The sequence below is a fragment of the Phyllobacterium sp. CCNWLW183 genome, from assembly GCF_037203775.1.
Classification (GTDB): Bacteria; Pseudomonadota; Alphaproteobacteria; order Rhizobiales; family Rhizobiaceae; genus Phyllobacterium; species Phyllobacterium ifriqiyense.
Genome location: NZ_JBBCBN010000003.1, coordinates 173,015 through 228,797 on the forward strand (window position 1 = coordinate 173,015; position 55,783 = coordinate 228,797).

A 55,783-nucleotide genomic window follows, 5' to 3' on the forward strand; every position below is an offset into this window, starting at 1 on the left:
ACGGTTGACCATCGAATAATGGCGATAGCGCGTCAACGAACAAGAATTGCCCGCAAATCGTTTACATTTGTTCCAGTGGGTCCGGGTACAAAAAGATCCCCAATGGCATCGAATGCCGTCCACGCATTATTGCCATTGAGATAGGCCGATGCGTCCTGTCCCTTTGCCAGCAAACGCGCCACCGTTGTGCTATCGGCAAATGCACCTGCATTGTCTTCGGAACCATCAATGCCGTCCGTATCGGCGGCAAAAGCACTGATGCCATTGGCGCCATCAATATCCATGGCGAGCGACAACAGGAATTCGGTATTGCGACCCCCTTTGCCCTTTCCGCGCACTGTGACTGTGGTTTCGCCGCCGGAGAGGATCACAACGGGTTTCGTAAAAGGCTGTCCTTTTGCAAGCACGTGTTTTGCAAGAGCCGCATGCACATGAGCAACCTCCCTCGCCTCGCCTTCTATTGCGTCAGAGAGAATGACGGCCTCGATGCCATTTTCCCGCGCAACTTTGGCAGCAGCTTCGAGGGAAACGCCAGCCGATGCTATGACATGGTGTTCGTGACCCTTGAAAACAGCATCACCTGGTTTTGGAGCATCCGCAGCATGTGATTGAAGATGCGCAAGAGCTGCGGCCGGCAAGTCGAGACTGTAGCGGTCCACAATTGCCAGCGCCTCTTCCCGCGTTGTTTCGTCCGGAACCGTAGGCCCGGAAGCGACAAATGCAGGATTGTCTCCGGGAATATCCGACACGACAAGCGAATATACCCGGGCCGGAAATGCCGCTGCAGCAAGACGTCCGCCCTTGATGGTGGATAAGTGCTTGCGAACCGCATTCATTGCCGAAATTGGTGCTCCTGAAGCCAGAAGAACCTTGTTCACTGCAATCTCGTCCTCAATGGTCATGCCGTCCGGCGGCGATGGCAGCAATGCAGAGCCCCCACCCGACACAAGGGCGATGACAAGATCATCCGCCGTCAAACCAGACACGGTTTCCAGAAGACGTTTCGAGGCGACGAGACCCGCCGCATCGGGCACTGGATGGGACGCTTCGATAATTTCTATGTGCTCGCAGGCCACGCCAAAACCATAACGGGTCACGACCAGTCCTTCGATGGATGAATCTGGATATTTGGCCGTCCATGCTTTTTCAAACGCGCTCGCCATTTGCGCCGAACCCTTGCCTGCGCCGATTACAATCGTCCGGCCTTTTGGCCTTGGTGGCAGGTGAGATGCAATCACGAGCTCAGGATTGGCGGCGTCCACAGCAGCGCGGAACAGTTTGGTGAAAAACTCCTTGTCTCGCATGGGTGTCAAACTTCCAGATCGAACACAAAGACGCCGTCCGGACCGCCAATGGCTGAAGAGACGATGCGCCCGCCAATGGCTTGATGTTCCGGATGGATAAGATAGGCATCCCGCGCCGCGGCGTCAGCGAAATCAATCAGAAAGCCTTCGGTAAATCCTTTATCCATGCCCACCTCCGGGCTGACATTGACACCGGACCGGAAGGTCAGGGCGCCCGGCAGTTTCGCGCAGAGTATGGCGAGATCATCATAACAAGCCTGTCTATCCGACGTGGGAACCCCATCACGAAAACGGATAAAAACACAGTGACGGATCATGAAAACCTTCCTTCTGAATATTGGATGCGCATCCTGACGGGATTGCTGAAAATTGCGAGCAATATTTCACCCCCTCAACAAAACGTCAGGTCAAAATGCGCTCTACGGCCATTGCCATAGCAAGCAACCTGCGGTCGGTACCGTGCTGCGCCATGAGCATTAGCCCCGCTGGCAGTGCCATATCCGGCATCGGCAGGCTGATCGCGGTCAGATCAAACTGGTTGGCCACCTGCGTATTGCGCAGCAGCAGCGATTCTGTTTCCCGGTAGAAATTTTCATCGCTGACCGCCTCGATCGAAGGAGCCATAATTGGCACAGTCGGCAAAGCCAGAAAGTCATAGGCTCTCAATCGCTGATCCATTTCATGCATCAAAGACTGACGTTTCAACATGAGGTCGATGTAATCGGATTCGGACGTCTCCAACCTACGCAAGAGCGGACGCTGCACACGCTGGTCTACGTCCAGGCTTTCATCTCGCAACCATCCCGCGTGAATCCTGCTGGCTTCGATACCTGCAATCGATCCGGCCAAGGTTGCTCGCGCCATGGCCTCAATCAGGTCATCTATCGAACAGTCGACAATCGTCGCACCGGCTTTTTCGCAGGCTTGAAGACTTAAATCGAATGCCTTTTCAATTTCCGATTCGATATTGCTGAATAATATACCGCGCGGCACGCCAATATGCAGGCCGGACAATGAGAACTGATCGAGGGGCTGCGGACGCTCACCCGCCAAGACCGAGTCGGTAGATGCGCAATCTGCTACGTTTCGCGCCAAAGGCCCAATGGAATCCAGACTGGGCGAAAGGGGAAATGCGCCTTGCAGAGGAACGCGCCTGGCGGTTGGTTTAAAACCGGTCACGCCATTCAACGCCGCTGGAATTCGTATCGAACCGCCCGTGTCCGAGCCGATTGAAATTTCGCTCGTGCCTTCCGCTATCGAAATTCCAGCTCCGATAGATGAGCCGCCAGCCACGCGCGAAGAATCCATGGCATTGCCTGCTGTCGGATAGTGCGGATTCAAGCCTACTGCGGTGAATGCAAACTCGGTCATGAGTGTTTTGCCGATGATGACCGCACCCGCTGCGCGCAATCGCTGCACGATGAGCGCATCATTGGTCGCTGCCGCAGCCGTTTTCCGTATCACCGAGCCAGCCAAGGTGACCTCCCCGGCAACGTCGAACAGATCCTTGATGGAGACTATTCGCCCATCGAGCGGCCCAAGCGTTTCGTTCTTGCGGAAGCGACTGTCCGAGGCCTGCGCCTCCTGGCGCGCTGAACCGGCATAGAGGCGGGTAAAAACCCGCTCGTCTGCCTCACGCTCCATCAAGCGCGCAAGAATATGTTCAAGCCTTTGGGAGGCCGACGGATTTGGATTTGGCAAGAAAATATCCCGCTGGAAATGTTGCGTCACGCTTTCTATAGCGCGAAGACCTTGCGGGTTAAAGTCCGGTAACTTGCCATGCACCGAGTGCAAGGGTGCGTTGCAACATTCACAGTTTTAAATCGATATTATTTGAAGCAATCTACGCAACAGGGAGGGCAACAATAAAAGGGGTAAGAGCCATGAGCCTTCGCAATCGCATTCAGAAATATCGTCAATATCGCCAGAATCTCCATGAGCTGCGCCTGTGCAGCGATCGCAATCTTGCTGATCTTGGAATTTCCCGCGCCGACATCCGCCAGGTTGCCTGGATGGCGTGCAACTAATCAAACCCGTAAAGTTTTAAAAGGCGCCGTGGGCTTTGCTCCGGCGCTTTTTGTTGAGTGTTTGGTGGCACGACATCCGATGCATCGCATTGCACGGCGCACATCAAACCGGTACTAAGAAGCTCGTGGGACAATATCCGATGATCGGAGCCCGGGGTGAGCATTCTACAGTGATCAAAGCATTCATCATACATCTGGCACGGTCTACAGACAGACAGAAACAGGTAGATTTGCTTAGCCAAACGCTCCCTGTTTCGACCGATGTCGTCGACGCTGTCGATGCCAGAAACCTGACCGATGAAGATGTCCGCCGGGTCTACAAAGCCGGACTGCATGCTCCGCGCTATCCCTTTGATCTCAATATCAGGGAAGTCGCCTGTTTCCTGTCGCACCGGAAAGCATGGCAAGCGATCGTCGACCAAAATCTCACAGCGGGGCTGGTGCTTGAGGATGATGTTGCCCTGACGCCCGAATTTGCCGCGGCATATTCCGCAGCTGCCCGATTTGCAGGCCCGACGGATTTTATCCGCTTTCCATTCCGGCCTCATCGCGAACAGGGGCCGGAGGTTTTTGCCGCTGACAACGCCCGCATTCTGCGCGCCAAACCGGTCGGGCTGGGAATGGTAACCCAACTCATCGGCTACGAAGCGGCCAAACGATTACTGGCTGTCACCGAAACCTTTGACCGTCCGGTTGATACGATGTTGCAGATGAACTGGATAACAGGACTGTCGCCGCTCGCAGTCGTTCCTGGCGGCGTCAGGGAAGTTTCTTCGCAACTTGGCGGCAGCACAATTCAACAGAAGAAACCTTTGCTGGAAAAATTAAGGCGCGAAATATTACGGCCGATTTACCGAATGCGGGTCAACGCCTATTCTCGCGGCAAGGAGAGCTGACCGTGCCTGTACCAATTCTCCTATATCATCAGATCGCCACGCCACCGTTTCGCAAGACGCCCTTTAGAAGCATGATTGTAAGCCCGGAATCCTTTCGGCGGCAGATGGGCTGGCTCAAGCGATTGGGTTATCAAGGGCTCTCGCTGCGCGAAAGCTTGCCTTACATTTCCGGTCAGAAAACCGGAAAAGTGGCCGCTATCACCTTCGATGATGGCTTTACCAATGTTTATCAAAATGCCATGCCGATCCTGCAGGAATTTGGTTTCACCGCGACCAATTTTTTCGTCAGCAACCAGATTGGCGGCTCGAATGAATGGGATCGTCCGCTCGGTGTTTTACCAGCAACCTGCATGGATATCAGCCAGATAAAACAATGGCTTTCTTCCGGTCACGAAGTTGGTGCGCATACAATGGATCATGTGCATCTCAGTCAGATTCCCGAGACGCAGGCTTTCGAGCAGCTCTCCCTTTGTAAGGAAAAGCTGCAGGAGATCGTCGGCGACAGGGTCGAGACTTTTGCCTATCCCTATGGCGACCACAATGACAGGGTGCGCGAGCTCGTAAGGCAGGCAGGCTATATAGTGGCAGCAGGCACAGAACGGCGCCGCTCGACCGGCAATGACGATCTGATGAACCTGCCAAGGCTGACAATCCGCCGCGATGATACCTGGTTACACTTCGTCGCAAAGTGCCTGCTGCGCTAAGAACCCAGAGTCCAGTTATCCGCTTTCCAGAGCGGCAATCCCGTTGATTGCGCAACGTCCGGATCAGCGGTGTAAACAGGATGGCCAGCCCGAAGAAGTGCAACCAGCACATCATGATCAGTCTGGCTATGCTGACGACCCAGATTGAGATTGTTGTAAATGTGCCCTTGGGACGCAGGATTGATGCCGGTGATGATAACGGCGCGAGCCCCACTGGCCAGCGCGTAAAGCACGGCAGTCACACCATTTGAGAATCTTGTTTCAAGATCGTCTTCAGTGTTCAGATAGCCCATAATGCGCTTGAACAATGCCATGCGTTGCAGCCTGTTCACGATATGCAGGTGGCGATAGCTGTAATTGAACGCAGCCAGCCCGTCTTCAAGCTCTTTCCTGCTCTGGGTCCAGCGCATCACGTAAAGATGCCCTGTCGACTGGTCTTTCAATGCCTTGCGTACCGCCACGGCATTGTCATTGGTGCCATAGACCTGCCTGTATTGAAGGAAAGTCACATCGGGATCGGCCAGCCCCCAACCGGTCGACACCGATTGCGACCCGTTGATCGTAAGAAGGTGGTAATTGGATTGATGACCTTCCGGCAGATTTGAAACAGGCGCAGATCCCACAATCAAAACAGGATTGCGAAAGGGCGAAGGATAGTGAGGCGGTTGCGGGCGAAGCGCATAATAACCGACCCGGCGAATGAGTGATTTATAAGCTTTCAATTTTCAAACCCGATGCAAGAGACCGAATGGTACATAGGCTATTTGCAGGGTTCTGCCCATCCTCAGTCTGCATAAGTTTGAACAGGACGGCCGCTACACGCGCCATCTCATGGAAGCCCCAAAGTGTTGTTAAACCGCTTCGTTCAGTTTCACACGCTTTTCCAGCATCGCGATGCTCTCTTTTCGCTCGCTATAGCGATCTGTCAAATAACCGGAAACATCGCGAGTCAGCAGTGTGAATTTGACCAGCTCCTCCATCACATCCACCACCCGATCATAGTAGGCGGAGGGTTTCATGCGACCGTTTTCATCAAACTCCTGATAGGCCTTCGCCACAGAGGACTGATTGGGGATAGTGATCATTCGCATCCAGCGTCCAAGCACCCGCATCTGATTGACCGCGTTGAAAGACTGGGAGCCGCCCGAGACCTGCATGAGGGCAAGCGTGCGGCCCTGCGTCGGACGGATTGCTCCCATTGCGAGCGGTATCCAATCAATCTGCGATTTCATGACGCCTGTCATTGCGCCGTGGCGTTCCGGACTGGTCCAGACCTGGCCTTCGGACCAGAGTGATAATTCCCGCAATTCCTGAACTTTTGGATGATCGACCGGTGCGTCGTCCGGCAGTGGCAGACCGGAAGGATCATAGATCCGCGTTTCGGCACCAAAATACTCAAGCAACCGGGCTGCTTCCTGCGTCAGGAGACGACTATAGGCGACTTTGCGCAATGAGCCATACAGCAGAAGAATGCGTGGACGATGCGTCGACATCGGAGCACTGAGCTTTGCGGACTCTGGCAGACGCAGAGCCTCCGGATTTGTGTTCGGCAGATCAGACAAGGCGATTTCCTTCCGCATCTATAACGACTTCACCGTCTTCCTTGGTGAAGGGGCCTTGTTGTGCAGCAGGTAAAATATCCAGCACCCGTTCAGATGGCCGCGCCAAACGCACGCCGAGATCCGTTACAACGAAAGGGCGGTTGATCAGGATCGGATGTGCTTCCATTGCATCTAATAATTGCTCATCCGTCAGGGATGGATCGTCAAGACCAAGCTCGGCGTAAGGCGTTCCCTTCTCGCGAATAGCCTCACGCACCGTCAAACCGGCTCGCTTGATCATGTCTTTGAGTTCTTTGCGGCTCGGCGGTGACTTCAAATATTCAATCACGACAGGTTCAATGCCCGCATTGCGAATGAGTGCCAGCGTATTGCGCGACGTGCCGCAGGATGGATTGTGGTAGATGGTGACGGTCATCCGACTGTCCTTTCAATTTTCTTGAGATTTTGAACGGCGGCACCGCTTTCGTACCAGCCCTTGCTGCGATTTACGATCCACACGACAGACAGCATGACGGGCACTTCGATCAACACGCCCACAACTGTGGCAAGGGCCGCACCGGAATTAAAGCCAAACAAACTAATGGCGGCTGCAACGGCGAGTTCGAAGAAATTGCTGGCGCCGATCAGCGCGGATGGCCCTGCAACGCAATGCTGTTCCCCGCTTATGCGATTGAGCAGATAGGCAAGTCCCGAATTGAAATAGACCTGAATGAGGATCGGCACTGCCAGCAAGGCAATGATCAACGGCTGGGCTATGATCTGCTCACCTTGAAAGCCGAAGAGCATGATGAGGGTTGCTAAAAGCGAGACCAACGAAATTGGTTGCAAGATACCAAGAAGGCGTTCAAACGCAGCATTGCCCCGTCCCAGCAACTGGCGGCGGGCAAACTGCGCAATAATCACCGGAATAACAATATAAAGCACCACGGACAGGACAAGCGTATCCCAAGGCACGGTAATTGCCGAAAGGCCGAGCAGGAGGCCGACAATGGGAGCAAAAGCCACGATCATGATCGCGTCGTTCAAGGCAACCTGCGACAGGGTGAAATGCGGCTCGCCTTTTGTAAGGTTAGACCAGACGAATACCATTGCTGTGCATGGAGCCGCTGCCAGAATGATCAGACCGGCAATATACGAGTCGATCTGCATTTCAGGCAAATATGGCCGAAACAGCCAGCCGATGAACAGCCAACCGAGCAATGCCATGGAAAACGGCTTGACCGCCCAGTTGATAAATAGCGTGACGCCGATACCACGCCAGAACTGTCCTACATGGCCAAGCGAAGCAAAATCAATGCGCAGCAGCATGGGGATGACCATCAACCAGATCAGTACCGCCATCGGAATATTGACCTTGGCATATTCCGCCGAACCTATGGCCTGGAAAACGACTGGAATGAAATGACCAAGCGCAATGCCGACGACAATGCACAGGGCAACCCACACGGTGAGGTAGCGCTCGAAGATAGACATTCTGCTTTTCCTTAAAGAGAGACCGAGCGCACCATCAAGGTAGCGGTTGAAGGGCAAAGACCAGAGGCTTGCGGTGTCGCCAGAATCTCGGGGGGCGCTTCGCTTTTGGCGATGGTCTTGAAACCGAGCTTGTTGAAAAATGGCGCGGCTCCCATTGTCAGCAAATATCCAGATTCTGCACCCGCCATCTCGGCGTAGCGCAACAGCGAGCGAGTAATGGCAGTGCCGTAACCGGACTTCTGCATGCCTTGCGGGACTGTTATTGAACGTAACAGAGCACTCTTGCCATGCAATTCGATTCCACCAAACCCGGCAGGCTCACCCTTATCATCCGTGAAGCGAAAGAATATGCCTCCGGACTGCAACAGATCGTCAATCGGCAGCGAGGCTTCCTGCAGCGCTTTTGCCAATTCCTCATCGGACGACAGAATCGATTGGGCAATGACGGAGCGGGCGGAGTTTCCAGTGCACTGGATCGAGACATTGGAGATACGGTCAGCCATTGAAGGTCTCCTTGGGCGGGCAACAGGGAACGATATCCGCAAGCAGTGGCGCACAAATGTCCGGATGTCCGGCACAGCAATCTTTCAGAAGATAATTGATCGCTCCGCGCAGGCTTTCGAAGTCCGCACGATAGATGATGGATCGACTTTGCCGTTCGGAGGAAATCAAGCCGGCCCGGGAAAGAATGCCAAGATGAGTGGACATGGTGTTTTGCGGCACATTGAGTATCCGTGAAATTTCACCCGCAGGAATGCCGTCAGGCTCATGCATAACGATAAGCTTGAACGCATCCATCCGCGTGGTCTGGGCCAAGGCGGCGAAGGCATCGATTGTGCTTTCTTTTTCCATATATCGAGATATACGGATATAATTGCTTGCAGTCAATTGATTTTGCTGATCAACGAGAGCAAACTTGCTCTAGTTGCAGCATGTGGACGATGCACTGCTCGAGCCACAACAGCTGGTGGCAGCGGCTTGCGCCGCACGATGTCTCGGCTTGCAGATCGCCGGACGAGCAACCAGGTTCAACACAAGCCGTTCAGCCTCAAGGATCAACGTGCTCGCGTCGAATATTTGCATGGGCATATCTGGCAGCCCTACTTCGAACGTCAGGCGAGCATCGGCACGAAGCTCAACCTTCTTTCCCACCAGGCTGAGGATGCTGCTGAATTTTTCCACGGTCATAAAGTCTCTACCCTGTTCCGACGGCAAGTCTTCGACCTGCAGGACCGATTCATGCCAGCTATCGGGATTGCCACCGCAGTCCAGCGTTACAAACGAACCTGCCTTCACCTCTGTAACATGATATCCGGGCTGGATGGTCCTCCCTGCATATTCAATAACAAGAGGGCGTTCGTGATAGGGTTCGAGCGCTGACAGCAATGCATGAAGTGAAGCATCGCCATGAAAATCTATGAGTATAGGGCTGGTAACGGAGTTCATGATCATATAACCTCATTTCAACATCTTTTGAGATATTGAGGTAATTATGAATGAATTGCAAGCCCTTGACGCTTTTGCGTCGCTCTCACAAGAAACCCGGTTGAGGATTGTGCGCCTGCTGGTCAAGGCTGGCCCGGAGGGAATGCCTGCCGGAGCGGTAGGCGACGCTATGGGAGCATCATCGTCCAAGATCTCGTTTCACTTGAGCCATCTGGAGCGCTCTGGCCTGATCCAGTCACGGCGCGAGGCGCGTTCCATCATTTACAGTGCCGTCTATCCCGCGCTCTCCGGGTTAATTGAATTCCTGATGAAAGATTGCTGTCAAGGACGGTGCGACCCAGTCGAGAAAAATTGCGCTGATACCTGCACCGACTGAGCCGGGTACCCGTTTGATCCAAGAGGTCCAGAATGTCCGCTTCCTCCCATCGGGACTACCTCGTCGTTGCCGTTCTCGGCCTAACGCAAATTATCGGCTATGGCACGCTGTATTATAGTTTCAGTGTACTTGCCCAAGCTATGGCGGAAGATTTTGGCTGGCCACCGGAATGGGTTTTTGGCGTTTTCTCAATTTCGCTTCTTGCAGGTGGATTGGCCGCTCCAGTGGCGGGCGGCTGGATAGATCGCCACGGAGCAGGCAAAGTCATGAGCTGGGGCACCATTGGCGCAGTGACGGCATTGATCGCCTGCGCGATTGCCCCAAGCCCCATGACCTTTACTGCTGGATTGATAACGATAGAGCTTGCCTCCACCTTTGTTCTCTACAATGCCGCCTTTGCTGTATTGGTACAGATCAACCCTGTCACCGCACCACGGGCGATCACTTATCTCACGCTTATCGCAGGCTTCGCTTCGACAATATTCTGGCCCTTGACCTCAGCGCTCCACGCGTCTTTGTCGTGGCGAGAGGTCTATATCGTCTTTGCCGCGCTCCATATAACTCTCTGCCTTCCAATACATGTCTGGCTGTCCTGTCTACCCGCCAGATCGAGGGCAGATATGTCTGGTGAGGCACCGGCAACGCCCTCCGTCGAGGGCAGCCTTGCTCAAGACCGGAGACGATCAGGCTTTATCCTGATGTCCATGGGACTCGCCCTTGTAAGTTTCGTTGACGCAGCAATTCTTATCCACATGTTGCCGATGTTGACCTCATTGGGAATTGGAAGCACAAGCGTCCTGATCGGAACATTGTTTGGCCCCGCTCAAGTTGCCAGTCGACTATTCAGCATGTTCAGCGGCAATCATATCCCACCATTGGGTCTGGCGCTGATCTCAGCACTGCTCGTGCCTGTGTCGGTTTTCATCCTGCTGTTGAGCGGCTCATGGGTTCCCGGGTCCCTTGCATTTGCTATCATTTTTGGTTTGGGAGCTGGGCTTGCCAGCATCGTACAGGGAACGCTGCCACTCGCTCTCTTTGGCAGCCACGGTTACGGACAACGCGTCGGAAAGGCCACCGCAATTCGCTTGGTTGCGACTGCCGCGGCGCCTTTCGCATTCGCATTTATCATGCAACATTTTGGTGTTCGAGCCGGCTTGATAGCCTTTGCGGTATTTGGATTAATGGCCGTCATCTCGTTCGCCGCTCTCGGCAGGCAGGGCCATGGCGTTTTTGCCAAGAAATCAGCCCGCAGACCTCTGTCTGATTTGGCTGAGTTGACCAGTATTCCCGATTGACGACCGGCTTCTTCTCCCTATAGATTGACGATATCGAAAATCGCTATTGTGAGCCGAATAACTATAGCCGGGCAAACATGGAACATCAGGATTTACTCAGCGGCCTCATCCGGCTCCAAGTCTTGCATCACGCAGTCGAAGGGGAACTTTACGGCCAATGGATGATCGATGAGCTTGCCCATCATGGGTATAGGCTGAGTGCGGGCACGCTTTATCCAATGCTCAAGACCATGGAAAAGAAGGGCTATCTTGTGTCAGAAAATCGGCGCGACGGACGTACGGCCCGTAAATTTTACCGTGCCACCCCTTTGGGACGCGAGGCATTGGAAATCGCCCGTCTCAAAGTAAAGGAACTCTTTGGAGAAATGATTTCTTAGAGCTCTGGAAAAGAGCGCCCGTCCATCCGCAATAAGGAACTGCTGAGTGACCATGGTCGAACCCACCCCCATCGCTTCCGCCATGAACCGGATTGTCGAAGTATTCATTGTGTTCCTGAAACTCGGCCTTACCTCCTTTGGCGGGCCCATTGCCCATCTTGGCTATTTTCGAGAGGAATTTGTAAATCGCCGCAAATGGTTGACCGATGGAGCCTTTGCCGACGTGGTGGCCCTATGTCAGTTTCTGCCCGGCCCTGCTTCCAGTCAGGTTGGCTTCGCTATCGGAACATTCCGTGGTGGCGGGGTATTGGGAGGAATCGCAGCCTGGACGGCTTTTACGCTCCCTTCCGCGATTTTGTTGATCGCATTTGCTTATGGAGCAGCAAATTTTGCGGGGCCAATCGGTCAGGGCATTATCCATGGATTGAAACTTGTCGCCGTCGCCGTTGTAGCACAGGCAATCTGGGGCATGGCTCGTACGCTGACACCTGATAAAACCAGAATCGCCATTGCGCTGGCCGCAATAGCTGCCGCAGTTTTCCTTAGTAGCACACTCGGACAGATAGGCGCGATTGCAGGTGGCGCATTGGCCGGTCTGTTCTTTTGCCGCAATACCGATACTCAAGACACACATCGTCTCGGCTTTTCCGTTACCAGGCGCAGCGCCATCCTGGCCCTCATTCTGTTTGCGGCTTTGTTTGCTCTTCCTGTGATATTGCCAGATAGCTTGCACAGCCAAGCGATCTCGCTGTTTGACGCGTTCTACCGTTCTGGCGCGCTCGTCTTTGGTGGCGGCCATGTGGTTTTGCCACTGCTCGAAACAGCGGTCGTGGCTCCCGGCTGGGTGAGCCACGAGGCGTTCCTTGCAGGTTATGGGGCAGCACAGGCGGTTCCCGGGCCGCTTTTTACGTTTGGTGCCTATCTTGGCGCAATTGTGAGTTCACCGCCCAACGGGCTGCTCGGCTCGCTTATTGCAGTGATTGCATTATCTCTGCCGGGATTGCTTCTTGCCTATGGAACCTTGCCGTTCTGGGACGACCTCAGACGCCTCCCCTTAGCGCAAGCAGCCATGAGAGGCGCCAATGCCGCTGTGGTGGGGATTCTCGCAGCTGCATTCTATAATCCTGTTTGGACGAGCGCAGTTTTCAAGCCATCGGACTTCCTGCTGGTGACAGCCGGATTCCTGTTTCTGACAATATGGAAGATGCCGCCTTGGATTGTCGTAGTCGCTCTTGCCATTGCTGGCGCGATCATGGGCGCTGCGTAGACTTCAGATCGTTACAAGAAAGGTGGCCCCCATTTGGGGCCACCTAACATTAATTTGACGTGGATCAGATACCGCGCAGCATCTTGCAAAGAGCGACAAGCCCGCCGTCATAGTTCATTGCATTAGCGGAAATATCGCGGCAACGCACCTTCAACTTCGTGCGCTCGGTTGCACTCAAGCTGGCGAACCGGGCGGATACCACACGGGAATTCAGGCGCGTACCGGGACTGACAGAAGTTCCCCTGGGAGTCACTCCAGCAGTGGTCCTGGTGCCGGGATTTATGCCACTGCCAGGATTAGTGATGGTGTTACCAATGCCGACGCCGACGCCGGCATTTATGCCACCTGCCCCACCAACGCTTAAGCCCGCCCCTGCACGAACCCCGCCAGTGACACTGGCGCCCACTCCGGCCGTAACACCACTGGTGCCGCCAACATTCGCTCCCGCGCCGACCGCCGTTCCTCCGGATCCGCCGATCGAAGCACCCGCGCCTGCATTTACGCCGCTTGCCCCGCCAACGTTTAAGCCTGCACCTGCATTGACCCCGTTATTGACAGAAGCTCCCACTCCGGTCGAAATACCGCTCGTGCCGCCGACATTTGCTCCAGCGCCGACCGTCGTTCCTCTGGATCCGCCGATTGAAGCGTCCACTCCAGCCTTGATGCCGCCGAGATCTGCACCGACGCTCGCACCGAGGCCGCCATTGCGCGAGCCACCGACGGAGATACCGCCTGCAAATGCTGGAACAGTAAGTGCTGTTATGATGACAGAATATGAGAGTAACTTGGTAACATTGGTTATAATTCTAGTCATTATGTCCTCCCTTATCCCAATTTTCAAACCAATGTGAAATACAATGGCAGCTTGGGTTGGAGAATAGTATTCATTATTTATTTCAAAATTACAAGTAAATCTAATACTAAGCTAATTACTATTCATAATACTATTAAAAATTCAAACAAAACTCTAACTCATCCAACGGGATGCGAAAACAAACAACACACTACTCAAGCATTAGTTACAATTTTATCAAAGTTGAAATGGCCCTCCATTCTTTTATAACCATTCTATACTATTTTTTAACTTGCGCTTAAAAATATTTGCAATCATCTGTCCACGAGAGCTTCACCACAATTCGCACGCCATTGGTTCGATTGTGGGTCACTGGAGTCGCAATGATCTGACGGACTTTGAGTGGCACGTGATCGAGCCGCCGCAAACGAACTAAAAAAGGAATAAAAGTGTCCAGCTTTTCCCAGTGGTGTGCGTTTTAAGGCCACTTGGGCGAAAATAATCATCAACAACAATGGGTAAAATGAGAAGTGGTGCCCAGACGCGGATTCGAACCACGGACACGCGGATTTTCAATCCGCTGCTCTACCAACTGAGCTATCTGGGCACTTTTGGCTGCCAAAGTTGGCAGGCCATTCCGACGCGTTGGTTTTCGTTGGAAGCGGGTGGGTTATAACACTAAAAATCCTGCTGTCCAGCATCAACTAAGGATTTTTTCGCCGTTTTTCTGCCTCTTGCAAAGGGCATAGATCGATGCGTTCTTGATGGGGTTACAGACAGGATTCGTTTTATATGATTGATACGGGGGATAAAACCGCCAAAGCGACGCCTTTTGGCTGGGGCATTCTTGGCAGCGGCCAAACTGCTGGACAATTTGCCGCTGATCTGGCGCTGGTGCCCGGCGCGTCGCTTGTGGGTAATTTTTCGCGGACAACAGCCAATGCAAAACGGTTTCAAGAAAACTTTGGCAGCAAGCGTGCCTATTCCGACATTGATGCATTTGTAGCCGATCCCGAGATTGATGCGGTTTACATTGCAACGCCAAATTCGGTCCACGTGGCGCAGGCTCTCAAATCCATCCGCTCAGGCAAAGCGATTCTGACGGAAAAGCCGCTCGCACCTTCCCATACGGAAGCCTCCGTCATCGAACGGGAAGCCACCCGCGCCGATGTATTCGCCATGGAAGCGATGGGGACAAGATTCCTGCCAGCAATCGCGGCCGCGAAAGCCAAAGTGGATGCCGGAGAAATCGGAGCAATCCGCAAAATAACCGCCGAGTTATCATATGAACATCCATATGATCCCAAGACGCGCTATTTCAGCAGATCATTGGGCGGCGGTGCCGGTCGGGATCTCGGGATCTCGTGTGTTTCCTTGGCAATGTTTTTCCTTGGTCAACCACAAAAGGTTTCGGGGCTGTGGCATGCGGCCCCAAACGGCATCGACATGAGTTCTGAAATCGTGCTGCATTATGATCATGTGAAAGCAGAACTTTCCTGCGGCTTCGACCGAAATGGCAAGAATCATTTTATCATCGAGGGCTCAACCGGCACGATTCGGCTGAATGCTCCGTTCACCGAGGCAAGGGAACTGACGATCTACCAGGGGTTTTCCCGACAAGCGCTGTTTAGCCCTCTATCAGGCCCAGGCGGAACTATCGGAAAAATACTGGATCGCCTTCCTGTGCCGGGCCGGACTGTTGAGGAATACGATTTTGACGGCAATGGCCGCCAATTTGAAGCAATTGCATTGATGGATGCTATGAGGCAGGGCAAAACCGGCTCTGCTATCATGCCGATAGCAGATAGCATAAGCTCATTGCGGGCTATCAATATTGTATTGTCGCAGCCTGCAACGCAGCGGGTGATAAGACTTTAGAGCTCGTCAGCCCTCCGGGCCGACAGCTACATGTCTTCTTCGCCGTCGCTGTCTTCCGAGCTTTCGACGGCGGGTAATACATAGGCGCCCGTCAGCCAACGATTAAGGTCTACATTGCGGCAACGTGACGAGCAGAATGGATAGTGTTCACGTTGGGATGGCCGCTTGCATTCGGGGCAAGGACGTGTCGGTCGCAGGGGCGTAACATTTGCCATACTGTTTTTGTTGTCAGTCACTATTGCAGTCCATTGGAAACACATAGTTGCTAGTGGCCCGAGGCCTGCCAATTGGCATAAACGGGAAACCCTTCACCCTGCAAAAGGTTCAAGGTTTCATAAAGCGGCAAGCCAACAACATTGGTGTATGAGCCGACCAGCTTGATAACGAAGCTGCCCGCCAAACCCTGAATTGCATAGCCGCCTGCCTTGCCGCGCCATTCGCCTGACGCAAGATAGCTTTCCAGCTCCTCCCGCGAAAGCCTTTTGAAGCGAACGCGGGTTTCAATGAGGTCCTGACGCAATTTTCCTGCCGGCGTTATCAGGCAAAGGCCCGTATAAACACGGTGGGAGCGACCGGACAGCAGACGTAGGCATGCGGTCGCATCATCAAGTATTTCCGCCTTCGGCAAAATGCGCCGCCCGACAGCGACAACCGTGTCAGCGCTAAGGATATAGGCCTTGCCAAGCTCGGCACTTCCCTTCAGTTCTGCGGCAACTTTTTCCGCCTTCAAACGGGAAAGCCGACGCGCCAGCGAACGCGGGTGCTCCGCCCGTAGCGGCGTCTCGTCCACGTCGGCGGGCAGCAGACTATCCGGCTCAATACCGATCTGACCAAGCAGCGACAGGCGGCGCGGCGAACCGGAGGCAAGAACGAATTTGTGCTGATCGCTCATAAAGAGAATTCCTGCGGACAGGCTGAAGGACGTTTACTTGAAACGGTAGGTGATGCGACCCTTGGTGAGGTCATAGGGGGTCATTTCAACCAGAACCTTGTCGCCTGCCAGAACACGAATACGGTTCTTGCGCATGCGCCCAGCCGTGTGAGCAATGATTTCATGATCGTTTTCGAGCTTTACCCGGAACATCGCGTTGGGCAACAGCTCCGTCACGAGGCCAGGAAACTCCAGTACTTCTTCTTTCGCCATGCGTAGTTCTATCTCCAGAAATTGAATTTGCGGCCGTGTTCGACCGCAATTTTGCGCGGAACCTATAGTATTGCGTAGCATTTGTGAACAAGGGAGTTCGATCCAATTGTACGGACGCACAAGAGTATCAAGTCAATGGACCGAAACGATCCTCAATATGTTGTTTCAGATGATCCCGAACATCACGATAAGCGTCCAGAATCTGATCCCTGCGACCGCGCACCAATGTCGGGTCAGGCGTGGGCCAATATTCCACATGCACCGACGTCGTCCGGGTCAGCTCCAGAGCCATATGGTGCGCCTTGGGTGATAATGTAATAATCAGATCGAAATAATCGTCTTCAAGCTCCTTGAAGGTGCGCGGCGCTACGGACAGCCGCTTCAATCCGATTTCTTCGAGCACGGCATCCACAAAGGGATCGGGATCGCCCTTTTCAACGCCCGCTGATGCCACATAGACCTTTGACGGCAGTATTTTTCGAGCCAGTGCCTCGGCCATGGGAGAGCGAATGGCATTCATGCCGCATATGAAAAGAACGGCGCCCGGAATCCTCGGTTTGCCACCTGCCGCATCATCCGGCAGATGGTCGGGCATTCCCGGCACGGGTGCGCCTATCCCCGCCAATGGAGCACACATACCAGTGTAAAAAGTCGGCGGGCAGTGTCGAAATCGACATCTATCTTGCCGCCAAGTCGATCCATCAGAGCCTGCGATCCCTCGTTGTGCAGCCCTCGCCGACCCATATCGATGGCTTCGATCTTGCTCGGGCTGGATGCGCGAATGGCATCATAATAGCTTTCGCAGATAAGGAAGTAGTCCTTGATGACCTTGCGTAAAGGCGTGAGCGAAAGGATGTGCGTGACAACATCGTCGCCGCTTTCCCGTGAAATCGCAAAAATTAGACGTGATTCGACCAAAGAAATCTTCAGCTTGTAGGGCCCTGTCCCCTCATCGCTGACAGGACGGAAACTATTCTCTTCGATAAGGTCAAAAATTGCGACCGCTCGTTCATGCTCGACGTCGGGTGTTGAACGGCCGATCGTGTCGTCCAGTTCCACATCGATCAATCTCGCATCACTTGCCGTCATCAGATTCCTAAAGGTTCAACCGGATTGCAACCGAATTGCCATGCGCATCAAGCCCCTCCGCACGCGCCAGTTCAATCGCTGCCGGTCCCAAGGCACGCAGTTGCTCAACGCCAAGCCTCAGAATGGAGGTTCGCTTGACATAGTCAAGCACGGAAAGCCCCGAAGAAAAACGGGCTGAACGGGCTGTGGGCAAAACATGGTTGGAACCACCAACATAGTCACCGATGACTTCCGGGGTATAACGGCCAAGAAAGATCGCGCCTGCATTGCGGACGCCGGCCAAAAGCTCTTCTGTATCGGCGGCTGCAATCTCCAGATGCTCCGGCGCGATGCGGTTGACCAGAGGCAAAGCTGACGGCAAATCATTGACCAAAATGACCGCGCCATAATCCCGCCAGCTCTCGCTCGCGGTCTGGCCGCGCGGCAATGTCTTGAGTTGATGCTCGACAGCGGCCATGACCGCCTCACCGAAAGTCTCATCATCCGTTATGAGAATTGATTGCGCGGCGCTGTCATGCTCGGCCTGAGCCAGCAAGTCAGCAGCGATCCAATCCGGATTGTTATCAGCATCGGCTAAAATGAGAACTTCGGATGGGCCGGCAATCATGTCGATACCGACAGTGCCGAAAACTCGGCGTTTGGCAGCAGCCACATAGGCGTTTCCGGGGCCGACAATCTTGGCGACCGGCGCAATGGTTTCCGTGCCGTAGGCAAGCGCCGCAACCGCCTGCGCGCCGCCCACACGGTAAATCTCGGAGACGCCAGCAAGACGCGCTGCAACCAGAACCAGCGGGTTGAGCTTGCCGTCTGGTGAGGGAACCACCATGACAATGCGCTCAACACCCGCCACTTGTGCCGGAACAGCATTCATCAAGACAGAACTTGGATAGCTCGCAGTACCGCCTGGAACATAGAGCCCGACTGAATCAATTGCGGTCCAGCGCGAGCCAAGTTCAACGCCCAATGCATCCGTATAACGGTCATCCTTGGGCATTTGCCTTGCGTGGTGGGAATGGATGCGATCGCGCGCAAGCTTGAGTGCCTCGACCGTTGCTTGCGGCGCCGATTCCATAGCGGCATTAACCTCGTCCGCAGAAATGGCGATACCATGTTGCGCCAAATCTATACGGTCGAATTGCTTCGAGTAGTCAATCAGCGCCGCATCACCATTGGTGCGAACATTCTTGATAATCGTCTCGACCACGCGGTCAACATCTTCGGAGACCTCGCGTTTAGTCGAAAGAAATGCGGAAAAACTCTCGTTAAAGTCAGAGTCAGACTGTTTCAGCACAATTGCCACGATACATATTCCTTAGGGTCAGAAGCTAGACTTCGTGCTCTGGACGCGATTGTGTTTCCCAGGCCGGGCCCAAATCCGCCATTTGGGCTTCAATAGCTTCAACTTCGAGACGCAAGGCTTTATTGGCGGCAAAAACCAGCTCGATAAACCCGGATGGAGCCTCGGTAACGATGAAACGAATTGCCAATACGGAAAGAACGTCATCCGGATAATGGCGGTCGATGCCCGTGGCTTTGAGACTCAAGACCTGACCAAAATGGAGTGCTGTACGCCGACGCTCGAAACTACGATGGCGCTTGCCATCATCGGCTAGTTCCCAGACGAAGCGATTGACGCCAAGTACCAGCTTCTTTTCCGCTGCCAGATAGTCGATATCGCTGACTTTAAGCACGGAATCCTGCAGATGCGCAGATAGGATTTGCAGATCTTCCTCATCAAGCGCGATGAGTTTGAGAGTGTCCATGTCTACCCTTTGCCTTAATTTGCGGGATCAGGGCTTCCGGTGAGGAAGCCTGCTCTCTTCCCTGTTAGAGGAAAGCGAAGGCAAAGGGAATTATGCAAGATGCATAATCGACGTGGAAATTCCGGATGATCAGTCGCTGATGCGCTCAACCACCGCACCGCAACGTGTCAGCTTTTCTTCGAGACGCTCAAAACCGCGGTCGAGATGATAGACGCGATTGACCGTCGTCTCCCCTTCGGCCGCAAGACCGGCAATAACCAGCGAAACAGATGCACGCAGATCTGTCGCCATGACCGGCGCACCGTGCAGGCGCTCGACACCCTCGATCTTCGCGGTCTGACCTGACAGCGAAATTTTGGCACCGAGCCGAGCCAATTCCTGCACATGCATGAAGCGGTTTTCAAAGATGGTCTCGGTAATATGGGACGTGCCCTTGGCCTTGGTCATCAGGCCCATGAACTGCGCCTGCAAGTCGGTCGGGAAGCCCGGGAATGGCTGCGTCGTCACATCGACGGGCATGATGCCGTGGCCATTACGCACAACGCGCAAGCCAGAATTGGTTTCTGAAATTTCAACGCCGACCTGGCCGAGCGTTGCGAGGGCAGCAGTCAAAAGATTGGCATCGGCGCCTTCCAGGATGACATCGCCACCCGTCATGGCGACAGCCATGGCATAGGTTCCTGTCTCGATACGATCAGGAATGACGCGGACGCGCGCGCCGGAAAGACTTGTTACGCCCTCGATTGTGATCGTCGCCGTGCCAGCCCCGCTGACCTTTGCACCCATGGCATTCAGGCAGTCAGCCAGATTCACGACTTCGGGCTCCTGTGCGGCATTCTCAATGATTGTTTCGCCCTTGGCGAGCGTTGCTGCCATCATCAAAACATGGGTTGCACCGACCGATACTTTCGGGAACACGTAGCGCGCGCCCACAAGACCGCCCTTCGCGCTGGCTTTGACATAGCCGTTTTCAATCTCGATATCGGCACCGAGAGCGCGCAGGCCATCAATGAACAGATCAACCGGCCTGGTACCGATTGCACAACCGCCGGGCAAAGAAACGGTTGCAACGCCCATACGGGCGAGAAGCGGCCCGATAACCCAGAAACTTGCCCGCATCTTGGAGACAAGTTCATAGGGCGCTACGGTATCGACGATATTGCGTGCAGTAAAATGGATCGTGCGTGAATAAGCGCCGTCCTGACGCTCGCGGCGTCCATTGACGGAATAATCAACCCCGTGATTGCCAAGGATGCGGATAAGCTGCTCGACATCCGCCAGATGCGGCACGTTTTCCAGCGTCAGCGTGTCATCGGTCAAAAGAGAAGCAATCATCAACGGCAGGGCCGCATTCTTGGCGCCCGAAATAGGAATGATGCCGTTGAGCTTGTTACCGCCAACAATCTTGATGCGATCCATAATTTGTCACTTTCGCGGGGGAAATACCCGTCCTGTCGTTAAAGGCCCTTTGCAGAGCGGGTTCATTTAAACCATCACGTGTGCTGGTTCAAGAAAGGCTTGTCATTCCTGTGCATAACGCTGATCTTCGAATCGGCTTTACACAGATCTTTCGATCTTGATTGTGAGTGCGTCGTTTCTGCGTCAAAGAAGGAGAGGCAGAAAAATAATGCTCTATTTTTCGCTATCGGCTGATTCATTTTGCGACGCCGCGGCTTTCAAACCTTCATCGCGCCCATCTTCAGCGCCTGAGCGGCGCGATCTCGTCTGCTGTTTGCGCCGCGCAAGATTTGCGCGCAGTTGTTCCGAGCGGCGTTTTTCCCGCTCCTCTTGTTCGCGGCTCGGGTTTTTGGGCAATAAGGACATTGGTTTTATCCGGTATTTTGACCAGTGCCGACAGCAATCTGCCGGTAGCCAGCCTATGTTTTTTGCTCTCTATGGATATTTTACCCAAGAGATTACGATTGCTTGCTTGCGATTTCAGCAATGATATGCCAGAAGTCCGCCGCGTTCGCAAATCGGCTGCGGTAGCTCAGTGGTAGAGCACTCCATTGGTAATGGAGAGGTCGAGAGTTCAATCCTCTCTCGCAGCACCAGTTTTCCAAGCAGACAATATGGCTATTCCTTATCGTCGGTTTTGCCCGGAACAAGGCCAATTGCGATGCCTATGACAATTCCCATTCCTATATTGCCGAAGACAGTTCTGATCGCAGTACAAGGCGATATTGAGTGGCTTGTATTGGTCATCTCGCTTTAATCGAACTTTGCCAGCTCTTGTTTGAATCGTTCAACCATCCACGTCGTTGCGGGGCCCATTGCTGCATCAACAGGATGAAGAACAACTAAATTATAAGGCAGTTCCGGATAGGGCTCCAGATCAAGGGGAACAAGCCTGCCTTCGGCAATATCATCCTTGACCATCCATTTAGGCAAACCACCCCAGCCAAGGCCAGCCAACATGAGCGAATGCTTTGTCGCGACATCAGTCAGGCGCCATGTCTTATAGGCAAACACGCCAAAGTCCTTACCCTTTGTATGTTCGCTCAAATCTGTCACCACCAATTGGATGTGGTTGCGGATAACAGCCAATGGCACCGGCCCTTCATATAGTGCCAGCGGGTGATCAGGCGCTGCCACAGGCATCATCGTTGTTTGCCCCAAGCGGCCAATGGCCAACTCGTCGTAAGGCTCCAATGGCTGCCCGCCAAATCCGATATCCGCCTGCTTCTTGAGAACCAGATCCCAGACAACACCCAGTGCGCCGACGTGCAAACGCAGGCTGACCGTGGGAAACTGCGTTTGAAATGCAGTCAACACAGCAATGAGGACAGGCGACGGCAGAGTGACATCCACCGCCACTGCAATTTCCGCTTCCAGCCCCTGTTTTAAACCCTCGGCCCGCGAGCGCAGGTTTTGAAGCACCGAAATCATGCGCCGCGCATCCTCAAGCATGGCTGTGCCAGCATCAGTCAATCGCGGTTCCCGTACTCCGCCGCGCTCGAAAAGCTGCAATTCGAGCTGTGCTTCCAGATTGGCGATTGTATAGCTGATTACTGACTGCGAACGATTGAGCCGTCTTGCGGCGGACGAGAAACTCCCGGTTTCGGCAACTGCTACAAAGACTTGCAACTGATCAAGTGTAGGATTGGGCAGCATTTAAATATCTATCTTATCGATGGGTTCAATAGATATTTTCCCAGTTTTATAGATAGATGTCCAGTGCCAAATATTGCCTATCAGTTTCGTTCCTGAAAGGACAATACGATGTCATCCATTCTTCTCGTTACTTCGAGCCCACGCGGTGAAGCATCTCACTCAACCCGTGTTGCAACCGAATTTGCAAAAAAGCTGGCTTCGGCAAAGCTTGGCAATACACTCGTCACACGTGACCTCGCCACCACTCCCCTTCCCCATATCGATTCCGATTTTGCGGCAGGCATCTACACACCCGAGGAAACACGTACAGCCCCACAAGCAAAGGTGGTGGGTGTCTCTGATGTGGTTGTCGATGAGCTTATGGCGGCCGACACCATCGTTCTGGCAACCGGCATGATCAATTTCAACATCTCGTCGACGCTTAAGTCGTGGCTCGACCATGTTATGCGTTCTGGCAAAACCTTCAGCTACGGTGCAGAGGGTCCCAAAGGTCTTGTAACCGGCAAAAAGGTTTATGTCGTTCTCGCCTCCGGCGGCGTTTACTCCAATGGTCCGGGCGCATCATTTGACCATGCCACACCCTATCTGAAGACAGCGCTTGGTTTCATTGGCATGACTGACGTGGAATTTATTCGCATCGAAGGCGTTGCCATGGGTGCGGATGCAGAAGCGAAAGCCGTTTCATCGGCCATCGAACTGACCAACGGTCTTGCACTCGCGGCCTGAATTGAGCGGCATGAAAAACAAAAGCGGGCTTAACGGCCCGCTTTTTGTTTGGTCTGCAATAAAATTGATAGTCTATCCTTGGCGATTCCGTTCTGCATCATCAAGCCGCTTCAATTGATCCAGCAGGCTTTCAGGCACGGTTTCTTCTATTTTATATATTCCGGCAGCTCTAATTGCCGACCGGTAACAAGACTGCGATATATGTCGTCGCAATATTTGAGAGAGTTGTTTTTCGTAGGTCCGGTTGCTGCCGTCCATTGTTTTAGACTCCAACTTTCTTGTCCTTTAAACCCGTTCGCTACGACGAAGGTTCCCCTTTTCCTACATTGCAAGGTCTTAACGCAATGTGTCGCTGCGCCGCAGCCTAAAGTCTCTCCCCGGTTTTCAACAGCTTGGTGGAACGTCTGGTCGTGCCAAACGTTAACCGCCAAATCATTTCAGGGGAAAATTCATTGATCGAGACGTTCCATTATCTCAATTCCTTGCCTGTCGTTCCGCACGTGATTGCCCTCTTTATAGCCTATGCGCTTGCCGTCCCGATTGGCATTGAGCGCGAGGCGGAAGAGCGTAGCGCCGGCGTGCGGACTTTCCCGCTGGTGGCGCTTGCCAGTTGCGGTGTCATCCAAGGGACGGAGCATTTGACCACTGATAATCCCGAGGCAATGGCCCGCATTGTTGAGGGCCTGATTACCGGTGTCGGTTTCATTGGCGGCGGCGCCATCCTCCAATTGAAGAATTCCGTGCGCGGGACGGCTACGGCGGCAAGCATATGGGCAACAGGCGCCATTGGCATTTCGGCTGGGCTGGCAAGCTATGATGTCGCGATCATCATTTCACTGTTCACATTCCTGACGCTGCGGCTGATGCTGCCCTTCAAAAAAGAGCCAAAGGAATAGGCTAATCCGCCTGACCTATCGTTGATTGCGGAATTGCAGCGCCGCCTCCCACTTCAGCGCGGACTCAACGATCTTGTCCAGATCATCCAGCTGCGGCACCCAGCCCAGCTCATTGCGGGCCTTGCTGCTGTCGGCCACAACCGAGGCGGCATCGCCCGGTCGCGCACTGGTGGGGCGGGCATCGATCGGCGCACCGTGTACGCGCTCAACACTGGCAATGACCTCCTTGACAGAATAACCACGGCCATAGCCGCAATTGGCTACCATGCTGCTGCCCCCCGAACGCAACCGCTCCAGCGCGAGACGGTGCGCTGCAACCAGGTCAGAGACATGTATGTAATCTCTTACGCAGGTGCCGTCGGGCGTGGAATAATTATTGCCAAAGACTTCCATGAAACGGCGTTTGCCAAGCGCGGTTTCACAGGCGATCTTTATCAAATGTGTTGCGCCACGGGTTGACTGGCCCGTGCGGCCCTTTGGATCAGCACCCGCGACGTTGAAATAACGCAGGGCCGTGTAGTGAAAATTATGGGCTGCGGCGGTATCGCGTAACATCCATTCGGTCATCAGCTTCGACAGGCCATAGGGCGATTCCGGACGGGGGGGATGTTCCTCATCTACCGGCAGCAGACCAGCATCGCCATATACAGCGGCGGTTGACGAAAAGATGAAATTCTTGACCTCAGACTTAACTGCGGCGTCAATAAGCGTGCGGGATTTTGACGTGTTGTTTTCATAATAGGCGAGCGGGTCGCGGACAGAGTCGGGCACAACGACGGAACCCGCAAAATGGATGATGGCGTCGACATAATTGCGCTCAATGGTCTGACGCATCAGTGCCTGATCGGCAATGTCCCCGACGACCAGCTTTGCCTCAGGCGGCACCGCCCATTTGAAACCGGTGGAAAGAGCATCAACGACGACGACAGATTCGCCAGCCTCAAGCAGGTCCCAAACCATGTGACTGCCTATATATCCAGCACCACCCGTCACAAGTACAGTCATTGCGATCGCCTATCCTTTATGTCCTCACTCCAACCTATATTGCAGCATCTGGCGCAACGGAAAAGCCTTGTGACTGCCTCGGAACGCATTTCTATCCGGTTTCCGGTCATTTATACGTCCAATTGCTGAGATACTTACCGGCCCATTCCTTCAACCGAACCTTGCTGCTGAATGCTCGCCGAAAAACTAGAGTGAAGATCAACCATCCGCAACTTACAGTAGCTTGACGTCATTTGCCAAATAACGTTTATATGAAGGATATTACTTCATATAAATTTGGGATGATTTATTATGAATCGCGTTTCTACAAAAATATTTTTTTGTATTATTCTAAGCTTATAATGCGATCAGTTGAAAATTTCTGACGTTGTCACCGATATATACTAAAGAACAATTGATTTAGGCCGGAGTGTTATCCAGCCAAAGAAATCATCTGCGATTCTTGCTTCATACTGACATGCCGTCCGCGTGTCTGCGCACAGCTCGAGTTTCATTGCGTATTTTTTATACTGGGAGGATTTAAATTGAGCATTTTACGGAAGTTCAACAGGGTAAGCACTCTGGCAATTGTTGCGGCGGCTTTGTGCATTACGCAGGCCAAGGCAGAAGAATTTGTAAGCAAGCCCTTTCCCTTTAAGCGAATGGTTACATTTGGCGACAGCCTTTCGGATATAGGGGCGCTCAAACCACCACTGGACCTCATTAGGCAAAACCAGCAAAAAATAACGCAGACGCTCAGAGATATTTCTGGTTTGATTGAGTCTCCTCCTGCGGACACTCCAGATTTCGACTGGTGGAAATCACATGAGTATTCTAATGCTCTTCGTGCATTTTCCGAGCCTCCATACTCTGTTCCCAGGCAAACTTTAGCTACGCTCGGCAAGTCTCTGTCTTCTGAGACCAAGAAAGCGATTGTTGCTACCCTGAAAGACGTTGAGAACAAAATCAAAGACATGGCAGAGTATGGCGCTAATATGCCGTTTGGCAGGTTTAGCAACGGCCCGGTCTGGAACCAGTATCTTGCGGGTGATCAGGTCCAAGCAACAAGCTATCCCGACAATGTCGACAAGCTTATATCAAGAGCGCTCATTGAGGCTGTTTACCAACAAAATGATGTTGGACTTAAATACCTCCTGAGCACCGTTGCACAGGCTACGGGACACCTTTGGGAATATCCAGCGCAGCCTGCTTCTGACAGCTCGTCGATGAATTATGCCGTCGGGGGCGCGCGCGTGGGGCGTAAGGGTGATGACCTTATTTCAACACTGCTCATCCCCGGCTTACTCGATCAGCTGGAAGAATTGGATTACGCTCACATCGAAAAGGATACGCTTATTGTCAGCTGGTTCGGCGGCAATGATTTGTTTGCGCTGAGCAAGCTCCTCGCGTCTGGTGCAAATCCTGCCCCCTTGGTGAAGGAAGTGAAAGACAATCTGGAGCAAGGGCTGGAGACGCTCTATTCTGCCAATGGGCGCATTTTCCTGCTGCCAAATGTGCCGGATGCCTCCCTGACTCCCGAGTTCAAAAACAATGGTGATACAGCTCGCGCCCTGACAAAGGTAATAAACGATACGATCGCATCGGTTGCAGCCAATTTCGAGGCAAAGCACTCCGGCGAGGTGACGATCTATAAGCCTGACATGCTGAAGCTTATGGGTGTTGTTACGCGGTACCCGAGCGCCTTCGGCTTCTCAAATACAACCGATAAATGCATTGACGATGAAACCTGTCGGCTAAATCCAACGCCATTGGAAACTGGCTATCTCTTCTGGGACGGCGTTCATGCGACCACGCGTGCGCATGGATATATCGCGAATTATTTCGCCACCCATTGGCAGCACCCTGACCTTGCCGGATCCTACTTCTCATCACCTGAAGGCTTTTACGACACGAGGCGCCACTATTTCTTTCCGACAAACGACCTCACCTTCGGCGATCAGCTGAACGGCAACAATGCTCTATACAAATTGAATGATGCGACCCTCACGCTGACCGATGCCAATAATTATACGGGCGGAACCTTCATCGAGGGAGGAAAGCTTCAGCTTGGAAATGGCGGACTGAGCGGCTCTATCGTCGGGGATGTTGCGGTATCCAAAGGAGCCGAGCTCGGTTTCAACCGATCTAATAGTTATACTTTTGCCGGCTCGATCAGCGGCGAAGGCACTGTGGTGCAATTGGGAACGGGCGTGACCATTTTAACGGGTAACAGCACCTATACCGGTCCAACAACAATTTCGCATGGCGGATTGAGTGTTACCGGTTCACTGATTTCGGACGTTACCGCCCAAGGTAATACGTTCATAGACGGAAATGGGAGCGTCGGTTCGCTTCATGCGGAAACGGGCTCCAAGATTGCTCCTGGAACGAGGGATCGTATAGGTGATCTTCGCATCGCCCGTGACGCAATCATGGAAAAAGGGGCTCTGCTCGATATTGAGATTGCTGATGATCTATCCTCTGCCGATCGAATCGACATAGGTGGCAAGGCCATGTTGCGCGGCGGCCATGTTCAGCTCCGCATGCTTAGTCACCCCGAGTTACTCACCTCGGAGCAGGTCGATCAGCTATTTCTCAAACAATATGAGATTTTACATGCGAATGGTGGAGTAGAGGGCCAATTTGAAGCGGTTTCTCCACAGTTCAACTTTATTAGCCCGTCTCTCATTCAGGATGCGAAAAACGTCAATGTCCTTTTTGATCCGACCAAATCGGTTTTGAACAGGATGCTGGCGCTGGAGGACCCCATTTACGCGAGTTCCAGTAACCACCGCAGCGTCTGGGGCGGGTTCAAGTCCTTTGGCACAAAAAGCCCGCTTTTCAATACTGTTCTGTTCTCCACAAAGGACAGGCCTCTGGATTATGACACGTTGACCGGTGAGGTTCATGCCTCCTTGAGCAATACCCTTGTGCAGAACAATCAGATGATAGGCGATGCTGCCGCAAGCCGTATCCGCAGTGCATTTGACGGCATTGCTACCAAGGGGCAGTCGGCGCAGTCTGTCAGCGTGGCACCTCTTGCCTACGGACCGGACCGGACGAAAATCCCTGAAGCTTTCGCCCTCACCGAACCAGAAGCGACAACGCAGCTTTGGGGACAGGGCTACGGCTCCTGGGCGCGGCTTGATGGCAATGGCAATGCAAGCGGCGTCAGCAGCAAGACGGGCGGTCTGGTCACCGGCTTTGACGGTATCATCGAGGATGATTTTCTCGGTGCACAGTGGCGTGCCGGTCTGCTGGGAGGCTATGGCAGCAGTTCCGTCAACACCGGCTATGGACAAGCCAGCATCGACAGCTACCAGATGGGCGTCTATGGCGGGGCAAACTGGGATGCGCTTGGCTTGCGCCTCGGCGTCAATCTAGCTCATCACGAGATCGAAACCGAGCGCGAAGTGCATTTCGGTAATATTAACGGCAACCACCATGCGGATTATGGCGCGAACTCGGTTCAGGTTTTCGGCGAACTCGGCTATGAGTTCAAACCTGCGCAGGGGCTTGTGGTCGAACCATTTGCCGGTATCAGGCATGCTTCGGTCAAAACTGAGGCATTTGAGGAAAGTGGTGCGGTCAGTCAGCTTGCGGCGCTCGCAAACAGAACGGACAGTACAAGCTCGACACTCGGTCTGCGCGCTTCCTACCAAATGGTCTTTAGTGGCGATATTTCAACCATGTTGCGCGGTACGATAGGCTGGAATCATGGCTTCGGTGACCTGACACCGCAACAAAGATTGTCGTTTGCAGGAGCATCTCCCTTCACGGTTGAAGGGCTGCCCACGGCGCGCGATGCCGCCTTCATCGAGGCAGGAATGGACTTTAATGTCAGCCAACGGACGACACTGGGTGTAACTTATACAGGCCAATTCTCGCAATCGGGCCATGCCAATGGTGTCAACGCCGATATCGCCGTGCGTTTCTGACGTAATAGCAATCGCCGGGGGGATGCCCCCCGGCATTGTCCTGCGTAATTATCAAGCGCAGGCTGCTGATAGGTCAGCATTTCCATAAGGTTTCCACTGTCCATCGCGCATTATGCGAAGCGTGGCAAATTGCCCACCCCGCAGTCGTGGATTTTGGCGGGCAAAAACGGTAGTAAATGAAGTATACAGGAGCACTTCATGGACTATCGTCGTTTTTTCGAAGACGCTATTGACCAGCTGCATGCTGAAAAGCGCTATAGAGTCTTCGCCAATCTGGAACGGATTGTGGGAAAGTTCCCGCGCGCGCTCTGGCGCTCGGTGGAGGACACGCGCGAGATTACTGTCTGGTGCTCCAATGATTATCTCGGCATGGGCCAGCATCCTAAGGTTATTGCAGCGATGCATGACGCGTCGAGCCGCATGGGTTCGGGCGCTGGCGGCACCCGCAATATTTCAGGCAACAATCACCCGCTTGTCGAGCTTGAAGCTGAACTTGCCGATCTTCACGACAAGGAGGCCGGGCTTGTTTTCACGTCGGGCTTTGTTTCCAACGAAGCTTCGATTTCAACCATTGCCCGGCTTCTGCCCAACTGCCTGATTTTTTCCGATGAGTTGAACCACGCTTCCATGATCGAGGGCGTCAAGCGTTCGGGTGCAGAGAAGCGCATTTTCCGTCACAATGATCTGGCGCATCTGGAAGAACTCCTGAAGGCTGCCGGACGCGAACGCGCCAAGCTGATTGTATTCGAATCTGTCTATTCGATGGATGGCGATATCGCCCCCATTGCTGCCATTGCCGATCTTGCCGAAAAATACAATGCCATGACCTATATTGATGAGGTTCATGCGGTCGGCATGTATGGCGAGCGGGGCGGTGGAATCACCGATCGCGAAGGCCTTTCGCATCGAATCGACATTATTGAGGGAACGCTGGCAAAGGCATTCGGCACCTTGGGCGGCTATATAACCGGGCCCAAAAGTGTCATCGATGCAGTTCGTTCCTATGCACCGGGCTTTATCTTCACAACGGCCTTGCCGCCGGTGATCGCCGCTGCCGCGACAGAATCCATCCGGCACCTGAAGGTGTCTCAGGAAGAGCGCCGATTGCACCAGCAACAGGCGCAATTGACCAAACATGTTCTTGCACAGGCCAATCTTCCGGTCATGCCCTCAGAAACCCATATTGTGCCGGTTCACGTGGGCGATCCGGAGTTGTGCAAGAAGGCCAGTGATCGCCTGCTTGAAAAGCATGGCATCTATATCCAGCCGATCAACTATCCGACAGTTCCTCGCGGCACCGAACGGCTGCGCATTACGCCAACACCGTTCCACAGCAATGAGCTGATTGTTGAGCTGAAGGATGCCCTCGTGGAAGTCTGGACCGCGCTCGGCATTCCATTCTCCACCGGAGAAGCGACACCTGTGGAAGCCAGTGACCGGGTGGTAACGCTGGCCGTATCCAAGGCAGGCGGCTGATAAGGCCGTCCGCTACCGGGACCTGATCCATTCGGCCAGTCGATCGGCAGCGGTCTCAATCTCATCGAGCCTACGGGCGAAGCAAAGCCTCAAAAAGGCCCCTCCTCCATCGCCAAAAGCTGTTCCGGGCGCGAGGCCAACCTTCGCCTGGTCGACAATATCGAAGGCAGCCCGATAAGAATCACTGATGCCTTCAATTCCGAACATGAGATAGAATGCGCCGGCAGGTGGCGATAGGTGCACACGTCCCGTGGCAGCCAGGCGGGCACACAGGATATCGCGAGCCTTGTGGGCGCGTTCTACCTGCGAACGGATGAAATCATCACCCTGATTCAGCGCGACTACGGCCCCACGCTGCATGAATTGCGCAACACCTGACGTGGAATACTGAATCAGGTTTTCAATGGTCTGGCCGAGCGAAGGGTGGGCAACGAGCCACCCCACCCGCCATCCAGTCATGGCCCAGTTCTTCGAAAAACTATTGACGAAGATGATGCGATCTTCCGGATCCATGACATCAAGGAATGACGGAGCCCTGCGCGCGCCATAATAAAAATGCGCATAAATCTCATCGGCAATTATCCATAGGCCGTGTTGGCGTGCTATTGCCAGTATCTCCTGCAATGTCTCCACATCCGCAGTCCAGCCGGATGGGTTGGATGGCGTGTTGATAAACAAAGCTTTGGTTTTTGGCGTGATTGCATCGCGAATCTTTTGCGGATCGAAGGTCCAGCCATTGCCGGTAAAATCCTGCGTCACCGCAACGGGCGTTGCTCCGCCAATGGCGGCGGCGGCAGCAAAATTTGGCCATGCGGGAGAAAGATAAATGACTTCATCGCCCGTCCCGGCGGTGGCTTGTACGGCGAGTTGAATGGACTGCATGCCTGAGCCTGTCACATAGAAATGCTCGACAGGAAGATCGACAGAGAAATGACGCTTATAATAGTTGGATAGAGCCTGCCTCAACTCGGGAATGCCGCGCTGCCAGGTGTAAAATGTTTCGCCATTGTCAAGACCTTCGCCCGCTGCGGCCCGAATGAATTCCGGGGTTGGAAGATCGCCCTCACCGGCCCAGAGAGGAATAACTCCCTCCTGCTTTCTGCCGTGGTTCATAACCGCGACGATGCCGCTTTCCGGTGCCACTGCCGCTTCGTGCCGGAGATGTTGAATTAAACTCATGGCGCTTCCCACTCAATATTTTGCAGGTCCCCAAGGATCATTCCGTAGAGACCCATTGAGCAGAAGGCCTAACGCAACGCAGGTCTTTTATCACGCGGATATTTGTGATGTTTCCATCAGCCGAAATGATGTGCTGCTGACAGAAGATGACAAAAGAAAAACCCCAGCTTGCCGGCTGGGGTTTGGGGAAAACTTATTTCTTCGCAAGCAGATCGCGAATTTCCGTAAGTAGAACTTCTTCTCTGGCTGGAGTGGGATCGGCCGCCACTTCCTTTTTCTTGAATCTGTTCATGGCTTTAACCACCATGAACAACACCCAGGCAATGATCAGGAAGTTGATAAGGAGAGTGATGAAATTGCCGTAAGCAATGGTTGCACCGGCTTCGCGCGCAGCTGCAAGGGTTGGGGCCGGAGCACCCGACAATTGGATGTAGAGATTTGTAAAATCAATACCGCCGGTCAAGAGGCCGATAATTGGCATCAACAGATCAGCTACGATGGATTCTACCAGCTTGCCAAAAGCGCCACCGATGATCACACCGATTGCAAGATCAACCATGTTACCTTTCAAGGCAAATTCTTTGAATTCCTTTAGCATGATATACCACTCTCCAGTATTGTGTGATAAAGCGAATCATCCGCCCCAGATAGTCTTTATTCCAAGCGCCACACTACCAGAATTTGCGTATTAATTAATAGACCGGTTGAATGTTTCTACAGCTGATTTGCCGGCTGACTCGCTTGCTTCAGCGTAAATCACTCAACGTTTTCGGCCCAATACGGGGACATAGCGAATGGCAAGCTGGACCGCGATAATCGTCGCGATTCTCTACTTCTCGATACAATTCTGTACGATCTACATTACGGATCATCAGAGCGAAGCCACAATAAACCGATCACGCCCATTGCTATATTCACTCGCAATTGCCGCGAGTGGCAGTAGTTGGCTCTATTACGGGTCGACGGGCTACGCTGTACTGCATGGCATAGAATTTGTTGGTCTGTATGTGGGAATTCTACTGATCTTTACTGTCGGCTTCCCCTTCCTGCTCAAATTGCGACAGTTGGCGCGGGCAGAAGGTATCACTTCGATTTCCGACATGATTGGTGCGCGATACGGTAAAAGCTTCCTGGTGGCCGCCGTCGTAACGTCCATCACGACCGTGGGTTTAATCCCCTATTTCGCCCTGTTGATGAGTTCGATTCACTACCTCTTCGACGTGCTGGCAGGCGCTTATACGCCGCAAACCGGCCATGACCACACCGACCACCTTGTCGTTCCATTTTTGTTTATCGCACTGATCGCCGTGTTCATTGTCTTTTACAGCGGCCGGTCCAATCCTTCAGCAGAGCGCTACAATGGAATCGTTCATAGCTTGGCCTTGGACACTGTGATCAAATATGCGGCGATTTTATCCATTGGAATAGCCACTGCCACTTGGCTCTTCGGCTCGCCGTCAGAAATTCTTGCTATGATTTCGACCAATCCAAGCCACATAACCGCTCTCAAGCATGAATTTTCCGTTGGGGACTTCATCAGTCTTGTTATATTCGGAGTGTCTTCGGTATTTCTTCTCCCCAGTCAATTTCATCTCATCATCGTTCAAAACAGGAATGATAGCGAGCTGCGCACGGCCCGCTGGTTCATTTCGGCAACCATGCTGGTCCTCGGAGTTTTCATCTTTCTCATAGCGACTGTTGGCTCGATCGTTCTTCCGGCCAATGCTTCCGTCGACTTCTATTTCCTGGCACTGCCCGTGGCCGCAGGACAATTCTGGCTGGCAATAATCGGGGTTGCGGGCGGGTTGGCAGCAGCCGCGACGATGATGCTGTTTCCATCGATATTATTGTCCGTCATGATTTCAAATGACCTGCTTTTGCCGCTTTTTCTGAAACGGACATCGGTGGGCACAAATGCAGCCAAGGATTATTCAAAAATCATTCTTGGGCTCCGCCGCGTCGTTGTTTTCGCGATTCTTCTGGCCGCATTCGGCTATCAATTCGTCCTTTCGGTGCATGTGAGCTTTGCATCACTGATACTTATCTCCGCCACGGCCATGATCCAGCTTGCTCCTGCCTTTTTGGGCGGAATGCTGTGGAGCCGTGCCAATGCGCGCGGCGTTTTTCTTGGCATATTCGGAGGCATTTCCATCTGGTTCTACACAATGGCCCTGCCAAGTCTCGTGCCGATGGATTCCAGTCTTCTCACCAATGGCCCATTCGGCATTGTAACGCTACGACCACAGGCCTTGTTTGGCTTCGAGACATCCGAACTGGTCAATAGTCTCTTCTGGACGCTGGTGGTGAATGTTGCGCTCTTCATCATCGGATCGGTTTCCAGAACCGCTACTCCAAGCGAACGCATCCAGGCATCGATATTCATTGCAGATAAGGTTCATTCAAAAAAACCACTCAATAGTGTGGAATCGAACCTCACGGTCAGGCAATTGAAGGCTACGCTGGCAAAATATATTGGCAGCGCGCAGACGGAATTTGCTTTCAACAATTTCTACAAACAGTCGAACATCACGCTGGGCGATGATGAACCGGCGGACTTTAACACCATACATTTTGCCGAACAGTTTTTGTCCGGCATCGTTGGGCCACCATCAGCCCGACTGATCTTGTCGCTGGCGATGGGACCGGCCAGCACAGCGCAACGGCAGGCGCAAATTCTGCTGGATCACGCTACCGATGCCTTCTCGCAGAACCGCCAGCTTCTCCAGACCGCTTTGGACCAGATGGATCAGGGAATTGGCGTCTTCGACAGTCAATATCGCTTGAGCTGCTGGAATTTGCAGTTTCAACTCACTTTGGATTTGCTCAGTGAACAACAGCGGATGGGGACACCGCTCGACCGGATTCTGACCGCATTATTTCGCAATGGGGATAGTTTGAACGCGCAACAGCCGCTCAATATGGACGCATTCATCAATGCCAAAGAACCCCTGCGCGTGAAGCTTCGAATGAGCGGAAAAACCATCGAAATTCGCTCCAACGCCATGCCTGACGGCGGATTGGTTGCTACCTTCACTGATATCAGTGACACCATCAATGCTGATGAATTGCTGCGGCAAATAAACGAGTCTCTCGAACAGCGCGTGCGCGATCGCACAAGCGAACTGACATTGGCCAATCAGCAATTGGCGAAGGCCCAAAAGCGTGCGGAAGAGGCCAATATCGAGAAAACCCGTTTCCTGGCAGATGCCGGCCACGATATTCTTCAACCGTTAAATGCCGCGCGCCTTTACTCATCGGCATTGATCGAACGCTTGGGCGATTTGCGTGAGCGAGAGCTTGTACAAAATGTTGACTCATCGCTTGAAGCTGTCGAGTCCATTATCAGTGCACTCCTCGATATTTCCCGGCTGGATACAGGCGCATTGAAACCGGTCATGTCTGTCTTTCGCCTTGATCCGCTCCTGCAGCAGATAGTCAGGGATTTTGCTCCCGCAGCGCGTGAAAAAGGGCTGGATCTTCGCCTCGTGCAAACCTCTGCTATCGTAACGACGGATCGCAACTTGCTGCGACGTCTGATCCAAAACCTGATTTCCAATGCGATTAAATACAGCCGAAGCGGCAAAATATTGGTGGGCATGCGTAAACGCGGCCAATCTGCACAGCTGAGTGTCTGTGACACAGGCATAGGTATTGCCCAGTCAAAACTCGATTATATTTTCCATGAGTTTGCCCGGTTATCAGAAGGCATGAAAGAATCTGACGGACTTGGCCTTGGTCTGTCTATCGTGGAACGGATTGGCAAAATCCTTGACTTGGGTATCAACGTACAGTCGGTTGTCGGCAAGGGCTCGATATTTTCAGTCACGATGCCGCTTTCCGATAAACTTGCCTTATCCTCCAGTGAAACCGCGTCCACATTGCGTCCAGCGAGTTCGCTGACAGGAATGCGCATAGTCTGCATTGACGATAATGCGGATTCGCTGGCTGGTCTGCAAGAACTGTTGAATGCCTGGGGTTGCAGCATAGTGGCATTTCGAACGGGCAAAGCAGTCCTGGAGTATTGTTCTAAAAACAAGTCCCCGCCTGATGCTATTCTGGCTGACTATAATCTCGAGGACGAGAACGGACTCGACGTCATTCAATCGGCAAGGGACTATTATGGCAGTGATATTGATGCGGCGTTGATTACAGCCGACAGATCTGAAGACGTCCAGCGCCGGACAGCCGCATTGGGTGTATCGCTGATCAACAAGCCAGTGCGGCCAGCCATATTGCGCGCGCTGCTCTCACATTTCCGGCAAAGTATCGCAGCCGAGTGATTCTCGAAGGTTAGGCCAAATTTTACTCTAGCCCTGTGGCAGTTCCACCGGTTGCATTTCGTCCCTGAACCGGGCCAGCCTGATAACGGCTTGGGTGCGACTTTCCACGCCCAGTTTGTAAAGCACCGCAGAAACGTGGGCCTTGATTGTGGCTTCTGACACATTCAGGTCATGGGCGATCTGCTTGTTCAGCATTCCATCCGCCATCATATCGAGCACGCGCGCCTGCTGCGGCGTCAACTTGCGGATACACCGGATCAGATCGGCTAAATCGGCGTCCAATTCACCTTCTTCGCTTCCATCCAATGGGGACCAGATACCCCCGTCAAGAATGGTTTGCACGGCTGCATTAATGACATCTGGTGTGGAGGATTTGGAAATGAATCCGGAAGCGCCCAGTCCGAGCGCAGCCCGTATGGTTACCGGATCATCCGTGGCTGATACTATAGCTATCGGAACAAGTGGCTGCAGCGCCCGCAAGGTGATAAGACCGGTCATCCCACCAATGCCGTTCAATGAGAGATCCAGTAATACAAGATCAATCTCGGCCGATGACTCAATAAGACGCTTGGCACCATCAAGATCGCCAACTTCAATAATTTCTACATGTTCGTTTGAAGAGGAAAGCGCTAATTTTAAAGCGCCTCTAAACAAGGGATGGTCATCCACAATGACAATTGTATATTTCATAGTCCAAACGATCCCTTGGTATTGAAAATAACTGCAGTTATTAATGCGAAATATCTAATTCAAACGACTAAATCCAATTCATCTGATATATCAACTAGATTTTTACAGGTCGCAATTTTACTGCGCCCTACTCAAACCTATTAGGGTCAGAGAAATGAAATGCCTTGTTAAAATCTTATTCCCAAGCGATTATCGCTTGTGGGGAAAAGTTTGAAAGTAGAACTGGATGATCACACATACTCTCTACCCTGAGGCGCAGCCTTATTCGGAAGAAATGTTGGAAGTTTCCGAATTGCACACAATCCACGTGGAAGAGTGCGGTAATCCTGATGGCAAACCTGTCATCATGATTCACGGCGGTCCGGGTGGTGGGATAAACCCCACCATGCGTCGGCTGCACGACCCGGAACTTTATCGTATTATTCTGTTTGATCAGCGTGGTTGCGGAAAATCAACGCCCTATGCCGAATTGAATGAGAATACGACATGGGATCTGGTCGCCGACATGGAGCGTATTCGTGCGCATCTTGGCGTGGAGAAATGGCAAGTATTCGGCGGATCATGGGGATCAACGCTTGCGCTGGCCTATGCGCAAACCCATCCTGAAAAAGTAACCGAACTTATCTTGCGCGGCATATTCCTTATTCGCCGCTTCGAGATTGATTGGTTCTATTCAAACGGTGCCAGCATTATATACCCGGATCGCTTCGAAGCGTATCAGGAGCATATTCCTGAAGAAGAGCGCGGCGATATGATCGCGGCCTATTACAAGCGCCTGACCGATCCTGATGAAGCTGTGCGTCTGGCAGCGGCCAAGCTGTGGGCGCGCTGGGAAGGTTCAGCCCTCTCTTTGCTACCTGATCCCGCCAGAGCGGATGCCTTCGCCTCCGACCATTTCGCCATCGCTTTTGCGCGTATCGAATGCCATTACTTCCAGAACAAGGGCTTTTTCGATACGGATGATCATTTGCTGCGCAATGCACATCTGATCCGCGATATTCCAGGGATCATCGTGCATGGCCGTTACGACATGTGCACTCCCCTTCTGAACGCATGGCATTTAAAGAAGGTGTGGCCGGAAGCCGACTTGCGTATCGTGGAAGATGCGGGACATGCGGTAAGCGAACCCGGGATAGTGCATGAGCTTGTGGCGGCGACGAAACGCTTTGCCACCTGATGTCGGCAGTATAAAAGGCCGGCATCCATTTTTCTGACCAGTCACGCTGCCAGATGCTTGCGGCGTGACTTGATGACCCAAATATGGCCGAACGGGTCGACCAGCACGCCAGCGCGATCGCCGCTCTCAAGCGTCTCCACTTCGTTGCGTGCCGTTCCACCTTCCGAGATTGCATGATGCATCACGCGATCCGCATCATCCACATGGATATCCAGCATAACGGGTGTTGCGCCAATAGCATGGGCAGAGCGAGGACCACCCAGCGAGGCATCAGCATCACGTTTCGGGTTGGCTCCCACAATCATAATTACCGATTCACCCATGCGTATTTCGGCGGCAATCAAAACACCGTCATGCAAATAAGGACGACCCGCCAGTTTTGCCCCGAATACATTCTCATAAAAATCGAGGGCATCCTGCTGATCACCATGTCGCACAAAAAGCCTGATCGAAACCTCTCCAATCAATGTTGGTACGGCAAACATTTCATCGCTCCCAGAGAAGAATTCCAAGCGATAAAGGTGCACGAAGTTGCAGAACAAATCAAGAACAAATGCGATTCAATGCACAGTGCCTACTGCCAACTTACTGTCAAAAATCAAGGCATTTCAGGTCTTTTGCGGAACAGCCGGATTTGACGGCGCATCCTTGTTTTCGCCATCGAGTTCCTTGGCCAATCCCATGAAGCGCCGCATGAACTTTTCCATGTAGCTCAGGCCTTTTTCAAAATCCTCATCTGAAGGAAGATTATCGCGGACCACCGGCGGCAGCTTGCCGATTCCGGCCACCGTATCTTCCAGCTTGGCAACACGAGCCTTCAGATCGGCAATGTCTTCTTCGTAAAGCGTGCGTTCTTCCGCTGCAACTTTGCAGACCAGTTGGCCAAGCTTTTCATGACAGATCGACATTTCACCAGTTTTATTATTCATCCGGACATAACCGTCTGCGGTTTTCTCCAGCGAGTAACTTGTTGTTTCTTGTGCCGTTGCTGATCCTGCAAATAGCGATGCAGCAGCAAGAAAGGCGAATGGTACGAGTGTGCGTGACATTGAGTTCCTCCAGCCTTTGCAGACGATCCATCATGATCAAACAATACGCCAAAAATCCGAAAACGACCGATATTTCTGTTATCGAGTGCAGTCTACGCTTTGCGCATGGCGGTTTTGCGTCTAGTAAACCTGTAATGACACAAATGATTTATAAGCTGACACCGCGTGCGCTTTGGCAGGTGGCCGAAAGTAAGGGTGTATTCGATGGCGCGCCTATCGACCATGCCGATGGCTATATCCATTTTTCGACAGCAGAGCAGGTTCGGGAAACGGCTGACAAGCATTTTGCCGGACAAGATAATCTGCTTCTGGTCGCTGTACGTGCCGACAGACTTGGTCAGGCGCTCAAATTCGAAGTATCGCGGGGCGGCGCCCTCTTCCCCCATCTTTATGCACTATTGCCGCTCGATGCTGTTGAATGGGTAAAGCCGCTGCCTCTCGGCAGTGATGGCAAACACATATTTCCGGAGCTAACGGCATGAGCGGCCTGTTTCAATCAATCGGTCGCAATCTGCTCTTCAAATTCGATCCGGAAGACGCTCACGGCCTTTCGATCAAGGCGCTCAAGACTGGCCTTGTCCCAACCTGTGCCCCGATCAGCGACCCGGCATTGCGTGTCAACGTAGCGGGCCTCGACTTTCCCAACCCGCTTGGCATGGCGGCTGGCTATGACAAGAACGCTGAAATTCCCGATGCCTTGCTCAAGCTCGGATTTGGATTTGCTGAAGTCGGCACGTTGACGCCGCTGCCCCAGGCGGGCAACCCAAAGCCACGTATTTTCCGTCTTGTCGAGGACGAGGCAGTGATCAATCGCCTTGGTTTCAACAATGGCGGGCACGATGCTGCATTTAAACGTCTGAGTGAGCGACGCGGGCGCGGCGGTATTGTCGGCGTCAACATTGGCGCGAATAAAGATTCCTCTGATCGGATCGCCGATTATGTGGCGGGAATTCGCAAGTTCCATAATCTTGCAAGCTATTTCACCGTCAATATTTCATCACCAAACACGCCCGGCTTGCGGGATTTGCAAACTCGAGACAGCCTGAAAGAGTTGCTTGGCAAAGTTCTGGAAACGCGTGACGATCTCGCTGCGCGCTCTGGAGCCAAACGACCGGTTTTTCTCAAGATTGCACCGGATTTGCCCGATGCCAGCCTTGATGACATCGCGGCGGAAATTGCCTTGCATCCGCTCGATGGGCTTATCGTTTCCAATACTACATTGGCTCGACCCGGCTTGAAGAATACCGGAAACGCTGCCCAATCCGGTGGCCTCTCAGGCCGTCCTGTTTTTGAGCGTTCAACGATCATACTCGCCAAAATGCGTCAGCGGGTCGGCGTACGCCTTCCCATCATAGGCGTAGGCGGTATAGACAGCGCCGCAGCGGCGATCAGCAAAGTTCGCGCAGGAGCTGATCTTGTGCAACTTTATACCAGTATGATCTACCAAGGGCCGGGTCTTGCCGGCCAGATCATCAAGGAAATTTCGGCGATCATGCGCAGGGAAGCTATCTCCAATATTGCAGAATTGCGCGATCGCGATGTCAATGATTGGGCATCAAGAAGCACCCCAGACTAATCGGCAAACTGTACGCGTGCTCTGCTGGGCAAGATGTATAAGAGCGATATTCCACGCAGTCCGAGAAACAGGTACAAGGCAAGCCATAGCCCGTGATTGCCCAAATATTTCGGCAATATGAAATAGGCCACAAAATAGCCCAGCAATGACAGAACCATCATGTTGCGCATATCGCGTGACCAGGTTGCGCCGATAAATACGCCGTCCATATGGAACGCCAACAGGCCGACGACCGGCGATAGGGCCGCCCAGGGCAAATAGATCGCGGCAAGAGCCTGCACTTCCGGTGATTTGATCAGCACCGCGACAATGGCATTGCCATAGATCAGAAAAAACAGCGCCATGAGGGATGCAAGCACCATCCCCCACAAAAATGACAGCCTGATACCACGGTCAAATGCCGGGCGATAATGCGCACCCACGGCTCGCCCGGCAATCTGTTCTGCGGCAGTGGTAACGCCATCGATCAAATTGCCCGAGATCAGCAGGAAATTCATCAGGACAGCATTGGTTGCAAGCGTTACAGCGCCTGCTTCCGTCCCTGCGCGCGTGAAATAGGTATAGGCGATCAATAAGAAGAACGAACGCAACATGATATCGCGATTGACGGTAAACATCCTGCGTATTTCGTGCATATCCAGAATGCGCGCGCGGGATGGATTGGGTACAGAACGAAACTGCCTGTAAACGAGGGCGAGCCCGACAAGAAGCGCGGCGGTTTCGCCAAGCACTGTGCCCCATGCAATACCCACGACGCCCCATCCCATAACAAGTCCGAGCCAGATCGTCATGACGACATTGATGCCGTTCAGCAGGAATTGAAGATAAAGACCCTGCATCGCCTTGCCTTGCCCCAAAAGAAGGCCGAGTACCACAAAATTGCCAAGCGCCATGGGCGAGGAAAGCAACCGGATCGATACATATGTCGATATGGCATCGGCGATTGCCTTACCCGGATTCATGAAACTGATCGTAGCACTGAGGATAAGTGGCGTTGCCGCTATAAAGACCAGTCCCGCAACAACCGCGATGCCGATAGCGCGCCAGAAGACCGCCTGTTGCTCAATATTGTCGTGCCGCCCCATGGCTTGCGCAACCAGCCCGGTCGTCCCGGCGCGCAGGAAGTTCATGGTCGAAAACAGAAAATCGAAGACCAACGCCCCAATGGCAAGACCACCCAGCAAATGCGGATCACCAAGCTGACCAACCACGGCAGTATCGACGAGCCCCAGCAATGGCGTTGTCAGCGATGCCAGCATTACTGGAATGGTAATGGCCAACATGAGGCGATTCGTTACCTCAAAGGGACGAATAGTTTTTGAACTGAGAACAGGTGGCGTATCGATCATCATCTATGGCACCGGCATTGCAACCGGAATCAGCTGCTGTTTCTCTATGCCACCGCGCATCAAACCTTGCCAGAGTAATTGCGACAACTACCTTAGCTTGCAAGAACCAGCGCCCAGTATCGCTCTCCGCTACCACCCTTTGCCTCGGCATAGGCCAAGCCATAGCGTTTGAAACGAGCATCCAGCATATTGCGACGATGCGGCGGGGACGCCATCCACATCGCGAAAAGCCGGTCGATGTCCATGCGCCCCATTGCAATATTCTCTGCAGCGGCACCATGAATTTCGTTGGTCTTGACCCGTGCTTCGAAACTCTTTCCCCAGCCCGTGGTGTGAACCATGCGCCCGGCCTTCGCCATATAGGCTGCCTGTTGTCCGGCTGCTCGCTCCAGAATGGCATCGCTCTCCAAACCAGAAAGTCCATTGCCGTTACGAATATTATTGATGTTTGCGCTCGCAGAAGCCGAAGCGCCCATGCTGTTTCCGGCAGGCCCGATGGTCTGACAGGCGGCCAGCGGGAGCAAGGTTCCAACGGCAGCCAGACCGATAAAGTGGCGGCGGGAAATTTGAAAACTGGTGTTTGGCATGAGCAACCCTTGAATATCGAGCGCATGCGGGTAGCGCCCAATTATGGCTGCTTCACGTTAAAGCTGCTGTGCAAGTAATTTTTGTTTTACCGGCGGTAATTCAAAATCCGCAGGATGATGAAACATGGAACAACAACCGCTGCTCCAAGCAGCAAGTAGGATGCAAAACCTTCAATCGCCCCGAATCCGAGATTCCAGATACGCCGGACGAAGTTTTCGACCCCGTAAACAATATCCATCGGTGACCAATTGAAGGCGCTCATGACGACGCCAACAACCAGCGAAACAATTATCAGTTTCAGCAATACCCTTCCCGGCGTATCTCCCAAGAAACGGTTTGTGCGTTCTGACATTTTAACTCCGGGGCTCGCTCTTCATCGCGATAACTCTTATGGCCTTTGCAGACTGCAATCAAGGCGGAGCTATCAGGCTTGAAGGTTTCAATCTGGAGCGGGTGAAGGGAATCGAACCCTCGTATTCAGCTTGGGAAGCTGCTGCTCTACCATTGAGCTACACCCGCATTACCTTATCAGGATCGGTTGAGCCCGGCTTTGTCAAGCCGGGCTTTAGCACCGTAAGTCTATTTGAAATGCTTGGAGAGTTTCAAGCCTTGAGCCTGATAGTTTGAACCGAGGTCGGTGCCGTAAAGCGCGGCTGGGCGTTCCAGCATATGCTCGTAGATCAGTCTTCCAACGATCTGCCCATGTTCAAGAATGAACGGCACCTCATGGCTGCGCACTTCCAGCACAGCACGGCTTCCTGTGCCTCCGGCAGCGGTATGTCCAAAGCCCGGATCGAAGAACCCTGCATAGTGAACACGGAACTCACCAACCAGAGGATCAAAGGGCGTCATTTCAGCCGCATAGAGGGGGGGGACATGCACTGCCTCCCGGGAAACTAGAATATAGAACTCGTCTGGATCGAGCACGAGCTCACGCGCACCGCGATCATGGATTGGTTCCCAAAAATCGAACAGATCGTGAGCGCCGCGCTTGTCGACATCGACCACGCCCGTATGATGCTTGCCGCGATAACCGACCAGCCCGTTTGCATCGCCTGTCAGATCGATAGAAAGCGCTATACCTCCGCCCGATATATTCGGCGTCTCCGAAGCCACCAATATTTCATTGGCATGGAGCGCTGTCAGCTCAACTTCTTCCAATTGCGCCCTGCCTGTACGAAAACGTATCTGTGACAGCCTAGAGCCTGCTCTTGCAACGATAGGGAATGTGCGCGGGCTGACTTCCAGATAAAGTGGCCCCTCGTACCCTGCGGGCACCTTGTCGAATTCCTGCGCACCGTCGACTATGACACGTGTGAAAATGTCGAGCCTGCCAGTTGAGCTTTTCGGATTGGCTGAAGCAGAAATGTCCGGCGGAAGATCGAGGCTTTCCAGAAGCGGGACGATATAGACACAGCCCGTTTCAAGAACAGCGCCCTCGCTCAGGTCGATCTCGTGCAGCTTTAGACGCTCCAGCTTCGACAAGACAGCCGTTCCAGGCCCCGGCATGAAACTGGCGCGCACCCGATAGGCTTTGGTTCCAAGCCGCAAATCCAGGCTCGCCGGTTGAATTTGATCGCTGTCAAAATCACGCGCAGTCTTTAGCGACCCCGCCTGATACAATGCCCTGATACCGTTATCGGCAAGAATGCCCGCTTGGTGTCTGCTCATGTTAGCCGTTCAACCCCGTAAAACATGAGGAAAGCTTTAGCGTTTCACCCCGTTGACGCAAGCGCCAGAGAGGATTAAAGCAGTTTTATCCCGTGGTGATTTGGCCGGCCGGCTTGCAGCCACGTAAAATAATTTGCTAAAAGAGGCCCGGTATCGTTCCGGCCTTTTTGCGAGACACGCAAGGCCGGTTTTTTATTGCCTGATCAGGCAGATTGAGAAGACGATGCCAGAAGATACAAAAATCGGGAACATTGCCCGCACGCTCCGCCCTGCCACTCAGCTCGTTCATGCCGGAACGCTTCGCTCCGGTTTTGGCGAGACATCCGAATCCCTGTTTCTGACGCAAGGGTTTGTCTATCCCAATGCAGAGGCGGCGGAAGCGCGCTTCAAGGGCGAAGAACCCGGTTTCATTTATTCGCGCTATGCCAACCCTACGACAGACATGTTTGAAAAGCGCATGTGCGCCCTCGAGGGTGCCGAAGATGCACGCGCCACTGCATCGGGCATGGCAGCGGTCGCAGCGGCCATTATCTGTCAGGTCAAGGCCGGTGATCACGTGTTGGCCGCCCGCGCCATGTTCGGCTCGTGTCGGTATATCATCGAGACATTGTTGCCGCGCTATGGCGTGGACTTCACCTTGATCGACGGTTCCAAAATTGAGAATTGGCAAAATGCCATTCGGCCGAATACAAAGGTCCTGTTCCTGGAGAGCCCGACAAATCCGACGCTAGAAGTCATTGATATCAGCGCGGTGGCAGACGTCGCCAATTCAGTTGGCGCAAAACTTATCGTCGACAATGTGTTTGCCACACCGCTCTTTCAGAAGCCGCTAGAACTTGGCGCGCATATCGTCGTTTATTCAACGACCAAGCATATTGATGGACAAGGCCGTTGCCTCGGCGGCATGATCCTTTCGGACAAGGCATGGATCGACGAAAACCTGCATGAATATTTCCGCCATACTGGTCCGGGCCTGAGCCCATTCAATTCATGGGTGATGCTCAAGGGTCTGGAAACACTATCCGTTCGTGTTCGGCAGCAAACGGAAAGTGCTGCGAAAATCGCAGACTTCCTTTCCACCCATTCCGCGATCTCGAAAGTCATCTATCCGGGGCGTGCGGACCATCCGCAAGCCGATATTATTTCCCGGCAGATGAAGGGCGGCTCCACTTTGCTTGCCTTTGAAGTAAAGGGCGGCAAAAAGGCAGCATTCAAATTTGAGAATGCTCTTGAGATTGTCCTGATTTCCAACAATCTGGGCGATTCAAAAAGCCTCGTTACGCATCCGACGACGACAACCCATAAGAACCTTACCGATGAAGCGCGGGCTGAGCTCGGAATTTCCGACGGATTATTGCGCTTGTCTGTCGGGCTGGAAGATGCTGACGACCTGATCGAAGATCTCGACATTGCATTGAAGGCTACTCTTTGATCGGGTAGCTGTCGCGCCGGGAATGAAACCGGCGCGGTTTGTCTCATTTGAAGCTCCCAAGCTGCGATCACAAATGATTTAGATTGAGAAGGTTGACGTCACGGCTTTGAGCCGTGATATCAAATACATACGTCACGATGATTGTACTGATCGCGGATACTTCAATTGCGCGTAATGCTTTCCGGATGAGATGGAGAAGGCTCACGCGATGAGAGCAGGAATGTATAAAGCCACCACGTGCGACATAGAGGTTAGTGTCGAACCGTTTTATCTGGAGGAGCAATCCGACCCGGCCGCTAACCATTATGTGTGGGGCTATCGTATAACCATCGCCAATGAATCTGAGCGTACGGTTCAATTGCGCTCCCGTTACTGGAAAATAACCGATGCCCATGGCCGCGTGGAAGAAGTAAGCGGCGCTGGCGTTATTGGTGAACAGCCCGTACTCAATCCAGGAGACAGTTTTCAGTATTCATCTGGTTGTCCGCTCAAAACCGCTTCGGGCGTCATGGTCGGACACTATGTCATGCAAACCAATGGCGGCGATCGTTTCAACATAGAGATTCCAGCATTTTCGCTTGATCTTCCCGATCAATTGCGGACATTAAACTGATTATGGAAGAAATAATGCAGGAAACCAACCGAACCCAATCCCCTTACATCAAGGCGCTTAGCTGCTCCGCCATCGCCTTGTTGGTTGGACTTGCCGCGCTTTTTTTCGGATTTCGGCTTCCAAGCTTTACCACAAATGCAGAAGCCGCCAGCCAGCTCGTGGCACTCGTTGCCGTGCCCGGATTGATCGTTGGCCTGCTGGCCAAGAAGTCAACCCGGCCATGGCCGCTGTGGCTGATCGTCAGCGCCTTTATCGTCCTGTTGATTGTGGTAACGATCGCACATGAAATGACGGCCGAGTTTCGAGCCTAGGCTCTCACAGGTCAGGCCTTCTTGACGAACTCTGTCTTTAACACGAGCCCTTTTACCTGCTTCGTATTGCACTCAATTTCACCGTCGCGGCCATTCAAGCGGATATTCTTGACCAAGGTTCCCCGCTTGATTGTTTCCGACGTACCCTTAACTTTGAGATCCTTGATCAAGGTTACAGAATCGCCGTCGGTCAGTTCGGCGCCGTTACTATCCCTGATTGTCATAATGCGAATTCCTAGTTTTTTGGCAGAAATTCTGCTGGATCGAAATCATATTGTGTCGAGCAAAATTCGCAGGTAACGCTGATTTTGCCTTCCTCGATACTGTCATTGATTTCTTCAGCGGTGAAACCTGAAAGAACCCCGGCAATCTTCTCGCGAGAGCAGGAACAATCATCATTGACCGGAACCGCGTCGAAAACCCGGACGCCCCGTTCGTGGAAAAGGCGATAGAGCAATCGCTCCGCGCCCACCTGCGGATCAGTAAGCTCTGAGCTTTCGATCGTGGAAACCAGCGCCTTTACTTCCGCCCAATCATCATCCTCGAAGAGTTCGGCATCATCTTCAGAATCGCCATTCGGAGCATCGCCAGCAGGCAGATCACGCTGCCGCATGCGCAACTCAGACTCGGGAAGGAATTGGACAATCAAGCCGCCAGCACGCCATTGCTCAACAGGCTTGCCATCTTCTCCGCGCTCGATCAACTTGGCGACCGACAACCGCAAATCGGTAGGAATCTGCTCCGACTGACGAAAGTAGGTTTTCGCGATTTCTTCAAGATTGGAACCGTCAAGCGCGACAATGCCCTGATATCGCTGCGAATACTCACCCTGATCCACGGTCAATGCCAGCGTGCCGCTGCCCATGAGTTCGACCTGGGAAAGCTCGTCCGCTTCAATCGCATCAGCAAGACGTTCTTCATCATAGCGTGCATAGGCACGCACAGAATTCGGGGTGCGGAAATCAACAACCAGCATGTCGACGGGACCGTCTGACTGCGATTGAAAAATGAACTTGCCTTCAAATTTCAATGAAGTGCCGAGCAGGACAGTCAGAACAATCGCCTCAGCCAGGAGTTGCGCAACAGGCTCAGGATAATCGTGGCGGCTCAATATATCATGCAGCGCAGGCCCAAGCTGGACCGCTCGACCGCGGGCATCCAGACCCTGAACCTGAAACGGGACTACAGCGTCATCGCCTGCAAATACATATTCATCGGGAAAGCTTGATGATTCAGACACCAGGGCGCCCTCCTTCAAGACACCATGCGAGAATGGCCTTTTGCGCATGCAACCGGTTTTCAGCCTCATCGAAAACCACCGAGTGCGGTCCGTCAATAACAGAATCCGTAACTTCCTCGCCCCGGTGCGCGGGCAGACAATGCATGAACAATGCATCAGGGTTTGCATGCTTCATCAACGCATCATTGACCTGATAGGGCATGAATACATTGTGACCACGGGCGCGGTTTTCCTGCCCCATGGAAACCCAGGTATCGGTGACAATACAATCCACACCTTCAACAGCAGCAACAGGATCGGTGGTAAGCTTGATCTTGCCCCCGGCATTACGCGCCCAATCGAGATATTTCCGCTCCGGCTCACTGCCGTCGGGCGTTGCAATATTCAGATTGAAGTCAAATCGCGCTGCCGCTTCGACCAATGAATGCAGAACATTGTTGCCATCGCCTGTCCAGGCAAACGTCTTGCCCTTGACGGGGCCGCGATGCTCTTCAAACGTCATGATATCAGCCATGATCTGACAGGGGTGTGTATCATCGGTCAACGCATTGATAACCGGCACAGTGGCATTTTCCGCCATCTCGATGAGCCGTTCATGGGTTGTCGTACGCATCATGATAATATCGACATAACGCGACAAAACCTTGGCGGTGTCGGCAATGGTTTCGCTACGCCCCAGCTGCATTTCCGAGCCGGTCAGCATAAGTGTTTCACCACCGAGCTGACGCATGCCAACATCGAAAGACACGCGCGTACGGGTCGATGGCTTGTCGAAAATCATCGCCAACACCTTACCGGCGAATGGCTTTTCAATATTGCCGGATTTCAAGCGCGTCTTGCGCGCGCGCGCATCGTCAAGAATAAGCCTAAGATCGCCTGATGAAAGCGCCGAAAGATCCGTAAAGTGACGGAGATCCTGCTTGATTGTCATTGGATTACCCTCACGCGATCTTCTGTCTGGATGCAGGAGCAAGACGTGCTGCTGCAGCTTCGATTTTCGACAATGCTTCGCGCATTTCTTCTTCGCTTACAATCAATGGTGGCAGAAGACGAATAACATTGTCGCCGGCACCCACAGTCAAAAGATGTTCATCGCGCAGCGCCTGTACCAGCGTCGTGTTCGGAACAACCGCTTTAAGACCAACAAGAAGGCCACGCCCCCGGACTTCGGAAATAACATCCGGATAGCGATCGGAAATAGAAGCCAGTCCCTGCTTTATCAGCAAAGCCATTTGTTGCACGTGATCAAGGAAGCCATCCGCAAGAACGATATCGAGCACGGCATTGCCAACGGCCATTGCCAAGGGATTGCCACCATAGGTAGTGCCATGCACGCCAGCGGTCATGCCCTTTGCAGCTTCAGCTGTTGCAAGACATGCACCCAGCGGAAAACCGCCTCCAATACCTTTGGCCACAGCCATGATATCAGGCTTGATGCCTGACCATTCGTGGGCAAAAAGCTTGCCGGTACGACCCATTCCTGACTGCACTTCGTCCAGGATGAGCAAAATACCCTCGTCGTCGCAAAGCTTGCGCAGGGCTCGCAGATCCGCATCGGGAACCGGGCGAACGCCGCCCTCGCCCTGGATCGGCTCGATCAGAATAGCTGCGGTCTGAGGACCAATTGCGGCTTTCAAAGCCTTCTCGTCACCAAAAGGCACCTGGTCGAAACCTTCAACCTTGGGACCAAATCCTTCGAGATACTTCGCCTGTCCACCTGCGGCGATTGTCGCAAGCGTCCGGCCATGGAAAGCACCCTCGAAAGTGATGATGTGGAAGCGTTCCGGATTGCCATTTACATAATGATAGCGGCGCGCGGTCTTGATGGCGCATTCAAGTGCTTCGGCACCGGAGTTCGCAAAGAACACCTTATCGGCAAATGTATTGTCGACAAGGCGCTGTCCCAGCCGGGTTTGGCCGGGAATTTCATAGAGGTTCGACAAATGCCAAAGCTTTTCGGCCTGGGTCTTCAGAGCTTCGACCAGATGCGGATGCGAATGACCAAGCAGGTTCACGGCGATACCGGCAGCAAAATCAAGATAGTTTTCGCCACTCTCGGTCGTCAGCCATACACCGTTTCCTCGCTCAAAGCGCAGATCCGCACGAGCAAAAGTGTCGTATAGCGGTTGCGCGTTTGCGTCCGTCATTTTTTCCGGGCCTCCATAACCCTATTTTTCGTACTGCTGACCCTTAAAGGAAATCGGCAATGATTAAATCAAAAAGCCGCCCCACAATGCCATTTTTGGGGGCGGCCACACCAAGGCAATATCATCATTCAGTTTCCAATTGTCAAATAAACAGTTTAAAAGACTTACATCACAAATATTGCTGTATTTTGATTGCAACCGGCGGGCTCAACGGCCCGGTATTATTTGGTTTGTCGACAAAGCCGTAAAACGTCATTTTTGCAACAGTTTAACGCGCAAGTTGGGGAAAACCAAAAAAAGCACCCCTGCAACCCAAGCCTGACTCTTGTCACGGAGTCATCGCATATTGTAGCTTGGGAAACGAAATAGCTAGATTTCGTACGGCGTCCTCGTCATCTGAATAGATATAGTATTGATACAATCTGGAGCAATCCAGATGCGAGGAAGGATTCAGTCCGCAAGCCGTACAAAACAAAGCCCCATATGGAGCTAGGGAACAATGAACTGGACAGATGAGCGCGTAGAGCAGCTGAAGAAACTTTGGGCCGAAGGCCTGAGTGCAAGCCAGATCGCAGCACAACTGGGCGGCGTCAGCCGCAATGCCGTCATCGGCAAAGTGCACCGGCTAAAGCTGTCCGGACGCGGCAAGACAACCTCGTCGCAGACCCGCAGCAAGAAGGTCAATACCGCAGCATCCAGCAGCCAGCGCAGCAGCAGTGCAACCGTCGGTCACATGTCGAGCCGAGTTGTAAATCGCAGCGTTGGAGCGACCGCATTACAGGCGGAATACAGTACCGATCTCGTGCCCATGGTCACGCGGACGGTTACCGATGTTGTGGTGCCGATCTCTCGCAAACTCGAATTGGTCGAGCTTAGCGAACGCACCTGCAAGTGGCCGGTTGGTGATCCATTGCTGCCTGGCTTCAATTTCTGCGGCAATGATGTGGGCGAAGGCGGGCCTTATTGCACATACCACTCGCGTCTGGCCTATCAGCCAGCTTCGGATCGTCGCCGTCGCTAATTGAGCCGCGTATCAGAGTTAAACAAAAAAGGCGCCAATTGGCGCCTTTTTTGTAGGTCGGCGGCTACGCTTTTTGCGGACCGAAAACCACCGTGAAGGATGAGCCTTCTCCGACCTGCGAGCGAATTATCAGTCGCGCGCGATGCCGCGTCAGAATGTGTTTTACAATGGCAAGTCCCAGACCAGTGCCTTTTTGCGCCCGGCTTGTTTCCACATCGATCCGGTAAAATCGCTCGGTGAGGCGCGGAATATGTTCATCGGGTATTCCCGGCCCGAAATCCTGCACGGTCACCTTGGTCATATCGCCCGTCTGCTTGAGCTCCAGAATGACACGTTTTCCGGATTGTCCATATTTGCAGGCGTTTTCCAGCAGATTTTGAAACACCTGCGTGAGCTCGTCACGATCCCCAAGCACGTTGACTGGCCCCGGATCGATATCCCGCTCGATAGTAATACCCAAATCGGAGGCAACGGGACGAAGTGAATCGGCAACGTGATTAAGAATAGCGGCCAGATCAACCTGATCTTTCACAGCAATATGCGCCTTCATTTCGATGCGCGACAGCGACAGAAGATCGTCTATCAGCCGAGCCATGCGTTCGGCCTGTTTTTGCATGATTTCCAGGAAATTATCGCGAGCCGCTTCGTCTTTACGTGCCGGGCCTCTTAATGTCTCAATGAAGCCTGAGAGCGAGGCGAGCGGCGTGCGCAGCTCATGGCTGGCATTGGCGATAAAATCTGAACGCATGCGCTCAAGCCGACGGGCTTCTGTCTGGTCGCGGAAGGATAGAAGATATTGCCGATCACCCGCTCGCGCTTGATCCAGCAAAAGAACCGTCGCGCTATACCAGCGCTCGACCGGCACCCGCTCAAAATAATCCACCGAACGTGCTACGCCATCCGCCATGACCGAATGAACCAGCGACTGCATTTCCGGCGCGCGGAAATGCAACATGAGAACCCCGCCGCGCTCCACCGAGCGAAATGCGCCGCTCGCCGCCGGGTTGACGTAAAGAATAGTGCCCTCATGATCAAAAATTATCAGCGGGTCCGGTAATTGCGCCGCCAATTGCTGGCCCGACAAGTGGAATATCGCCGGATCGCCGGGATCCGCTGTTACGGGTTTTTCCGTCCTCGGCAATGCTGCGGATACCACCACGACGCTCACAAGAACGATCATCAGAACGGCAAAACTTAGCCACCAGGATTCACTTACTCCAAGTATCAAGGCGGTAATGAAAGCGGCGGCGGCAAGTATGAAACGCGAACGGATAATGCGCTCCAATGCCCGGCGCCTTAGCCCGCTACCATCCTGCCCCCAGATACTCATCCACTAACCTCCCGATCAGTCAGTGTTTTTAACCACTAGACGCCACACTGCTGTCCCAATAACATGGATTTATGTCAATTGAGGACCTCGCATTGGGCAAAGATTCAAAAAAGAAATCAACATCATCCAAACCCGAGATCGCGACCCTCAAGCTGAAGATTGATGGCAAGAAGCGTAAGTTTGATATCAACAATCCAACATTGCCAGACTGGATTGATGATGGAGACCTGACATCGGGAGGCTTTCCTTACACCGAAAAAATGCCCAGCGATGAGTATGCGGAGACACTGGAGAAGCTCCAGATCGAGCTTGTAAAGATGCAAAGCTGGCTTCAGAAGACAGGCGGCCGCTTGATTTCGGTGTTCGAGGGAAGAGATGCAGCTGGCAAAGGCGGCACAATATTCAACTTGCGCCAATACATGAATCCGCGTTCTGCACGCAATGTTGCCTTGCCCAAACCGAGTGAAACCGAGCGCACACAATGGTATTACCAGCGCTATGTTTCGCATTTCCCAAGTGCGGGTGAGTTCGTGACCTTCGACCGCTCCTGGTATAATCGTGGCGGCGTGGAGCCTGTTATGGGGTTTTGCACGCCCGAACAGCACGAGTCTTTTCTGGAGGAGACGCCCGGCTTCGAACGCATGATCGTTGCGGATGGTATCCATTTCTTCAAATTTTGGCTGGACATAGGCCAGACGATGCAGCTGAAACGTTTTCATGATCGCCGACACAGTCCACTGAAAAACTGGAAGTTTTCGCCTATCGACATTGCCGGTGCCGAAAAATGGGATGATTATACCAAAGCACGCGATAGCATGCTGGCGCGAACCCATACGGCATATGCACCTTGGACGATCGTCCGATCAAACGATAAACGTCGTGCGCGAATTGCAGTCATACGGCGAATTTTGTTGAGCCTGCCCTATGCGGATCGTGACCTGGCGGTAATCGGCAATGAAGATTCCCTGATCATCGGAAACGGTCCAGATTTTATTTGAAAGAAATTGCCGAGTGAACGGGACGATGCGGCGTCTTTTCCCAAAGAAAAGGCGCGACATATAATTGCCAAAGCGCCCGCCACGCCGCCAAAGATATGAGCGCCCAATAGATTGGCAAGCCCGGCAATATCCAACCCGACATTTTCTCTTTTTTCAGAGCCGCCCGGCCGAGGGAATGAAATGAGAGGAAACCCGAAACAATATTCATCAAATCAAAAATGAGGATGGGACCCGCAAAACCGGTACTCTTCACAAGCGTGATCATAAGCAGCATGTAGCTGACGAAAAGCACCATGAAGGGAAAGAGCAGCGCAGAACCCAAAACGCCTGCCGTCAGGACATGGTAAACCAGAAAGCGCTTTAATCCGGCCCGCTGGAGCATTTCCCTGGGTTGCCGCATCTCAACCAGCCATGTTTGCATCCAACCTTTCAACCATCGCGTTCTCTGTTTCAGCCATATTCCAACTTCGATTGGTGCATCCTCTGCTGTGGGCAGTGAGAGCATTTCGATGCGATATCCATGACGCGCAAACCTTGAACCCAACTCTGCATCTTCGGTGACATTGAAGGGATCCCAGCCTCCAACCTCCACCAGACACTCACGACGAAAATGGTTGGATGTGCCGCCGAGCGGAACCACAAATCGACCATCGGCCAGCCAAGGCAAGAGCCCTCTGAAATGCGCTGCATATTCAAATGCAAATTGCCGTGCGATCCAGCTGTCTCTTTCATTGGTAATGACGAGCGGGGCCTGAAGACACGCCAGCTTCCCGTCGGTGCTTTCTGAAAATCTTTGCCAGGCCTCGCGCAACTGATCGGGATGCGGGCGATCCTCCGCATCATAGATAACGACGTAATCGCCCTCCGCCAATTGCAGGCCATAATTAAGCGCTTTCGGCTTGGTTCGTGGGCCTGTGCAAGGCACGCAGATAATTTTGAAACTGGCGGGTAGCATTTCTTTTTCGAAGGCCGCGCGGGTGTGATAATCGTCCGTTTCGCAAAGGAACAGAACTTCAAGACGCGAGCGCGGCCAATCAAGCTGCTTCATCGCTTCTACAAGCTGAGGAACCACCTCAGCTTCCTTATACAGCGCCACCATAACGGTGTATTTTGGTAAGCTGCCGCCCGTACTCTTCATGAGTTGCACGGTTTGATTGGAGGCATGGCGGCCCGCCAGAAACCGCAAAAGAATACAGCCCATAAACAGCAGAGAGAAAAGAGCGTGAGATGCCTGCCAAAGCAAGTTCGGAGCGAGCATTGCGAGGAACAGGCAAACAGTAATTATCATTCCGATAATAACGCCTTGCTGACCGTCGGCCACGGTGCGAGCCGAATGTCTTGGACCATTCTCAAGCATATTAACAGCGTTGCGTACTAGATGATCCGAATGCTTTGCCAGAAAAAACTGCGTCAGGCGTGCTGGGGAGATTATGTTGACGGGAGGGCCCTCAACACTTCTATCGACAAGACCCTGCTTGATCCGGGCAATGGTTGAGAGCGTGGGTGCGGTATAAATCTTCAGCGTAAAATCCGCAGTGACTCCCACGATATGCCGCCTGTGGCGCATATCCACAAATTCCGCGCCGCTTGGTGAGATAATATGAAGATCATCGTCTATGTTCTCAAAGACCAGGCCTGCTTCCTCTGCGAGACATTGCGTGAGCAGCAAATGGTCTATGCCATTTACCGCGTAAAGTTCCTCGATAAATGACGTGCCGTTTTGACGATACCGCGTGAATGCCTCTACCAAGGCGGTTTTTGGCAGGCCCGCATAACAAAGCCGTGCTGCAATGGATGGCTCCAGACGGCGCTCCGTCATCGCAAACTCAATATCGCAAAAGGCTCATTCCGTGCCCACACATAGATACGAGAATAATCGTCTTTTGGTTGCATCGAAATATACCTACAATTATAAGTAATTATTGCTTTTTATAAAACAACTATTCAATAAATCACTATAATTATTCAATATATACGCGGGTCAATAGTATTTTAGTCTATATACAACACTGCTGCGTGCAGTCCGCGCAATTATATAAACCTATGCGTTCAAATAGCGGTTTCGGTTTTCCGCCTTATGCGCTAGCCTCTGTGCAAATCAGTGCGTTCCGAGACCTCATGTATTTTCGATCTATCGTCACCTTTGTGTTGGGGCTTCTTCTGCTAATGATAGCGCAGACGGCTTATGCCGGGGATTTTCCCCACTATTGGGACGGACGCGAGCGGGTGTCCAAACCTGATCTGACGGCGGTCAAGCGCATCCGTTTTGTTACAACCGTCGACTACCCGCCATTTAATTTCATTGACAATACCGGCCGCATATCGGGTTTCAATATTGATCTGGCGCGGGCGATATGCGCCGAGCTTGATGTTACAGCGATCTGTCAAATAGAAGCGCGGCCATGGAACGAACTGCAGACAGCTCTGGAGAGCGGTGAGGCGGAAGCCATACTTGCCGGACTAAGACCTACGGCTGCGCTTAGGCAAAAATATGCCTTTACGGCCCCATATATACGCTTGGTGGCGCGCTTTGTGACATTAAGAGACAATCAATTGAGCGACCCAATCGACAAAGTATTGGAAAGCAAGAATGTCGGCGTGATT

The 55,783-nt window shown here is 53.0% G+C and carries 59 protein-coding genes, 3 tRNA genes and 1 riboswitch (1 of these 63 only partly in view); of the genes, 23 read left to right on the forward strand and 39 right to left on the reverse strand.

What is annotated here, in order from left to right:
* Positions 1-32: 32 nt before the first annotated feature.
* The 3 genes from V9K95_RS08930 to V9K95_RS08940 form a co-directional block, all read right to left on the reverse strand.
* Positions 33-1,304: a glycerate kinase type-2 family protein gene (locus V9K95_RS08930; RefSeq protein ID WP_442958550.1), complete on the reverse strand. Its 1,272-nt coding sequence runs from the start codon at positions 1,302-1,304 to the stop codon at positions 33-35.
* A gap of 5 nt (positions 1,305-1,309) precedes the next feature.
* On the reverse strand, positions 1,310-1,621 hold the full coding sequence (locus V9K95_RS08935) for a Dabb family protein (protein WP_115051274.1): 312 nt from the start codon (positions 1,619-1,621) through the stop codon (positions 1,310-1,312).
* A gap of 85 nt (positions 1,622-1,706) precedes the next feature.
* On the reverse strand, positions 1,707-3,005 hold the full coding sequence (locus V9K95_RS08940; protein WP_336440594.1) for an amidase: 1,299 nt from the start codon (positions 3,003-3,005) through the stop codon (positions 1,707-1,709).
* Between the two features lie 182 nt (positions 3,006-3,187).
* Here V9K95_RS08940 and V9K95_RS08945 point away from each other — a divergent pair, with 182 nt between their 5' ends.
* The 3 genes from V9K95_RS08945 (at position 3,188) to V9K95_RS08955 (ending at position 4,931) form a co-directional block, all read left to right on the forward strand.
* On the forward strand, positions 3,188-3,331 hold the full coding sequence (locus V9K95_RS08945) for a DUF1127 domain-containing protein (RefSeq protein ID WP_336440595.1): 144 nt from the start codon (positions 3,188-3,190) through the stop codon (positions 3,329-3,331).
* A gap of 140 nt (positions 3,332-3,471) precedes the next feature.
* Positions 3,472-4,227, forward strand: a complete 756-nt coding sequence (locus tag V9K95_RS08950; RefSeq protein WP_336440596.1) for a glycosyltransferase family 25 protein — start codon at positions 3,472-3,474, stop codon at positions 4,225-4,227.
* Between the two features lie 2 nt (positions 4,228-4,229).
* Entirely contained in the window at positions 4,230-4,931 is a 702-nt protein-coding gene (locus V9K95_RS08955) for a polysaccharide deacetylase family protein (RefSeq protein WP_336440597.1), read from the forward strand.
* On the opposite strand, the gene V9K95_RS08960 is transcribed toward V9K95_RS08955, so the two are convergent.
* The 7 genes from V9K95_RS08960 to V9K95_RS08990 all read right to left on the reverse strand — a co-directional run bounded on the left by V9K95_RS08960 (position 4,928) and on the right by V9K95_RS08990 (position 9,418).
* A complete protein-coding gene (locus V9K95_RS08960) occupies positions 4,928-5,653 on the reverse strand; it encodes a membrane-anchored protein (RefSeq protein ID WP_336440598.1) in 726 nt (241 codons plus the stop codon). The two genes, V9K95_RS08955 and V9K95_RS08960, sit on opposite strands and share 4 nt — an antisense overlap.
* Before the next feature lie 129 nt (positions 5,654-5,782).
* Positions 5,783-6,511, reverse strand: a complete 729-nt coding sequence (gene arsH, locus V9K95_RS08965) for an arsenical resistance protein ArsH (protein WP_336440599.1) — start codon at positions 6,509-6,511, stop codon at positions 5,783-5,785.
* Positions 6,486-6,908, reverse strand: coding sequence for an arsenate reductase (glutaredoxin) (gene arsC / locus V9K95_RS08970; RefSeq protein ID WP_115051281.1), 423 nt, complete (start codon positions 6,906-6,908; stop codon positions 6,486-6,488). Before arsC ends, arsH begins: the two co-directional genes overlap by 26 nt.
* On the reverse strand, positions 6,905-7,966 hold the full coding sequence (arsB, locus tag V9K95_RS08975; protein WP_336440600.1) for an ACR3 family arsenite efflux transporter: 1,062 nt from the start codon (positions 7,964-7,966) through the stop codon (positions 6,905-6,907). The genes arsC and arsB overlap by 4 nt, the downstream gene beginning before the upstream one ends.
* Before the next feature lie 11 nt (positions 7,967-7,977).
* Positions 7,978-8,469: an arsenic resistance N-acetyltransferase ArsN2 gene (gene arsN2, locus V9K95_RS08980; RefSeq protein ID WP_336440601.1), complete on the reverse strand. Its 492-nt coding sequence runs from the start codon at positions 8,467-8,469 to the stop codon at positions 7,978-7,980.
* On the reverse strand, positions 8,462-8,818 hold the full coding sequence (locus V9K95_RS08985; RefSeq protein WP_115051284.1) for a metalloregulator ArsR/SmtB family transcription factor: 357 nt from the start codon (positions 8,816-8,818) through the stop codon (positions 8,462-8,464). Before V9K95_RS08985 ends, arsN2 begins: the two co-directional genes overlap by 8 nt.
* A 69-nt stretch (positions 8,819-8,887) precedes the next feature.
* A complete protein-coding gene (locus V9K95_RS08990; protein WP_307282782.1) occupies positions 8,888-9,418 on the reverse strand; it encodes a DUF6428 family protein in 531 nt (176 codons plus the stop codon).
* A gap of 40 nt (positions 9,419-9,458) precedes the next feature.
* Here V9K95_RS08990 and V9K95_RS08995 point away from each other — a divergent pair, with 40 nt between their 5' ends.
* The 4 genes from V9K95_RS08995 to chrA all read left to right on the forward strand — a co-directional run bounded on the left by V9K95_RS08995 (position 9,459) and on the right by chrA (position 12,727).
* Positions 9,459-9,788: an ArsR/SmtB family transcription factor gene (locus V9K95_RS08995; protein WP_307282780.1), complete on the forward strand. Its 330-nt coding sequence runs from the start codon at positions 9,459-9,461 to the stop codon at positions 9,786-9,788.
* Positions 9,789-9,820: 32 nt separating this feature from the next.
* A complete protein-coding gene (arsK, locus tag V9K95_RS09000; RefSeq protein ID WP_336440602.1) occupies positions 9,821-11,083 on the forward strand; it encodes an arsenite efflux MFS transporter ArsK in 1,263 nt (420 codons plus the stop codon).
* Between the two features lie 77 nt (positions 11,084-11,160).
* Entirely contained in the window at positions 11,161-11,460 is a 300-nt protein-coding gene (locus tag V9K95_RS09005; RefSeq protein WP_336440603.1) for a PadR family transcriptional regulator, read from the forward strand.
* A 52-nt stretch (positions 11,461-11,512) separates the two neighbouring features.
* Positions 11,513-12,727 carry a chromate efflux transporter gene (chrA, locus tag V9K95_RS09010; protein WP_336440739.1) on the forward strand — a complete coding sequence of 405 codons (1,215 nt, stop codon included), beginning with the start codon at positions 11,513-11,515 and terminating at the stop codon, positions 12,725-12,727.
* A 64-nt stretch (positions 12,728-12,791) separates the two neighbouring features.
* On the opposite strand, the gene V9K95_RS09015 is transcribed toward chrA, so the two are convergent.
* Complete coding sequence (locus V9K95_RS09015) at positions 12,792-13,541, reverse strand: hypothetical protein (protein WP_336440604.1); 750 nt, start codon at positions 13,539-13,541, stop codon at positions 12,792-12,794.
* 510 nt (positions 13,542-14,051) lie between these two features.
* A tRNA-Phe gene (locus V9K95_RS09020) sits at positions 14,052-14,127 on the reverse strand.
* 185 nt (positions 14,128-14,312) lie between these two features.
* Here V9K95_RS09020 and V9K95_RS09025 point away from each other — a divergent pair.
* Positions 14,313-15,398, forward strand: a complete 1,086-nt coding sequence (locus V9K95_RS09025; RefSeq protein WP_336440605.1) for a Gfo/Idh/MocA family protein — start codon at positions 14,313-14,315, stop codon at positions 15,396-15,398.
* A gap of 26 nt (positions 15,399-15,424) precedes the next feature.
* Here the strand turns inward: V9K95_RS09025 and yacG are convergent, their stop codons facing one another.
* From yacG to V9K95_RS09070, 9 genes are all read right to left on the reverse strand, one after another.
* The gene (gene yacG / locus V9K95_RS09030; protein WP_336440606.1) at positions 15,425-15,658 is read right to left on the reverse strand and encodes a DNA gyrase inhibitor YacG; all 234 of its coding nucleotides are present in this window, start codon (positions 15,656-15,658) and stop codon (positions 15,425-15,427) included.
* 5 nt (positions 15,659-15,663) lie between these two features.
* Positions 15,664-16,290, reverse strand: a complete 627-nt coding sequence (locus tag V9K95_RS09035; RefSeq protein ID WP_336440607.1) for a Maf-like protein — start codon at positions 16,288-16,290, stop codon at positions 15,664-15,666.
* Positions 16,291-16,323: 33 nt separating this feature from the next.
* Positions 16,324-16,542: a translation initiation factor IF-1 gene (gene infA, locus V9K95_RS09040; protein WP_008122731.1), complete on the reverse strand. Its 219-nt coding sequence runs from the start codon at positions 16,540-16,542 to the stop codon at positions 16,324-16,326.
* 127 nt (positions 16,543-16,669) lie between these two features.
* Positions 16,670-17,137 (reverse strand): arsenate-mycothiol transferase ArsC, encoded by a 468-nt coding sequence (locus V9K95_RS09045; RefSeq protein ID WP_115051291.1) that lies wholly within the window; start codon positions 17,135-17,137, stop codon positions 16,670-16,672.
* Between the two features lie 17 nt (positions 17,138-17,154).
* Entirely contained in the window at positions 17,155-17,631 is a 477-nt protein-coding gene (locus V9K95_RS09050; protein WP_115051292.1) for a UPF0262 family protein, read from the reverse strand.
* 7 nt (positions 17,632-17,638) lie between these two features.
* Positions 17,639-18,931, reverse strand: a complete 1,293-nt coding sequence (gene hisD, locus V9K95_RS09055; RefSeq protein ID WP_115051293.1) for a histidinol dehydrogenase — start codon at positions 18,929-18,931, stop codon at positions 17,639-17,641.
* 25 nt (positions 18,932-18,956) lie between these two features.
* Positions 18,957-19,394, reverse strand: a complete 438-nt coding sequence (locus V9K95_RS09060; protein WP_115051294.1) for a DUF2948 family protein — start codon at positions 19,392-19,394, stop codon at positions 18,957-18,959.
* A 129-nt stretch (positions 19,395-19,523) separates the two neighbouring features.
* Positions 19,524-20,813 (reverse strand): UDP-N-acetylglucosamine 1-carboxyvinyltransferase, encoded by a 1,290-nt coding sequence (gene murA / locus V9K95_RS09065; RefSeq protein ID WP_336440610.1) that lies wholly within the window; start codon positions 20,811-20,813, stop codon positions 19,524-19,526.
* A gap of 213 nt (positions 20,814-21,026) precedes the next feature.
* The gene (locus V9K95_RS09070; protein ID WP_115051296.1) at positions 21,027-21,218 is read right to left on the reverse strand and encodes a hypothetical protein; all 192 of its coding nucleotides are present in this window, start codon (positions 21,216-21,218) and stop codon (positions 21,027-21,029) included.
* Positions 21,219-21,373: 155 nt separating this feature from the next.
* Between V9K95_RS09070 and V9K95_RS09075 the strand changes: the two genes are divergently transcribed.
* Positions 21,374-21,448 (forward strand) — tRNA-Thr (locus V9K95_RS09075).
* 157 nt (positions 21,449-21,605) lie between these two features.
* Here the strand turns inward: V9K95_RS09075 and V9K95_RS09080 are convergent.
* Complete coding sequence (locus V9K95_RS09080) at positions 21,606-22,508, reverse strand: LysR family transcriptional regulator (RefSeq protein WP_307282722.1); 903 nt, start codon at positions 22,506-22,508, stop codon at positions 21,606-21,608.
* A 108-nt stretch (positions 22,509-22,616) separates the two neighbouring features.
* On the opposite strand from V9K95_RS09080, the gene V9K95_RS09085 reads away from it, so the two are divergent.
* Together V9K95_RS09085 and V9K95_RS09090 are read left to right on the forward strand one after the other, a co-directional pair.
* Complete coding sequence (locus V9K95_RS09085) at positions 22,617-23,234, forward strand: FMN-dependent NADH-azoreductase (protein ID WP_307282719.1); 618 nt, start codon at positions 22,617-22,619, stop codon at positions 23,232-23,234.
* A 452-nt stretch (positions 23,235-23,686) separates the two neighbouring features.
* Entirely contained in the window at positions 23,687-24,130 is a 444-nt protein-coding gene (locus tag V9K95_RS09090; protein WP_115051299.1) for an MgtC/SapB family protein, read from the forward strand.
* Between the two features lie 15 nt (positions 24,131-24,145).
* Here V9K95_RS09090 and galE read toward each other — a convergent pair whose 3' ends face one another.
* Entirely contained in the window at positions 24,146-25,135 is a 990-nt protein-coding gene (gene galE, locus V9K95_RS09095; RefSeq protein WP_115051300.1) for a UDP-glucose 4-epimerase GalE, read from the reverse strand.
* A gap of 524 nt (positions 25,136-25,659) precedes the next feature.
* Here galE and V9K95_RS09100 point away from each other — a divergent pair.
* Complete coding sequence (locus V9K95_RS09100; protein ID WP_336440611.1) at positions 25,660-29,052, forward strand: autotransporter domain-containing protein; 3,393 nt, start codon at positions 25,660-25,662, stop codon at positions 29,050-29,052.
* 198 nt (positions 29,053-29,250) lie between these two features.
* Positions 29,251-30,528, forward strand: a complete 1,278-nt coding sequence (hemA, locus tag V9K95_RS09105; RefSeq protein ID WP_336440612.1) for a 5-aminolevulinate synthase — start codon at positions 29,251-29,253, stop codon at positions 30,526-30,528.
* Between the two features lie 12 nt (positions 30,529-30,540).
* Here the strand turns inward: hemA and V9K95_RS09110 are convergent, their stop codons facing one another.
* Both V9K95_RS09110 and mscL read right to left on the reverse strand, forming a co-directional pair.
* Entirely contained in the window at positions 30,541-31,707 is a 1,167-nt protein-coding gene (locus tag V9K95_RS09110; protein ID WP_336440613.1) for a pyridoxal phosphate-dependent aminotransferase, read from the reverse strand.
* Positions 31,708-31,900: 193 nt separating this feature from the next.
* Positions 31,901-32,305: a large conductance mechanosensitive channel protein MscL gene (gene mscL / locus V9K95_RS09115; protein ID WP_336440614.1), complete on the reverse strand. Its 405-nt coding sequence runs from the start codon at positions 32,303-32,305 to the stop codon at positions 31,901-31,903.
* A 196-nt stretch (positions 32,306-32,501) separates the two neighbouring features.
* Between mscL and V9K95_RS09120 the strand changes: the two genes are divergently transcribed.
* Positions 32,502-35,987, forward strand: a complete 3,486-nt coding sequence (locus tag V9K95_RS09120; RefSeq protein WP_336440615.1) for a PAS-domain containing protein — start codon at positions 32,502-32,504, stop codon at positions 35,985-35,987.
* A 27-nt stretch (positions 35,988-36,014) separates the two neighbouring features.
* On the opposite strand, the gene V9K95_RS09125 is transcribed toward V9K95_RS09120, so the two are convergent.
* On the reverse strand, positions 36,015-36,677 hold the full coding sequence (locus V9K95_RS09125) for a response regulator (RefSeq protein WP_115051306.1): 663 nt from the start codon (positions 36,675-36,677) through the stop codon (positions 36,015-36,017).
* 226 nt (positions 36,678-36,903) lie between these two features.
* Here V9K95_RS09125 and pip point away from each other — a divergent pair, with 226 nt between their 5' ends.
* Positions 36,904-37,854, forward strand: a complete 951-nt coding sequence (gene pip, locus V9K95_RS09130; protein ID WP_115051307.1) for a prolyl aminopeptidase — start codon at positions 36,904-36,906, stop codon at positions 37,852-37,854.
* Between the two features lie 41 nt (positions 37,855-37,895).
* Here pip and V9K95_RS09135 read toward each other — a convergent pair whose 3' ends face one another.
* Both V9K95_RS09135 and V9K95_RS09140 read right to left on the reverse strand, forming a co-directional pair.
* Complete coding sequence (locus V9K95_RS09135; RefSeq protein ID WP_115051308.1) at positions 37,896-38,339, reverse strand: VOC family protein; 444 nt, start codon at positions 38,337-38,339, stop codon at positions 37,896-37,898.
* Between the two features lie 123 nt (positions 38,340-38,462).
* Complete coding sequence (locus V9K95_RS09140) at positions 38,463-38,903, reverse strand: hypothetical protein (protein WP_336440616.1); 441 nt, start codon at positions 38,901-38,903, stop codon at positions 38,463-38,465.
* A 134-nt stretch (positions 38,904-39,037) separates the two neighbouring features.
* On the opposite strand from V9K95_RS09140, the gene V9K95_RS09145 reads away from it, so the two are divergent.
* Positions 39,038-39,385: a DUF952 domain-containing protein gene (locus tag V9K95_RS09145; RefSeq protein ID WP_115051599.1), complete on the forward strand. Its 348-nt coding sequence runs from the start codon at positions 39,038-39,040 to the stop codon at positions 39,383-39,385.
* A complete protein-coding gene (locus V9K95_RS09150; protein ID WP_336440617.1) occupies positions 39,382-40,479 on the forward strand; it encodes a quinone-dependent dihydroorotate dehydrogenase in 1,098 nt (365 codons plus the stop codon). Before V9K95_RS09145 ends, V9K95_RS09150 begins: the two co-directional genes overlap by 4 nt.
* On the opposite strand, the gene V9K95_RS09155 is transcribed toward V9K95_RS09150, so the two are convergent.
* The 5 genes from V9K95_RS09155 to V9K95_RS09175 form a co-directional block, all read right to left on the reverse strand.
* Complete coding sequence (locus V9K95_RS09155; protein WP_336440618.1) at positions 40,476-41,831, reverse strand: MATE family efflux transporter; 1,356 nt, start codon at positions 41,829-41,831, stop codon at positions 40,476-40,478. The two genes, V9K95_RS09150 and V9K95_RS09155, sit on opposite strands and share 4 nt — an antisense overlap.
* A gap of 89 nt (positions 41,832-41,920) precedes the next feature.
* Positions 41,921-42,415: a CAP domain-containing protein gene (locus tag V9K95_RS09160; protein WP_115051312.1), complete on the reverse strand. Its 495-nt coding sequence runs from the start codon at positions 42,413-42,415 to the stop codon at positions 41,921-41,923.
* Between the two features lie 86 nt (positions 42,416-42,501).
* The gene (locus tag V9K95_RS09165; protein ID WP_115051313.1) at positions 42,502-42,768 is read right to left on the reverse strand and encodes a DUF6460 domain-containing protein; all 267 of its coding nucleotides are present in this window, start codon (positions 42,766-42,768) and stop codon (positions 42,502-42,504) included.
* Positions 42,769-42,861: 93 nt separating this feature from the next.
* A tRNA-Gly gene (locus V9K95_RS09170) sits at positions 42,862-42,935 on the reverse strand.
* Between the two features lie 60 nt (positions 42,936-42,995).
* Positions 42,996-44,087, reverse strand: a complete 1,092-nt coding sequence (locus tag V9K95_RS09175; RefSeq protein WP_336440619.1) for a 2'-deoxycytidine 5'-triphosphate deaminase — start codon at positions 44,085-44,087, stop codon at positions 42,996-42,998.
* 82 nt (positions 44,088-44,169) lie between these two features.
* A riboswitch (SAM riboswitch) is annotated at positions 44,170-44,249 on the forward strand.
* Positions 44,250-44,310: 61 nt separating this feature from the next.
* Here V9K95_RS09175 and V9K95_RS09180 point away from each other — a divergent pair.
* The 3 genes from V9K95_RS09180 (at position 44,311) to V9K95_RS09190 (ending at position 46,443) form a co-directional block, all read left to right on the forward strand.
* On the forward strand, positions 44,311-45,519 hold the full coding sequence (locus V9K95_RS09180; RefSeq protein ID WP_115051315.1) for an O-succinylhomoserine sulfhydrylase: 1,209 nt from the start codon (positions 44,311-44,313) through the stop codon (positions 45,517-45,519).
* 220 nt (positions 45,520-45,739) lie between these two features.
* Positions 45,740-46,132, forward strand: a complete 393-nt coding sequence (gene apaG / locus V9K95_RS09185; RefSeq protein ID WP_336440620.1) for a Co2+/Mg2+ efflux protein ApaG — start codon at positions 45,740-45,742, stop codon at positions 46,130-46,132.
* Positions 46,133-46,146: 14 nt separating this feature from the next.
* Positions 46,147-46,443: a hypothetical protein gene (locus tag V9K95_RS09190; protein WP_336440621.1), complete on the forward strand. Its 297-nt coding sequence runs from the start codon at positions 46,147-46,149 to the stop codon at positions 46,441-46,443.
* A gap of 11 nt (positions 46,444-46,454) precedes the next feature.
* Here V9K95_RS09190 and V9K95_RS09195 read toward each other — a convergent pair whose 3' ends face one another.
* The 4 genes from V9K95_RS09195 to V9K95_RS09210 are packed head-to-tail and all read right to left on the reverse strand — an operon-like array spanning position 46,455 to position 49,830.
* Positions 46,455-46,667, reverse strand: a complete 213-nt coding sequence (locus tag V9K95_RS09195; protein WP_115051318.1) for an alkylphosphonate utilization protein — start codon at positions 46,665-46,667, stop codon at positions 46,455-46,457.
* Between the two features lie 11 nt (positions 46,668-46,678).
* Positions 46,679-47,731, reverse strand: coding sequence for an Hsp33 family molecular chaperone (locus V9K95_RS09200; RefSeq protein ID WP_307282664.1), 1,053 nt, complete (start codon positions 47,729-47,731; stop codon positions 46,679-46,681).
* Positions 47,676-48,614 (reverse strand): ornithine carbamoyltransferase, encoded by a 939-nt coding sequence (gene argF, locus V9K95_RS09205; RefSeq protein WP_115051319.1) that lies wholly within the window; start codon positions 48,612-48,614, stop codon positions 47,676-47,678. Before argF ends, V9K95_RS09200 begins: the two co-directional genes overlap by 56 nt.
* Before the next feature lie 10 nt (positions 48,615-48,624).
* Entirely contained in the window at positions 48,625-49,830 is a 1,206-nt protein-coding gene (locus tag V9K95_RS09210; protein WP_336440622.1) for an aspartate aminotransferase family protein, read from the reverse strand.
* A 499-nt stretch (positions 49,831-50,329) separates the two neighbouring features.
* Here V9K95_RS09210 and V9K95_RS09215 point away from each other — a divergent pair, with 499 nt between their 5' ends.
* On the forward strand, positions 50,330-50,851 hold the full coding sequence (locus V9K95_RS09215) for a GcrA family cell cycle regulator (RefSeq protein ID WP_115051321.1): 522 nt from the start codon (positions 50,330-50,332) through the stop codon (positions 50,849-50,851).
* 64 nt (positions 50,852-50,915) lie between these two features.
* On the opposite strand, the gene phoR is transcribed toward V9K95_RS09215, so the two are convergent.
* Positions 50,916-52,181, reverse strand: a complete 1,266-nt coding sequence (phoR, locus tag V9K95_RS09220; protein ID WP_336440623.1) for a phosphate regulon sensor histidine kinase PhoR — start codon at positions 52,179-52,181, stop codon at positions 50,916-50,918.
* Between the two features lie 71 nt (positions 52,182-52,252).
* Between phoR and ppk2 the strand changes: the two genes are divergently transcribed.
* A complete protein-coding gene (gene ppk2, locus V9K95_RS09225; protein WP_442958551.1) occupies positions 52,253-53,179 on the forward strand; it encodes a polyphosphate kinase 2 in 927 nt (308 codons plus the stop codon).
* On the opposite strand, the gene V9K95_RS09230 is transcribed toward ppk2, so the two are convergent.
* Positions 53,172-54,998 (reverse strand): glycosyltransferase, encoded by a 1,827-nt coding sequence (locus V9K95_RS09230; protein WP_336440625.1) that lies wholly within the window; start codon positions 54,996-54,998, stop codon positions 53,172-53,174. The two genes, ppk2 and V9K95_RS09230, sit on opposite strands and share 8 nt — an antisense overlap.
* Before the next feature lie 299 nt (positions 54,999-55,297).
* On the opposite strand from V9K95_RS09230, the gene V9K95_RS09235 reads away from it, so the two are divergent.
* Positions 55,298-55,783, forward strand: partial view of a transporter substrate-binding domain-containing protein gene (locus V9K95_RS09235; protein WP_307282651.1) — the 5' portion only. 354 nt of this gene lie beyond the right edge of the window; 486 of the gene's 840 nt are visible here — the first part of the coding sequence; it begins with the start codon at positions 55,298-55,300; its stop codon lies off the right edge, out of view.

What these genes read in the sequence shown, in the direction of transcription:
- hemA (WP_336440612.1), top strand. Translation starts at nt 29,251, where the DNA reads ATGGACTATCGTCGTTTTTTCGAAGACGCTATTGACCAGCTGCATGCT.
- arsK (WP_336440602.1), top strand. Translation starts at nt 9,821, where the DNA reads ATGTCCGCTTCCTCCCATCGGGACTACCTCGTCGTTGCCGTTCTCGGC.
- ppk2 (WP_442958551.1), top strand. Translation starts at nt 52,253, where the DNA reads ATGTCAATTGAGGACCTCGCATTGGGCAAAGATTCAAAAAAGAAATCA.
- V9K95_RS09125 (WP_115051306.1), bottom strand. Translation starts at nt 36,677, where the DNA reads ATGAAATATACAATTGTCATTGTGGATGACCATCCCTTGTTTAGAGGC.
- V9K95_RS09200 (WP_307282664.1), bottom strand. Translation starts at nt 47,731, where the DNA reads ATGCGCAAAAGGCCATTCTCGCATGGTGTCTTGAAGGAGGGCGCCCTG.
- apaG (WP_336440620.1), top strand. Translation starts at nt 45,740, where the DNA reads ATGTATAAAGCCACCACGTGCGACATAGAGGTTAGTGTCGAACCGTTT.
- V9K95_RS09150 (WP_336440617.1), top strand. Translation starts at nt 39,382, where the DNA reads ATGAGCGGCCTGTTTCAATCAATCGGTCGCAATCTGCTCTTCAAATTC.
- arsH (WP_336440599.1), bottom strand. Translation starts at nt 6,511, where the DNA reads ATGCGGAAGGAAATCGCCTTGTCTGATCTGCCGAACACAAATCCGGAG.
- V9K95_RS09165 (WP_115051313.1), bottom strand. Translation starts at nt 42,768, where the DNA reads ATGTCAGAACGCACAAACCGTTTCTTGGGAGATACGCCGGGAAGGGTA.
- V9K95_RS09230 (WP_336440625.1), bottom strand. Translation starts at nt 54,998, where the DNA reads ATGACGGAGCGCCGTCTGGAGCCATCCATTGCAGCACGGCTTTGTTAT.
- infA (WP_008122731.1), bottom strand. Translation starts at nt 16,542, where the DNA reads ATGGCGAAAGAAGAAGTACTGGAGTTTCCTGGCCTCGTGACGGAGCTG.
- V9K95_RS09180 (WP_115051315.1), top strand. Translation starts at nt 44,311, where the DNA reads ATGCCAGAAGATACAAAAATCGGGAACATTGCCCGCACGCTCCGCCCT.
- V9K95_RS09135 (WP_115051308.1), bottom strand. Translation starts at nt 38,339, where the DNA reads ATGTTTGCCGTACCAACATTGATTGGAGAGGTTTCGATCAGGCTTTTT.
- V9K95_RS09210 (WP_336440622.1), bottom strand. Translation starts at nt 49,830, where the DNA reads ATGACGGACGCAAACGCGCAACCGCTATACGACACTTTTGCTCGTGCG.
- V9K95_RS09085 (WP_307282719.1), top strand. Translation starts at nt 22,617, where the DNA reads ATGTCATCCATTCTTCTCGTTACTTCGAGCCCACGCGGTGAAGCATCT.
- V9K95_RS09120 (WP_336440615.1), top strand. Translation starts at nt 32,502, where the DNA reads ATGGCAAGCTGGACCGCGATAATCGTCGCGATTCTCTACTTCTCGATA.
- arsN2 (WP_336440601.1), bottom strand. Translation starts at nt 8,469, where the DNA reads ATGGCTGACCGTATCTCCAATGTCTCGATCCAGTGCACTGGAAACTCC.
- V9K95_RS09035 (WP_336440607.1), bottom strand. Translation starts at nt 16,290, where the DNA reads ATGAGCGATCAGCACAAATTCGTTCTTGCCTCCGGTTCGCCGCGCCGC.
- V9K95_RS09045 (WP_115051291.1), bottom strand. Translation starts at nt 17,137, where the DNA reads ATGCCCGACCATCTGCCGGATGATGCGGCAGGTGGCAAACCGAGGATT.
- V9K95_RS09215 (WP_115051321.1), top strand. Translation starts at nt 50,330, where the DNA reads ATGAACTGGACAGATGAGCGCGTAGAGCAGCTGAAGAAACTTTGGGCC.
- V9K95_RS09190 (WP_336440621.1), top strand. Translation starts at nt 46,147, where the DNA reads ATGCAGGAAACCAACCGAACCCAATCCCCTTACATCAAGGCGCTTAGC.
- pip (WP_115051307.1), top strand. Translation starts at nt 36,904, where the DNA reads ATGATCACACATACTCTCTACCCTGAGGCGCAGCCTTATTCGGAAGAA.
- murA (WP_336440610.1), bottom strand. Translation starts at nt 20,813, where the DNA reads ATGGATCGCATCAAGATTGTTGGCGGTAACAAGCTCAACGGCATCATT.
- V9K95_RS08935 (WP_115051274.1), bottom strand. Translation starts at nt 1,621, where the DNA reads ATGATCCGTCACTGTGTTTTTATCCGTTTTCGTGATGGGGTTCCCACG.
- V9K95_RS09195 (WP_115051318.1), bottom strand. Translation starts at nt 46,667, where the DNA reads ATGACAATCAGGGATAGTAACGGCGCCGAACTGACCGACGGCGATTCT.
- V9K95_RS09015 (WP_336440604.1), bottom strand. Translation starts at nt 13,541, where the DNA reads ATGACTAGAATTATAACCAATGTTACCAAGTTACTCTCATATTCTGTC.
- V9K95_RS09070 (WP_115051296.1), bottom strand. Translation starts at nt 21,218, where the DNA reads ATGTCCTTATTGCCCAAAAACCCGAGCCGCGAACAAGAGGAGCGGGAA.
- argF (WP_115051319.1), bottom strand. Translation starts at nt 48,614, where the DNA reads ATGACAATCAAGCAGGATCTCCGTCACTTTACGGATCTTTCGGCGCTT.
- V9K95_RS09050 (WP_115051292.1), bottom strand. Translation starts at nt 17,631, where the DNA reads ATGACGGCAAGTGATGCGAGATTGATCGATGTGGAACTGGACGACACG.
- chrA (WP_336440739.1), top strand. Translation starts at nt 11,513, where the DNA reads ATGGTCGAACCCACCCCCATCGCTTCCGCCATGAACCGGATTGTCGAA.
- galE (WP_115051300.1), bottom strand. Translation starts at nt 25,135, where the DNA reads ATGACTGTACTTGTGACGGGTGGTGCTGGATATATAGGCAGTCACATG.
- V9K95_RS08950 (WP_336440596.1), top strand. Translation starts at nt 3,472, where the DNA reads ATGATCGGAGCCCGGGGTGAGCATTCTACAGTGATCAAAGCATTCATC.
- V9K95_RS09175 (WP_336440619.1), bottom strand. Translation starts at nt 44,087, where the DNA reads ATGAGCAGACACCAAGCGGGCATTCTTGCCGATAACGGTATCAGGGCA.
- V9K95_RS09160 (WP_115051312.1), bottom strand. Translation starts at nt 42,415, where the DNA reads ATGCCAAACACCAGTTTTCAAATTTCCCGCCGCCACTTTATCGGTCTG.
- V9K95_RS08985 (WP_115051284.1), bottom strand. Translation starts at nt 8,818, where the DNA reads ATGGAAAAAGAAAGCACAATCGATGCCTTCGCCGCCTTGGCCCAGACC.
- V9K95_RS09145 (WP_115051599.1), top strand. Translation starts at nt 39,038, where the DNA reads ATGACACAAATGATTTATAAGCTGACACCGCGTGCGCTTTGGCAGGTG.
- V9K95_RS08995 (WP_307282780.1), top strand. Translation starts at nt 9,459, where the DNA reads ATGAATGAATTGCAAGCCCTTGACGCTTTTGCGTCGCTCTCACAAGAA.
- V9K95_RS09025 (WP_336440605.1), top strand. Translation starts at nt 14,313, where the DNA reads ATGATTGATACGGGGGATAAAACCGCCAAAGCGACGCCTTTTGGCTGG.
- arsC (WP_115051281.1), bottom strand. Translation starts at nt 6,908, where the DNA reads ATGACCGTCACCATCTACCACAATCCATCCTGCGGCACGTCGCGCAAT.
- V9K95_RS09110 (WP_336440613.1), bottom strand. Translation starts at nt 31,707, where the DNA reads ATGAGTTTAATTCAACATCTCCGGCACGAAGCGGCAGTGGCACCGGAA.
- V9K95_RS08930 (WP_442958550.1), bottom strand. Translation starts at nt 1,304, where the DNA reads ATGCGAGACAAGGAGTTTTTCACCAAACTGTTCCGCGCTGCTGTGGAC.
- V9K95_RS08945 (WP_336440595.1), top strand. Translation starts at nt 3,188, where the DNA reads ATGAGCCTTCGCAATCGCATTCAGAAATATCGTCAATATCGCCAGAAT.
- mscL (WP_336440614.1), bottom strand. Translation starts at nt 32,305, where the DNA reads ATGCTAAAGGAATTCAAAGAATTTGCCTTGAAAGGTAACATGGTTGAT.
- V9K95_RS08990 (WP_307282782.1), bottom strand. Translation starts at nt 9,418, where the DNA reads ATGATCATGAACTCCGTTACCAGCCCTATACTCATAGATTTTCATGGC.
- yacG (WP_336440606.1), bottom strand. Translation starts at nt 15,658, where the DNA reads ATGTGTTTCCAATGGACTGCAATAGTGACTGACAACAAAAACAGTATG.
- V9K95_RS09140 (WP_336440616.1), bottom strand. Translation starts at nt 38,903, where the DNA reads ATGTCACGCACACTCGTACCATTCGCCTTTCTTGCTGCTGCATCGCTA.
- phoR (WP_336440623.1), bottom strand. Translation starts at nt 52,181, where the DNA reads ATGAGTATCTGGGGGCAGGATGGTAGCGGGCTAAGGCGCCGGGCATTG.
- arsB (WP_336440600.1), bottom strand. Translation starts at nt 7,966, where the DNA reads ATGTCTATCTTCGAGCGCTACCTCACCGTGTGGGTTGCCCTGTGCATT.
- V9K95_RS09060 (WP_115051294.1), bottom strand. Translation starts at nt 19,394, where the DNA reads ATGGACACTCTCAAACTCATCGCGCTTGATGAGGAAGATCTGCAAATC.
- V9K95_RS09155 (WP_336440618.1), bottom strand. Translation starts at nt 41,831, where the DNA reads ATGATGATCGATACGCCACCTGTTCTCAGTTCAAAAACTATTCGTCCC.
- V9K95_RS09005 (WP_336440603.1), top strand. Translation starts at nt 11,161, where the DNA reads ATGGAACATCAGGATTTACTCAGCGGCCTCATCCGGCTCCAAGTCTTG.
- V9K95_RS09080 (WP_307282722.1), bottom strand. Translation starts at nt 22,508, where the DNA reads ATGCTGCCCAATCCTACACTTGATCAGTTGCAAGTCTTTGTAGCAGTT.